Source organism: Pseudoalteromonas sp. SANK 73390, assembly GCF_054966645.1.
In genome coordinates this window covers 1-57,671 of the sequence record NZ_ARPN01000183.1, presented here as the reverse complement: position 1 = coordinate 57,671, position 57,671 = coordinate 1, and the positions used below count along the sequence as shown (strand labels likewise).

The window sequence follows — 57,671 nt, the reverse complement described above, 5'->3', positions numbered from 1 at the left end:
GTTTGGTTGCAGAAAAAAGTAGTCCATGAACAATTGTGGAGAGTACCTATTACAGTCGATAAAGATACGGGTTCTATCATGGATGGCCATCATCGTCATTTAGTTGCTTGCCGGTTAGGTTTAGCTAAGGTGCCATGTATTTTGCTTGATTATGATGAAGTCGAGTTTATCAGCACCCACCCTAGCAAAGCATTAACACCTCAATGTGTGATAGAACATGCCAAAGCTGGGCAGCGGCTACCACCTAAAAGCACTCGACATCGTTTTATGCGGCCTTTACCAAATTGCAATATTTCGCTCAACCTTCTTATTGATAATGGTTATCAGTTAGATTATCATGCCCTTAAAATTTGAATATAAACAATAATGCTTCTAATTATAAGGACTAAAATGCTTTTTAAAAAATCTCTGCTCTCATTCAGTGTGTCAGTGTTAATTACGGGTGTATGTCAAAATGTGTATGCAGATGACGTAGAACACATTGAAATTCGTGCACAGCGCATGGCTTCAAACCTTAATTCGATTGCTCGTAACGTATCAGTAATTGATGAACACATGCTAAGAACACAGTTTTCAAGTGCGCAGAATATTGCAGAGGTCCTTGCTAAAACAGTGCCTGGGATGGCTCCGCCCACCCCAGCATTAACTAACTTTGGCACCACATTACGCGGACGTAACGCGCTTGTGTTAATTGATGGTGTACCGATGAATACTAATCGTAATATTTCTCGTGACTTACATAACTTACACCCGGCGCAAGTTGAGCGAGTGGAGGTATTTCGAGGTGGTAATGCCCTATATGGCAGTGGTGCTACGGGTGGTGTTATTTACATTTATACCAAATTTGGCCAGCAAGCATCTGAAATTGCATCAAGTGTTGAAGTAAAAAATGGGGCATTTACCTTAGCGCAATCATTTGCAGGTCAAATTAATAATTGGCAATATCGTGTTGGTGTAAGTTATGAAAATGTTGATGGCTTTTCGGATGCCGAGGGTGACAGGTTAGCAGTGGAGCCCAGTCAAGGTGATACGTTTGACAGTGATATTTATAGCTTTGATGGCAAAGTCACTAAATCTTGGGATACACAGCAGTTCTCTTTATCTGTATTGAGTTATGTATTGGAGCAAGATACTGATTACGCTTCAGATCCAACCATTAAAATGCTTCCTTATATTAATAAAGCACAGTCTATAAAGGGCTTACAGCTTGATAAACAAAATCAGATTAATAACCTTGTTTTTAATGTTGGTTACCAAAATCAATTAACTGAGCATAATCAATTATCGGCACAGTTTTATTATCGCGACTATGATGCTCGTTTTGCTCCGTTTGATGGTCGCCCTTATGCAACGTGGAATCATTTAGCGCAAACTTATTTAGAGAGTACAAATTTGGGCGTAAAGCTCACCATTAACTCAAAGCTTGGCGATAATGTAGAGTTAGATTGGGGTGTTGACGCGCAAGATGAGCGAAGTGAAATGCCAGTCACAACGTATGATGGTCAAGTGTACGATAATAGCGGCTTTTTAGTATTTAAAGAAACCGGTGATAAAGCATTTGTACCTGAGATCAGCCATCGTACATTAGCTGCATTTGTACAAGCACGCGTTAGCATTACTGAACAGCTTGGTCTAGAAGGGGGATTAAGAGCAGAGGAAATTGACGCCAGCTTTGATGATTTCACTACTTTAGGTCAAGCTATTGCAATCTCTGGTAGTCGTTATGACTACGACTCAACGTTATACAATGTTGGCCTGACGTACGATATCAATGACAACCATACGGTGTATATTGCATTTAATGAAGGGTATGAATTGCCTGATATTGGTCTCCAGATCCGTTATGCCACAAGTCAATTTGACTTAAGCCAATCATCATTGAAACCCATTGAATCAAAGGATAAAGAGATTGGTTGGCGCGGTGAAGTCGGTGCTTTTGACTTTAGTGCGGCTTATTTTGTTTCAACATCAGACTTGGGGCGCGTGAAAAGTGAAGGTATGGGGCTGTCGGTGAGTCGTAACGAAGTTGAAATTGACGGTTTTGAAGTTACATCATCATGGGATATTAATAATACTTTGAGCGCAGAACTTAGTTACAGCAAAGCTAATGGTGATGAAAAAGCGCAAAGTGCTGAGCAATTTCAAGCAATGAATGGCTTTAGTATTGCGCCAAGTAAACTTACCGCTCAGTTGAATTACGATATTACAAGCAATTGGCATACTAACTTAACGCTAATGCAAAGTGGTGGCAAAGATTACCGTATACAAGGAAAAAATGCTTTTGGTAGAAAAGATGTGCAAAGCTACACGCTCGTGGATTTGAATTCTCAACTTGAGTTAGAGCAGGGTGCTGTCACAGTGGGAATTGAAAACCTATTTAATAATCAGTATTTTTCTGTATATAGCCAATTGCAGCGTAACGGCAATAACACCAGTTCAATTCCAGGGCGTGGCCGTACGTTTTCAATAAAGTATCGTATGGTTTGGTAACGTATTGACCATAAACTTGCATCTAGGCTGATATACGGCCTAGATAGTACACACGATTAAAACCACTGTTGTAAGCTATCTAAGCTTGGCAATAAAGGTAATGCAGCCAACTTGTGTTGCCAACTTAGTAAGATACTCATAACTTCGTCAAAATAAGGCTGTAATAAATATATTGCACCTCCAATAACTAACAATTGCATTAAGCTGGCAAGTGGTGCACTTAATGCGATGGGCTTTAACGCACTACCAAAAGAGGCTTTTAGTTCATTGTTGTTAATATCAACGCTATAACATTCATCTAATATTAAGTGCGTTAGCATACCTAGACACACACAAGCTGCTAATAACAGCGAGAACGACAAAGACTTACCTGCAACTAACGCTAAGTGCATTGTTATTAGTGAGCACATAGCGACAAACATTAAAGAATGCATTGCACCACGATGAACGGTTAAGGTCTCAAAAAGAGGTTTAACAATATATTGCAGAGCAATATATATACCCAAAGCGCTGCCCCAAAGTGTGAGTAAAGAGTCAAATTTAATCATTAATGGCAAGCCAATGGCTGCGCATAAAGAAAACACTGAAAATAAACTATTTAGGGAGCGTGATTTATCGGCATCTAGATCAGGTAATAACCCAGATAAACTGCCGATAATAAACAGCAAAAATGTATCAAATGGGGTTGCAAGCGAGGTTGCAAGAATAGTAGAGCTAAAAACGGCACTTGTGATTATGGAAGACTGAAAATGTGTATCAAAATTAGCCAATGCGAGCCTCAATATTTGTGATGTAAAAGCAGTTTGTTAGTTTTTTCTATTCTATAATAGAGAAGCAAACTTATGTATTTTTTAAATAAAATTTCAATTATAAATGGTGATATGAATTTATTAATATTCGGATAACTTAACTTGTTAATCTAGTTTTAAAGGTGTCACTTTTATGGAGTGTGAAATACCTTCTTACTATATTTTAATAATATTACAGGCTTATCATCATGAATAAATACTTAACCTCCGCATTTTTCTTGCTTGCTTCATCATCAGCCATGGCTGAATCCGTAGTGTATAGCGCAACGTCTTGCCACATTGAGAAAGGTAATGCAAAAGCCGTTTATTCTCACGCTATGATTGAAAACCGCTCGTCTGATTGGGATACAGTTCACTGTGATATTCCGGTTAGAAAAGGTAAAGATATCTTGGAAGTTGGGGTAAATATCTTTGTTTATAACAGTAATGGTAACTTTGCGACTGACTGTCGTGTAAGCTTCTATAATGAGGGGGAAACTTCTATAATCTCAAGAGGAACAACTGAAAAAGCGGTAGGTAGGACTAACTATTTGACGACTAACGACCATATTTTATCTGCTTACCCTGAAGCCGGGCGCGGTCGTTTATCATGTTCATTGTCGGGAGCTGAGCTTGGGGGTTTAGTTAGAATGACAGATTATGTGGTTACTTACTCAGAATAACAATGCTTTGCTAATGTACATGCGTTAAAAAAGAAAACATTAAAAGAAAGTGATAAGTTACTATACCTATCACTTTTGTAGTCTTTTGTTATTTAGGCTGCGCGTCAATAGACTGGCCATTAACATTAGACGATTCATCACTCATAAGATACAGATATGTACCCATCAGTTCTTCAGGGGTTTTTAACGTGTATTTATCTTCACCTGGAAAGGCTGAAGCGCGCATACTAGTGCGAGTTGCCCCTGGATTTATACAGTTAATGCGTATATTTGTTTTACCTACTTCTTGAGCCCAAGTTTGCATCATACCTTCGGTGGCAAACTTAGAAATTGCATAAGGTCCCCAAAATTCACGACCTTTACGGCCAACGCCTGATGAAGTAAATACCACCGAAGCGTGAGGGGCTTTACGTAATAGCGGAAACAGGTACTTAGTGATCATTGCTTGAGCGGTAACATTAACTTTCATAATATTTTCAAATGTCGAAACACAAAAATGCTCTAAAGGCCCTAATGAGCCCAAAATCGAGGCATTGTTGAGTAAACCGTCTAATTTTCCGAATTGCTGTTCAATCGTAGCAGCTAAATCACGATAGTTTTGCTTTGTTGCCCCTCGCATATCAAGTGGCACAATAGCGGGTTGAGGATAACCTGCGTTGACGATTTCATCGTATACACACTCTAGCTTTTTAGTTGTTTTTCCTAGTAAAATAACGGTAGCGCCGTGTTGTGCGTAGGTGAGTGCTGCCACTCTACCGATACCGTCACCAGCACCGGTTATTAAAATTGTTTTGTTTTGTAGGGCGTTTGCCGGGGCTTTATAATCGTGCATTTTTAACCTCAACTGGTAATTTTCGGGCATTTTAACACAAGTTATCGAATTTATTGTAAATATAGGTGGCGAAAGGCTACACTTTACGTTAACTTTAACTGGTCTAATGTCTTATTAAAAACACAATTACATAGTTTTAACGAATTAGAACACAATAATAATAAGATTATGTCGGAGCCTATAAAATGAAAAAAATGCTACTCTCACTCGCGGTTTCTTCAGTCCTCGTTGGCTGTGGTGGCGGTGAAACATTAGAAGATGTCAAAAAAGACTCTACCCCTGTATTACCTTTGGCAAGTGTTAAGTTTGACCCATCCAACAGTGTAATTTCAGTACCAAATGACTTACTACTTAATGGTACAAAAGATGGTACGCTTAATTTCCCTGGTGAACTTGACGAAAATGGTAATGCTGCATTAGCAAGAGCTAATTATGCCTCACCTTCGCTATCACTAGGTGCGTTGGATGGTTGGTCTACGCAAATGCCTTACGTTATCAATTTGGATGTGCCATCTGGATATGCCATTAGTGAGCAATCAGCGAGTGATCCAACTGCCGTTCGTATTTTTGAAGTGGTCATGGGGGCAGATCAAAGTGATGAACAATGCAAGCAAGTACCTGCAGGTATTGCATGCCGTGTTGTGGGTGAATTAACCAATGGATTAACTGGTGACTTTGTTTCTGCATTGAATAGTTCAAAAGATGGCATTGCTATTCAACCACTCAAACCATTTAAGGCGGGTAAAACTTATATTACGGTTTTAACTGACTCGTTAAAAATGAGCGACGGCCGTGCTGTTCAGTCTTCTTCAACTTATACCTTGTTACGCCAAGAGGCGCCGCTGGTAACAGATACGCAACTAGCGCTGCAAGCGGTTATCAAAAGTTACGAAAATGCAGTCACGTCAGAAGGTGCTCTAAGCAAAGAAAATATTATTTACACAGCCGCAGCAACAATGCAATCTGTTGGTCAGGTTGTTGGCACAATTAAAAAGTTAATGGCAGGTAGTTTAGCTTCAGGTTCAAACCCTAAGTTGGTTTTACCTGAGCAATCTATGATGACGGTATCTGACGCATTAGCTGCTGTTATTCCTGATCCAGCAACACGCGCACCATTTCAAGCTGTGCAATATATGCGTGGTAGTATTCAACTACCTATGTACTCATCTAAGCCAGCAACGAAAGACATCAGCAGTGCTGCGGATACGTATTGGCGCGCTCAGTGTGATAGTGCGGTGATGGTTCAAGGTTACAAAGCGTCTATTGGTGGCACACTACCTGCGGCTCAAGCTGACAGCAATGATGCAGCATGTGCGGCTATGTCTGGTGGCGTGCTACGTGATTTTGGTTTAGATAGTACACGTTTCTTAACAAAATATAATACTATTCCTCAAGTGCAATGGTTGGCAAATGTGCCTGTGCAAGTTACCAAACCTATCCCGCAGCTGTTAGGTATTGAAATGCCGGCAACAGGTTGGCCAGTGGTGATTTTGCAACATGGTATTACTACCACAAAAGAAGCGATGCTTGGCCTTACTCTAGCACTTAGCTCGCAAGGCTTCGCAACGGTTGCCATTGACCATCCAATGCATGGCGAGCGAGGTTTAGACATTGATGGTGATGGCATAGATGACTTTAACGCCACAGATGGTAAAGGGTCTGTATTGTCATATATGAATTTAACGTCGTTGCTGGCAGCGCGTGATAATTTACGCCAATCATCAGTAGATTTACTGGGACTTCGTTTAGGTTTGAACTTTGTTAACCCAGCAATGGGTTTAAATCCGACGCAAGTTAGTTTTGTTGGTCACTCATTAGGCTCTGTTGTTGCACCTAGTTTTATTGCTCATGCAAACTTACCACTTGACCCACAAGTAGATCCTCTATTTAAAGTACAAAGTGCTGCACTGGCAAGCGGTGGTAGCGGCATTGCTAGCTTCCTAGCTGAATCTGAAGAATTTGGTCCATTTGTTCAGGGTTCAGTGCTACTTGCAGCCAATAACTTAGCGACAAAGGCTTTTGTGACGTTTATTGCCACTGATGCTGCTTCTCAATGTTCTGTACCAGATGGCATTGAAGTTAATCCACAAAATCCTGTGTATTTATCAGCTGTTGCACCTTGTGCCTTTACGCATTATGTAGCGCACTTGAGCAGTACAGGTGATACTCAATCACTGGCTGCGATTAAAGGCATTATTCAGCAGTTTGTCTTTGCAGCACAAACAGCGCTTGATAGTGGCGACCCACTTAACTATGCATCTTTAGTGCAGGCCGTACAAACACCAATATATATGAGTGTTGTGACAGGTGGTGTTGATGGTAATAAAGCAGACACTGTTATTGCGCCAACAACAACTAACCCACTTTCGGGGAGCACACCATTGGCTCGTATGATGGGACTTCAAACTGTCTCAGAAACTCAGACTTCACAAACACCGATGAGTTATGTTGTTAACTTCAGCCAAGGTAATCATGGTTCAGTTGTAACAACTTCATTCAGAGAAAACGCTGGTGGTACAGCTCAAGGACATGCAATGGCAACGGTTGAAATGCAAACTCAGATTGTGTCTTTCTTAAAGTCACAAGGGTTATATTTACAAATTACTAACCCTGCGGTTATTGCTAATTAATTTTAATTGCTTCACTATTGAAAGCCGCTTTAAAGCGGCTTTTTTTATGATTTACAGCAATCCCAATTTTATTAGAAGTGTTTATTTGAGAGCGCGAAATGACTCATTAACTTGTGTTAAAAATCACTTGTGTTGAATAACTACATAGCGAAATTTTCACCTTGTTTCTAAAGCATTTTCTGTGACAATATCTGAGCATTTACTTAATAATAATTGGCATAATATCTCAGGAGTCAAGGTTGGCATTTTTATTTGAATACGGTTTGTTTTTAGCTAAAGCAATTACTATTGTATTGGCGGTCGGTGCAATCATTGCGCTGATTGTGGGTGCGAGTCACAAACCAAAAGGTGAGTCTGGAGAAATCGAACTTAAAGATTTATCTGAACAAATGGCAGACGCGAAAGCGCGCTTTATTGAACAATCGCTCGATAAAAAGGCACTAAAAGCGCACCGAAAAGAACAAAAGAAGCAAGATAAGAAAGAGCCTGAAGGGCGAGTTTTTGTTGTGGATTTTGCTGGCAGTATGGATGCACACGAAGTAAAAAATTTACGTAAAGAAATAAGTGCAGTTTTAAACATTGCTGATCAGAGTAAAGATCAAGTATTGGTTAATCTTGAAAGCGGTGGCGGGGTAGTACACGGTTACGGCCTTGCGGCTTCGCAACTTAATCGGGTTAAACAATATGGTTTACCTCTTACAGTTTGTATTGATAAAGTAGCTGCCAGTGGCGGTTATATGATGGCTTGTGTTGCTGATAAAATAATCGCAGCACCGTTTGCAATCGTCGGGTCAATTGGTGTAATTGCACAAATTCCTAATTTTCATAAAATCTTAAAAAAGAATGATGTTGATTTTGAGCAAATTACCTCAGGTGAATATAAACGCACATTAACCATGTTTGGCGAAAATACAGACAAAGGGCGTGAAAAGTTTAAAGCCGAAATTGAGCATACCCATGGTTTATTTAAATCATTTGTCGCTGAGCATAGGCAGCAGCTAGATATATCACAGGTGGCAACGGGTGAGCATTGGTTTGCGACACATGCGAAAACATTTAATTTAGTTGATGAAATAAATACCAGTGATGATGTTTTAATGTCTTTAGATAAAACACATCAACTCTATAAGGTCTGCTATCGTAGTAAAAAAACGCTATCTGAAAAAGTCGGTTTAGGTTTCAGTGCTGCAATAGAAAAAGTAAGTATGTCACTTTGGTCAAAGTTGAATAACGCACGCTTTTAGTTTTAAGAGATAGCAAAAGGAGATGCACTTGGTTATTTACCAAGTGCATCGTCATTACAGCGCATAAGTGCTGATAATTCGGTATACCTCGTTAATATTGTCACCTGCTTTAAATTCTTTGCTAATGGGTGTAGGGTCTGAGCCAACCCAAATTTTTAGCTCGGAATCTAAGTCAAAGTGGCCAGCGCTTTCTTTACTATATTTAGTAATTTTATTATAAGGAATGCTTAGTATTTCAACTTTTGAACCGGTTACACCTTGTTTATCAATGAGTAGCAATCGCTTATTGGAAAAAACAAACATATCACGAATTAATTGATAAGCTTTTTCAATGTGCTCGCCCTCGATTAATGTATCATTAAGTAGTTCATCGAGCTTCTCATTATCTACTTCACTGGCGTTTCCTAAAATGCCGCTCAATAGTCCCATTGTTTAATCCTTCTGGAATAGTTGATTCTCAAGAGTATGGCCGTTGACCACCTGACGATACTGCCAGTTATGCTTATAGCAGTACTTCAGTAAGTGTATATCAAATTGTTCAAAGCATGATTGGTATTCGATAATAAATTCTTTGTTTTGACTTTGAGATATGTGTAGCACACCACTGAGTTGTTTTAATAACTCTTTTGCATCTTTATACTGCTCATGCAATTGTAGTGTAATGTATTTGCTACTGCCAATTTGCTCATTGCGGTTGTGGGCACTTAAAATACCTTTATCTAAGTACAATACATGGCTGCACAAACGCTCTAGTTCAGCTAGATCATGAGAGCTTAGAATAAAGCTAACCTCATCGCTTAACGACGAAATAAGTGAGCGAATTTCTCGCGCATTTAACGGGTCTAACCCGGCGGTAGCTTCATCAAGTAAGACGATTTGTGGTTTACCCAGTAAGGCTTGAGCAATGCAAACACGTTTTCTCATTCCATGAGATAACTCGTTAATTTGTGAATGATGGTTATCGCTCAGACCAACCAGCTCGAGTACACGGGTTGTATCTTTTAGTGCTTCAACTTTGTTTAACCCTTGCAGAGCACCGTAAAAACATAGCTGCTTTTGAATTGAAAACCGAGGGTCTAACATCGCATCTTGTGGTAGCGCGGTTAATTTTCCAAATAAGCTAGGATGGCCAAGTGGCTTATCTAAAATCTTTACCGAACCGGAGTCTGGCTTTAAATAACCACATAAGACACTAAAGAGGGTCGTCTTTCCAGCACCGTTGGGTCCGACTAATGCCGTTGTACTGCCAGAGTCAATAGTAAAGCTGACATTACTGAGCGCTTGTTTATTGACAAATGATTTTGAGAGTTGATTTACTTCAATTAAAGTACTCATATCGCACGACTCCTAAATACAGCGATGCCCGTTATGAGTAAAGCGCCAGTTTGTAAGAAAGGAATAACCCAAAGAGTTAAAGAAACCGAGTCTTGAGATGCAATGTCAAGTAACTGAACGCCTGGGAAAACATAAAACAATAATTCAAGAAATGGTAAGTAGCCAGTTATAAAAGAAAGTAGCGCATTACCTAATGTGAATAATAATATTGCAAGCACAATGGATAGACGAGACGAATGGCAAATTAGATTTAGCAATGCCATCAGGGCTATAAATGGCATGACGACAATACTTAACTGTAAAATAAGCACGAGAGTAAGTGATAAGCCAGAAAATGTTAAATCAGGGTTGCGATAGCTCATAACACTGAGGGCTGCAAGTGCTGTTAATGTTATCAAGCTGATCAAAATAATAAGTTGGCCTAAAAAGCGGCCACATAATATTTCATCTCTGGTACAACGCAGGCTTAAAAATCTCAGTGTACCACGTTGCCTGTCACCGACCGTTTGATCTGAACAGATAAATAAAGCAAAAAGTGGGAAGCTATATATAGCAATAAGCCAATATATAGCAAGTTCTGCTTGAGGCCAGCTGATGAGTTTTTTTAATCCAATGTTACCCGCAAGTTCTTGTGCTAAATCAGAAAATTGTGGGCTACTCAAAAATGGAACAGCATGGCCAATGGGGTAGTGCAAAATCATTAACCAGACCATAACAAAAGCTGCTAATGCTAGTAAACCACGTTTTGTGGCGAAGAGGCGAGTCAGTTCAAAAAGAGCTAACTGCCACACTCTGTGTATATTCATAAGGTCTCCTTTGAATACACAATAACGTGTATAAAGCAGGATATAAACTGTAAATATGTTTCAGAGTATGGCAGTTTGTTACATTTAGAGTATTAGCACATTACCAGCCACATTGACGGCTTTTGTTTTGCTCGTCTAAATAAGCTTGTAATGGCGCAAAGTAATCTAAAATGGCGGTTGCATCCATTTGCTGTTTACCTGTTACTTTTTCAAGCGCTTCTTGCCAAGGGCGGCTACTTCCCATCTCTAGCATGGCATTAAGCTCTTCACCCGCTTTTTTAGAGTTATAGATTGAACAGCGGTGAATTGCTTCTTTATTGCCTGCGGTTTCACACAATGAACGATGGAAGTCAAATTGTAGAATATGTGCTAAAAAGTAACGAGTATAAGGGACATTACCTGGCACATGATATTTTGCGCCCGCATCAAAGTCAGCTTCTGTACGCTTGATTGGTGCTTGAACACCTTGATACTTCTCTCTCAAATCCCACCATGCTTGGTTATATTGCTCAGGAGAAATTTCACCAGAGAATACTTTCCAGCGCCATTGGTCAACGAGCAGGCCAAATGGAATAAACGCAACTTTATCCAAAGCCATTCGCATTAATAAGCCAATGTCTTTTGACTCATCAGGCACTTGATCAAGTAAACCAATTTTCTTTAAATAGCCGGGCGTTACTGATAGTGCAACAGTGTCACCAATCGCTTCGTGAAAACCGTCGTTGGCACTGTCTTGATAGAAAATAGGCTGAGTTTTGTAAGCACGTTGATAAAAGTTATGACCTAACTCATGGTGAATTGTAGAAAATTCTTCGCCTGTACGCTGAATGCACATTTTGATGCGAATATCATCTTGGTTATCTAAGTTCCAAGCTGATGCATGACATTGTACATCACGATCTTGTGGTTTTAGGAATAATGAGCGTTGATAGAACGTTTCAGGCAATGGCGCGAAACCCATTGAAGTGAAGAACTTTTCAGCTCCTCTAACCATATCCATTTCGGAGTAGTTATTTTTTTCAAGTAACTCAGTAACATCATAACCAGGGTCTGCATTTTCAGGAGCAACAACATCATAAATATTGCCCCATTGTTGTGCCCACATATTACCTAGCAGGTGCGCTGGAATAGCTTTATCTTGTGGCACCTTATCTTCACCGTATTTCTCACCAAGTTTTGCTCGTACATGACAATGAAGTGAATTGTAAAGTGGCTTAACTTGACCCCAGAGTCGGTCTAGCTCTTTGGCAAAGTCATCTGCTGGCATATCATATTTACTACGCCACATAGCACCAGTGTCTTTATAACCTAGCTCTTTAGCACCTTCATTTGCTAGAACGACTTGTTCTTTAAATAAAGGGCGCATTGGCTTTGAAGTCTGGCGCCAACCTTGCCAAGTATCAAGAAGCTCATCGTAGTCACGGCTAGTCGCCATTTTACTCGTTAATTCACCTAAGCTTTGGCAGTTTTTACCATCTTTACAGTATTTTCCTTTGGCATATAGGCCATCAAGTTCAGCAAGTAAGGCAGCGAGCTGCGCAGATTTTTCAGCATCTTGTGGCGCAGCCATAGTTAAAGATAGCTTAAGTTTATCCATTTTTCTGCGCGTATCTTCGCTAAGCTCTAACTCATCAAAGCGAGCAGCTTCACTGGCTAAGCGTACTACGGTATCCGTTGCTTCTTGACCAACACTAGCAGCCAGTGCTGCGGTATCTTCGGTTACAAAATTGGCATAGATCCACTGTGCTCTATTGCCACGAATACTTAAATTTTCCAGGTTTTTTTGCGCATTCGTTAGAAACTGTTCGGCATCTTGTTTTGTAGGAGCCTGACTTATTGTAGCAGAAGTAGCATTACAACCTGATAAGGATAGGGCAGAGGCAACGATGCATGCACCTAAGCTTAGTTTAAATATCGGTTTCATTTAATTATCACTTGTTGTTATATGTGCGCGGGATAATAACAGTGCACATGTTAGGGGACAAATATTGTTAGACCAATCACGTATATAAATTGAGTTTATGTGATTTTTAAGCATACTTAAAATGTTACCAACTGGAGGCCTGTATGAGCATTATTGTGTTAGTTATCGTTTTAATTTGTATTGTTTTTTTAATACAGTCAATCCGTTATAGACTAATTACGCTACCTGTTATGCGTTATTTTAAACGCGCCCTGCCAAAGTTAACTCAAACAGAGCAAGAAGCAATGGAAGCGGGAGACACTTGGTGGGATTCGCAGTTATTTTCGGGGCGGCCTGATTGGCAGAAGTGGCATCAAATAGATACCCCGAAACTCAATGATGAAGAGCGCTCATTTATAGAAAGTGAGTTAGAAACATTGCTATCAATGCTTGATGAGCAACAAATCAGGCATAGTAAAGATTTACCAGAATCTGTTTGGACATACTTAAAAGAAAACGGTTTTTTTGCTTTTATCATCCCAAAAAAATTTGGCGGTAGGGAGTTTAGCGCACAAGCTAATTCTACGATAGTCGCAAAAATTGCAAGCAAAAGCTTATCAACGGCCGTGACTGTTATGGTACCTAATAGTTTAGGGCCTGCTGAGTTGTTACTACATTATGGTACACCAGAGCAACAGCAGAATTGGTTACCAAAGCTTGCCTCTGGTGATGCATTGCCATGTTTTGCTTTGACAGCCCTTGAGGCGGGGTCTGATGCTGGCGCTATTAGCGACTTTGGAGTGATATGTAAAAAAGCCTATAAGGGTAAGGAAGTATTAGGTATAGAGCTTACATGGTCAAAGCGTTATATCACATTGGCACCAGTGGCAAATGTACTTGGCTTAGCATTTAAAGCCTATGACCCTGATTGTTTACTTGGTAATAAGCAAGCTCTGGGTATTACCTGTGCGCTTATTCCTACAAGTCACGAAGGTGTTAAAACAGGACCAAGGCATAACCCGCTTGATCAGGGGTTTATGAATGGTACTACGCAAGGCAAGCAAGTGTTCATTCCGTTAGAGTGGGTTATTGGAGGTCAGGCAGGGATAGGTAAAGGTTGGCGTATGTTAGTGTCGTGTTTAAGTGCGGGACGAGGAATTTCTCTACCTGCACTTAGTGCTGGTACGGCACATTTGTGTACGCGAACAACCTCTGCTTATAGCCAAATAAGAGAGCAATTTGGTCATCCTATTGCCGAGTTTGAAGGTGTACAAGAGAGCTTAGCGCGCATTGTGGGCTTCACTTACAGCATTGAAGCGTGTCGGCAAACCACCGCACAAGCCATTGATATGAATAAAAGCCCTGCAGTTATTACTGCTATCGCCAAGTATCATTTAACAGAAATGTCGCGCATTGTTATGAATGATGCTTTAGATATTCATGGTGGTAAAGGTATTCAAAAGGGGCCTAATAATTACTTAGCAAACAACTATACAGGGATTCCAATTTCCATCACGGTTGAGGGGGCTAATATTTTGACACGCAACCTGATGATTTTTGGACAAGGTGCCACGCGATGCCATCCTTATATTTTTAAAGAAATAAAACTCATTCAACAAAGCGAAGGCACGGCGTGTGTTCGAGACTTTGATAAATTATTAATGGCGCATATTCAGCATACCTCAATTAACATTATTAAGATGGTATGGTTAGGGCTATCAAGAGGCCATGGTATACCTGCTGGTATTTCTGGTCCAACACAAGTGTATTATAAAAAGCTCAATTGGCTCAGTGTCTGTCTTAGTGTGTGCGCTGATGTCGCCATGCTCAAATTGGGAGGTGAACTTAAGCGCAAAGAAATGCTTTCTGCTCGATTAGGTGATGTGCTTAGCCATTTATATCTAGCCTCATGTGTATTAAAAAAATATGAGCATGATGGCCGGCAGCAAGGTGATATGAAAGCGGTGAATTATGCCATTGCATATCACTTAAAAGCGGGTTTTGATGCATTGAATGACTTTATAGATAATTTCACCAATAGATTTTTAGCGCAAATAATGAAGCGGGCTTGTTATATGTTTGGGCATGGTGCTAAGGGACCATCAGATTACATGGTAACTGATTTGAGCAAAAGCACATTAAATGATAAAAGCGCCCGAGAACGCGTAAGCCATTTATGTTCGTTACAATCAAATAGTGCCGTGGCGTTAGTTGAACAAGCATATCTTGAATATAAAGCGACATTGCCTATTCGTATTAAATTTAGTCAATGGCAAAAAAATGATAAAGGATATTGCTACGATAAAACATTTACAGATCTAGTTAGGCTGGCGCAGAGTGAACAAATATTGACGGATGAGGAGGCAAAATCGCTGATAAATGCGCATGAAGCTTGTTTAAAAGCGATTGCAGTCGATATTTTTGAATAATGATTTATCTGGCAAATGGATCTGGGTTGATTTTATCGATATACCATTTGCCTTTTTTTCTTAGCATTTGCACGCTGCGCATGTCATCGACCTTATCTCCGTTAAAGGAGCCAGTAAATACTAAGTTTATTTTTGCTTTGTCACCATATTGCTCACGCAAGCTTGCATTAGTCATATCAATTTCAATGGTAACTTCATCGAACTGCATATTCACTAAATTACGCGCAAATTGTGATGCTGTTCCATATGAACGCATGATTCTCGCTAATCGAGGGGTTGCATGTTCAAGCGCCATATTTATATTATTCTTATTATACAAAGCATCGAAATAAATTGTTGCGGTAACGCCAGGGTTACTTTCATCACCTTTAGGCATATCGCTGTCACCACAGCCTACTAAAAATAAAACAAATGTTACTAGAATTGTTTGTATGAGTTTCATAATAAATTGAGAATGGTTCTAGATTTCTTAAGTCTGTAATTAAATGAGTAATAAGTAAAGGCAGGAATGCGGCTGAGATAAAAAAAGCTCGTTTTTCAACGAGCTTTTTGGTTGGGAAGATACAAATTTAAACTTGTTTTGTTACAGCTGGCGTGTGGTCTGCTTTTTTAAACCATTTTTTAAAGAGTGCTTTAATATCTTCTAGTACAACATATTGACATGGTATGAGTACGAGCGTGATCACAGTGGCGAATAAGACGCCAAATGCGAGCGATACAGCCATTGGTATAACAATTTGAGCTTGTAAGCTTGTTTCTGTAATGATCGGAACCAACCCCATGAAGGTAGTTAAAGAGGTTAATAATATTGCTCTAAAGCGCATACATCCGGCATCAACAACTGCTTGTTTGATTGTTCTACCTTGCTCTCGCGCTTTGTTGACAAAATCAACCATCACTAATGAGTCATTAACTACAACACCTGCTACAGCTATAATTCCAAAAAAAGACAAGCTGCTCATGGTGATCCCCATTACCATATGACCAATCACAGCACCAACTACACCAAATGGGATCACAGACATAATAAGAAGAGGCTGAGAGTATGAGCGAAGTGGGATTGCCAATAGTGCGAAGATAATCATCATTGAAAGTGCGAAGTCTCTGACTTGCTCAGCCACACTGTTCATTTCTTCTTGAATACGGCCTGCAACACTGCTGGTTACGCCAGGATAATTTTTTAATAAAGAAGGTAAGTATTCATCGCGTATCTCTTCAGCAATTTTAAAAGGTTCAGCTTGATTGGTATCCACTGATGCCCAAACGTTTACAGTACGCTTTGCATTCTCACGACGAATTCGGTTTACACCATCAACTAGCTTCACATTCGCAATTTCAATTAAAGGCACTTCAGCACCAGATGGGCTGATAATACGCACATCTTGAATATCACTAATTGAGTTGCGAGCTTCTTTTGGATAGCGGATCATCACTTTAATTTCTTCACCATCTCGTAAGATTCTTTGTGCCTCTAAGCCGTAGTAGCTAAAGTTAACTTGAGAGGCAACATCAGATAAAGTGAGGCCCATGCTGTAAGCTAAAGGTTTAAGTTCAAGTTGAACTTCATCCGTTGAGCTTTGCATCGAGTCATTTACATCGCCGACGCCCTCAATAGTATTGAGTTTCTCTCTTAATAAGTTTGCGACTTCTTGAAGTTGATCTTTGTTTTTACCTTCTAAGCGGAAATTAATGTCTCCATCATCTCGTCCACCATTACCAATACTATCTTGAATATTAAGTGTTTTAACGCCAGGCAATGGTGGCATCTGCTCTCGCCACATGGCACTTAGCGCAAAAGTATCAACAGGTCTTAAATCCGGCTCGACTAAAATAGCCATAATATTAGCATTCGTGCGGCCTCGTAAGCTCACTGACAAATCACGGATCATGCCAGTGCCATAGGTCGCTTCAATTTGCTTATCAACCTCTAAAATGAGTGCTTCCACTTTTTGTACGGTTTGAAGTGTCGCCGACTCTGATGATGATAAGTTCATTTCAATACTGATTTGTGGAAAATCATGTGGAATTTTCGGATTAGCAACAAACTTAATGAAACCACCGGCAAACATTCCACCAGCAACAATTATAATGGTTAGAAAGCTGATAATAACGGTATAGCGATAGTGGATGCATCGCTCAATAAATGGACGATACATCTTATCGATAAAATGTTTTAAACCACCATCAAGTGACGCACGCAAACGGTGGAATGGGTTTTTAGGGTTGCTCGGTTTGTTTTTCATGGCAGCTAAGTGAGCTGGCAAGATTAGTTTTGATTCGATTAAAGAGAAAATCAAACACAGAATAATTACTCCGCCGATGGCTTTAGAAAATGCAGCAGCGGGGCCTGTTGCAAATGTTTGTGGCAAGAACGCGGCAATAGTTGTCAGTACACCAAAGGTTGCTGGGATAGCAACACGCTTAACACCTCGAACCACATTATCTAATGTGTGGCCATGCTTTTCAATTTCACAGTGCACGGACTCGCCGACCACAATGGCATCATCAACGACTATTCCTAGAACCAAAATAAAGGCAAAAAGAGATGCTAGGTTAATAGTGATATCTAATGTGCCTATTGGCATAAGTAAAAATGCACCTAGAAAAGAAACTGGTAAGCCCATCATTACCCAAAAAGCTAATCTAACGCGTAAAAATAATGCCAGCATTAACATGACCAAAATACCACCTAAAATCATGTTTTCTATCATCATGTTGAGGCGACCATTGAGGTAGTATGTTAGGTCAATAAATGGCTCGATATTAACGCCAGTAGGTAACGTTTTTGAACGTTGCGCAAGGTAGTTATTAATGGTATTTGCAACGACGGTAATATCTTGATCTTTGGATGCTTGAATTTCAAAAGTGAGTGAGTTTTTACCATTGTATTTAGAGTACTGTAGTCCTTCTTCAAAGCCATCATGGATAATTGCTACATCACCTAAACTAACTTGCGCACCATCTTCAAGCGTTATCAGAGGGAGGTTTGCGAACTCATTGCCACGGTATGCTTGATTTTCAACACGCATTGAAATGTAGCCATTATCAGAGCGAATTTGACCTGCAGACATATTCGCAGAAAAAGACTGCACAGCTTGTGAAATATCTCTAAAGCTTAAACCATATTCTCTTAATTTATCTGGGCTTACTTCGATGCCAATTTCATAGTTTAGGCCACTATAAAATTGCACCAAATTAATACCTGGCAGAGCCAGCATCTCGTCATGAATAGTGTTACCGAGCTCTTTTAGTTGCGCATTATTTAAATCACCATATAAAGACAGCCACATTACTTCTTGGGTTGCCTTGTCATAGCTGACTATTGGGCGCTCCATACCAACAGGAAAACTAGGTACAGAGTCAACTTGCATTTTAACTTCGTCTAATACCAAAAGAGGGTCGTAGTGATCTTCCACTTCAATCCAGGTTTGTGAAAAGCCACGGTTGGAATAGGTGATCATTCGTTTGATCCCTTCAAGCCCTTCCATGGCTTCTTCGACCTTAATTGTGATGCCTTCTTCTACTTCTTGTGGTGCAGCCCCAGGATATATGGCTTGTACACTTAACCAGTGACTTTCATATTGTGGAAACATCTGTTTTCTGATTGAAAAAGACGTTAGTAACCCACCTACGAGAATAAATATCATGAGTAAATTTGCGGCAACTGGGTTGCGTGCAAACCACGCAATAATGCCTTTTTCAGTTAGATTACTCATGATCTACTCCTCTTTCAATGCAAGCTGAGTATCAGTCACCGACTCGGTACCATCATTTAATTTAAGTTGCATGCCTTCAGTAGGGTACTCAAGCGCTGAGGTTATTAGTTGCGCGCCATTGTTAATACCCGCATCTACAATGGAATAGCCATTATATTCTCTTATTATGTTGAGCGTTTTAAAGCTTAATGTGTGGTCATCGTTAATAATGGACACTTGACCATTTTTAACCAGGTACTGAGGAATTGATGCTGCATTATCAATGGTTTTGCCATCGATTGTGGCATTTAGGTAAGCCCCAAAGCGAAGTGGTGTTCTATCACTTTCATAGGGTCTTTTTACCTGAGCAACGAGGTAGGTCATACGGCTGCGTTGGTCAATAACCCCTTCGCTGCGAACAATCGTTCCTTGCCACTTTGCTGGTTTACCTTCAACTTGGGCGGTGAGTGTTACGTTTGCATTAATTCCTCCATTAACAAGGTATTGCAACTCATTATCGGCGACAGGTAAGCGTATTTCGGCAACTGATGTTGCGTTAAGCATACCAAATGTACTACCAGGATTGACAACACTCCCTAGGCTTAAATCTCTACTGGCAATAATTGCATCGTAAGGGGCTTTAATGTAAGTGCGTTCTAAGTTGCGTTTTGCTCTTTTTACACTCGCTTGTGCAGCGCGAAAACTTGCAAGTTTCTCTGCTAATTGTGGTTTGCGCAAGTACAACTCGGATGGAATTGTTGCGCTGGCATTATCTTTAATGCGCTGCCACTCAGTCTTTGCAACGTGCGCTTGTGCTTGTTCTATTTCAAGTGCAGAGCTTGCTTGTGCAAGGCTTGCTTGTGCTTCAATTAAAGCGGCTTCATAGTCGTTCGGATCGATACGGGCAAGTATATCCCCTTGATTTACAAACCCACCCTTTACAAATGCATCAGACACAGCAATCACTTGACCGCTTACTTGGGCGACAAGCTCAGTGTTGTATTTTGGTTTGACCAGTCCATATGAATCTACATTGAGTTGCATCGGCGCAACGAGTATAGGTTTGGTTTCGACAAGGGGGTGAATTACTTGTTCGGGTTTTTGTTCAGGAGGTTGCTTCATTGCTGAGAATGCGACTGCTATGCCTATGCCTCCGACTAATACCGCAAGGGGTAATAATATTTGTTTTTTACTAGCCACGTTATCTTCCTTCCAACTGTTGATGTTGTTGGTATCAAGCTTTTGTTGATACCGATACAAGGATAATAAACGATAAGATATGTCTAGTTGTTTATTTAGGTTCTAAAGTTGTAACAAAGCATTACATATGAGGCTTTTTGCAATACTTTCAGGTATAAATATAGAAAAGGCCCATCATGGGCCTTTAAAAATATAAAATAAAGAGCTTACATGACGCGCATGCCTGGTTCAGAACCATCATCTGGATTTAAAATATAAATTTCTTTGCCGCCTGGGCCTGCTGCTAAAACCATACCTTCTGACATACCAAAGCGCATTTTTCGTGGCTTTAAGTTAGCGACCATTACAGTCAGCTTACCTTCAATCTCCTCAGGAGAGTATGCTGATTTTATGCCTGCAAATACTTGGCGAGTTTCACCACCTAAATCAAGTGTGAGTTTAAGTAACTTTTCTGCGCCTTCGACATGTTCAGCTTTGGCTATTTTAGCGACGCGTAAGTCTACTTTGGCAAAGTCATTAAACTCAATCTCTTCGCAAATAGGTTCTTTAGCAAGTGGGCTATTTGGGTCAAGTTTAGGTTTGTTGCTGGCTTCCAAGCTTTCTTTAGATTCATCTAGCATCAGGTTTACCTTATCCATATCAACACGTTGCATGAGTGCTTTAAATTTGTTGATACTATGCCCAGTAAGTACATCTTGCGTACTATCCCAAGTTAATTCAGTATTCAAAAATTGCTCTACATTGGCAGCCATGGCAGGTAAAACAGGTTTTAAATAGGTCATTAATATTTTGAACATATTCAGACCAGCAGAACACACATCATGCGCTTGTGCTTGCGTTTGCTCATCTTTAATTAATACCCATGGTGCCTGTGCATCAATAAACTGGTTTGCTTTATCAGCAAGGGTCATAATTTCACGAATGGCTCTGCTGTAATCACGTTGTTCATAATATTGCGCAATGCCCTCAGAGGCGTCTTTAAACTGCGCAATAAGCTCTGGTTCAAGCACATTATCACTCATTTTGCCGTCAAATTTTTTGCTAATAAAACCGGCACAGCGTGATGCAATGTTGACAACTTTACCGACTAAATCCGAGTTAACACGTTGCGCAAAATCGTCTAAATTTAGATCTAAGTCGGTAATGCCGCTATTTAATTTGGCCCCAAAGTAATACCTTAAAAACTCTGGGTCTAAATGTTCTAAGTAGGTACGCGCCTTGATAAAGGTTCCTTTGGACTTAGACATCTTTGCGCCATTAACTGTTACAAAGCCATGTGCATAGACATTTGTTGGCTTACGGAACTGCGCACCCTCTAACATGGCAGGCCAAAATAGGCTGTGGAAGTAGATAATATCTTTACCAATGAAATGATAGAGTTCTGTGTTAGCGCCCTCAGCCCAGAACTCATCAAAATCTAGGCCTTTTTTATCACAGAGATTTTTAAAACTTGCCATGTAACCGATTGGTGCATCGAGCCAAACGTAGAAGTATTTACCAGGAGCGCCTGGAATTTCAAAGCCAAAGTAGGGAGCATCACGGCTAATGTCCCACTGCTGCAGGCCATCAGCAAACCATTCTTCAAGTTTATTTGCCATCTCTGATTGTAAGGAACCAGAGTGTAACCACTCTTTTAACATGCCCTCAAAAGCGGGCAAGTCAAAAAAGTAATGCTCAGAGTCTTTTAATACAGGTGTTGCCCCTGACATAACTGAACGTGGTTTTTTTAACTCAGTAGGGCTATAGGTTGCCCCACAAGCGTCACAGCTGTCACCATTTTGATCCTGTGCATCACACGTTGGACAAGTACCTGTTACGAAACGATCTGGTAGGAAAATGCTTTTTTCAGGGTCAAAAAGCTGAGAAATCGTACGCTTTTTAATATGACCTTTTTGATCTAAACGCTTATAAATAAGCGCGCTTAGTTCACGGTTTTCTTCACTGTGAGTACTATGATAGTTATCAAATTCAATATTAAAATCTGCAAAGTCGCGTTGGCGCTCAATACTGACATTTTTAACCATTTCTTCAGGGCTGATCCCTTGCTTTTGTGCATTAAGCATAATGGGCGTGCCGTGTGCATCATCTGCGCACACATAATAGGTTTCATGGCCGCGTAATTTTTGAAAGCGAGACCAAATGTCTGTTTGAATATATTCTAACATGTGACCAAGGTGCGTAGGTCCGTTTGCATAAGGTAATGCACTGGTGATGAGAATTTTTCTCTTCGTCATAACTGTTCCAAGATTGTCGCGTGACTGCGTTCAATTATCAGCCAAACCGCAAAGTTTAAGCCATCACTTGCCATTTTAGTGACATGTATCGCATTAATAGACTGGTTTTAATGGGTTGAATGTTACATAATTCCGTGGCCTTTTTCATCACTAGAGTGCGTTTTATTTCTATGTTTGGCCTCAATAAACTTTTTAAAAAAGACAATCAATTAGAACAACAGATTTTTAGCGAGTTGGCAGCGTATAAAAGTAGCGTATTTCCATTAGGTATTGAGTCAAGCTGGGTGGAGAAAATTGACATTCAGGGTTCAGAAGTAAAAATGTCGTTGAATCTGCCATTTGCGGCATCTGGAACTGCTGTTCTTTTAGGGCAAATGCTATCGTCAAAACTTGATAAAAGCATAAAGGTCGTTGTTGACTGTGCGTTGCCAAAAACCTATAAATTCAAAAAAATCAAACATATTATTTTAATTGCTTCGGGTAAAGGTGGGGTTGGTAAGTCAACAACAGCAGTAAACTTAGCGCGAGCTTTGCAAGCTCAAGGTGGCAAAGTGGGTGTGCTCGATGCTGACATATATGGGCCTTCTATTCCTTCATTGTTTTCAGTTATGGATGAAAAACCGACAACGCAAGATAACCAAACGCTAAATCCAATCAGCAAAGATGGAATTAAGGTACAATCAATTGGTTTTTTAGTTTCTCCACAAGATGCCACCGTTTGGCGTGGCCCAATGGCATCTGGCGCACTTAACCAGTTGCTGAACGAAACTCAATGGGGTGAACTTGACTATTTAATTGTAGATATGCCACCGGGCACGGGTGATATTCAATTAACAATGACACAAAAAGTACCAGCCAGTGGCGCGTTGATTGTGACAACCCCGCAAGACTTGGCATTGCTTGATGCACAAAAAGGCATCGCCATGTTCAACAAGGTTAACTTACCTATTTTGGGGTTAATTGAAAATATGAGCCATTTTGTATGCACGCATTGTGGTGAAAAAAATCATGTGTTTGGCAAACACGGTGGCGAACAGTTAGCACTTCGACATGCTGTACCATTGTTGGCCGCGATACCGCTTAACATGGAGATCAGAGAGACGTCTGAACTTGGAGGTTGCCTATCCGTTAAGCATGCAAATATTTTTGAACATTACGCAGCATGCGCTCAAACACTCAGCAGCATGCTCTATTATCAAACGCTGTCGGCCCCAACTGTCGATATCGTCATTACGGATGACTGATTAATGAGATTATCAGATAAACATATAAAGCAAGCAGTTGCAGAACAAAAAATCATTATCGAGCCTGCGCCAAGTGAAGACATGATCTCTGGTATTACAGTTGACTTAAGACTGGGTAATAAGTTTCGTGTATTTCAAGACTATGGTGCGCCCTACGTGGATTTAAGTGGACCTAAAGATCAGCTTAATGCGGCAATGGAGTCGATTATGAGTGACGAAATTGTACTTGAAGATGGACAAGCGTTTTTCTTACATCCTGGTCAATTAGCCTTAGCGATGACTTATGAATCGGTGACATTACCTGCAGATTTAGTTGGTTAGATGGACGCTCATCATTAGCACGGTTAGGGCTTATGGTGCATGTAACAGCACATCGAATTGACCCTGGTTGGGCGGGCAATATCGTCCTTGAATTTTATAATTCGGGTAAATTACCTTTGGCTTTAAGACCAAAAATGAAAATAGGGGCGTTGAGCTTTGAAACGATGACCAGTGCTGCTGATAACCCTTATAACATCCGTAAAGATGCAAAATATAAAGGCCAGAATAGTGCGGTTGCCAGTCGTATCAGTGCCGACAATAACAACAATTAATTACCGCTTTTAACAGGCGGTGGATTTTAGGTGTACCGACATGCACCGCCTCTTTATTATTTATTTGCTCGCATTAACCCAGAAAACTTCCATACTAACTAATAGTCATGCGTAAACACATGATGCGTTTTTAAAGGAGTTAAGATGGGTATTAATAAAACCTTTCTGGTGTTTATGCTTTATCTAACCGTGATAGTTAGTTGTGGCTCTTTGGCTTCACCAGTTTCTTACTATAATGATTTAAGCAACCAACAGCCGATCGAAGATATTTTACAAAGACAAAGTGAATTTGTAGCACTTGATAAGCAATCTTCTATCGCACCCAAGTTAGTATCAACCTGGCTTAGAGTCGAGACCTCACAATTGAATTTGTCTGGTTCAAGTTATGTGCTTTATATAGAAAAGCCAATTAATAGCTTGGTTGAATTTTATCGAGTTTTACGGGGCAATGTCGAAGAGCGAGTAACAATCCCCCCAAATAATGCTTCTTACTCTCGTCTACAAAGTATTTCTCCCCATATTATGTTTGCGCCTGCCGTGCAAAACTCACTGGTATATATTCATATTCGTTCTCCCTATACAGTGAAGTTTAATTACTTCGTGACGTCACAAGCCAACTTCAAAAAGCAAAATCAGTCGAAATTATTTTGGTATGGTATTGAACTTGGGTTGCTATACTTTATCGCTTTATTATTAGCGGGTATGGCGTTAATAACTAAGCGTAAACACTTGGCTTTACTTGGTATTTATATAAGCTTTTTAGCTATACAATGTAGTGTTAACAATGGCAGCATTTATTTTTATTTGCCGCTTGAAATGGGTAAATCAATCGCTTCTTTAAATGGCAGCTGGCTCATTTTGGCCTGTGCTATGTGCTTGGTGTACCATAAATCATGTTTTCCGTCGATGAAAGACAATAAAGAGCTTTCATACTTAGTTTGGGTCACAACTGGGGGGCTCGTTGTAGGCGCTGCAATATTGTTTGGTATGGGGACTGCCTTATCAAACCAATTTCAAGCTTTAGCTTGCCTGGTCACTGCAGCGGTATTAATTGCAGTTTACTATCAATGTCGAACAGAGGTAACCACAGATATTTGGCTAATGGCGGGCGCTTGGTTGCCTATGTTGGCACTTGGCTTCGTGTGGGTAAGTATGCAATTAGGTATTATTACCAACGGTCAGATGCTTGAAGTGAGTAAATTAGCAATTGTGATGCATATCCTACTACTTATGTTCAATATATTTGTTAACGATAAAAAACTTAAAGAGCGAGTACTATTTTATAGTTTACATGACCCAGATACAGGGCTTTCAAATCGTTATGCTTTGAATCAATATTTAACGCATTTAGTGCATGCTAATACGCATCATACTTTGTTGTTATTTAGACCTTTAGTTATCCACTCAATACGATTAAATTTGGGCCTTGAACATGCAAATAAGCATTTGAATGAGCTTTTTAGCAAATTGCATTTGCAGTTGGATACCTATGGCACCTTAACGCTAAGAGATCAAAAGGCCCATAATACAGAAATATTCCGCTTAGATGACTGTACTTTTGGTATTACTTTGCTTGGTAAGCTGTCATTAAGCCAAATAGAGCAATATGTGTGTATTTTATCAAGCGTGTTTGAAGAAGGGATCGACTATAAAGGTATTCGATTGGTTGATGAAATTGAAGTGGGTGTTGCTCACTATCCCTTGCATGCAAAGACTGCTGAAGGACTCGTTCAAAAAGCAATGTTAGCGCTAGCCACCAAATCGGATCATAGTGAGCGTTGGCAAATATTTGATCTGGCTAATTCTGTGATATCTGAGCGTCGAATGCAGTTATCATCTGCACTTAAGGATGCAATTGAGAATGATAGCTTCAACTTGTATCTTCAGCCGCAAATAAATTTATCAACTGGGAAAGTGTATGGCTGCGAAGGTTTATTAAGGTGGTTTCACCCTAAATTAGGACAAATACCGCCTGATGAATTTATTCCTATTGCTGAATCATCAGGGCTAATTCACTCTTTAACTGAATTAGTATTGGAAAAAGGGTTAAATTACCAAAAACAGCTGGTTGAACAGTATCCAGGGCATGTTTTATCGCTTAACATTTCAGGAAAAGATCTCGCAAAAAAAGAACTGTTGGTACATTTAATAACTTTGGTGAATCAACTGAATTTAAATCCGTCACAAATTGTGATTGAAATTACAGAGTCAGTCACAATCGCCAATGAAATATACTTGAAAAACATATTAGATGATTATCGTAGTGTAGGCGTAAAATTAGCGCTCGATGACTTCGGAACAGGTTATTCCTCGTTAGCTTACTTAAGTCGCTTAGGGTTTGATGAATTAAAAATTGATAAGCAGTTTGTTATGGATATAGAAACTTCTAAAAGTAATCAGACCATCACTAAAGCAATGTCAGATTTGGCGCATAGTTTGGGTCTAAGGGTGGTTGCTGAAGGTATTGAAAGTGAGCAAAGCTACACGCGTTTACAGCATTATGGCTGCGATTATGGACAAGGTTATTTTATATCGAAACCATTGGCATTTGAGGACTATTTGAAGTGGTTGTATAAGGTTAGTCACAGTGACGATGTAAAGCAGTACCTAGCTTACTGAAGTAGTGAAAGATGATGTCTGATAGGGTGATTATATTATCTAAACATGGGAATCCTCCTTGTTTTTGTAGTTTGCTGTTTTTTACTCCGCTTACGAGATACTCATTGAGTATTTTTGGATTGTGGCTTATGCATGCTTCAAAAGCGCGGGCGCTCATTTCTTGTGGACGGCTAAAATAGAGTAAATTGTATTGCATATCAAGTGCTTTAGCTTGTTGAAAAAATCGGCTGGGTTGATCAGTATTGTCACTTAAAAATAGTTGCTTAAAAAATTGATCTAATAATAAATTAAGTGGGTGGCGGTAAGTGACATTACACTGTAGCCATAGGCTAGATGCAAATGATAGGGGTGTTGTACTGGCAAATAGTTTTTTACAAATATAGTGGTCAAATGCATGCCACCACTCATGCGCCAGAGCACCAGCTCCGGCATTTTTTGCCAGCGCTAGGGTTCTTGCTGCTGCATCATAATGTGCTTGTACACCGAGTTGTCCCCCCGCACCGAAAGCAAAGTTGAGAGTACCTCTTAGGCCTATAACCTGCGGGGGAACTTGTAAAATCTGTGCTAAGTCAGCCAATGCATCATAAATTAAATTAGCGCCAATACGCTGTTCATCAGGGGTAACCCAACTTCCGATTGTGACTGTTCTAAAGCCAAAGGTATGTTTAATTTCTTGAAAATCCGCCTGATCATCAAAGCGATAATCAGGGCCTTCTCTTTTAAAGTTAGATGCGATCCTTGGTATGTAACTCATAATTTATACCGAGATTTAACGTGCTCTGGCATCAACTTCGTTTGTTGCATTACCATCCCATTGAGTAAATTAAGCAAGGGTTGTTGATCTATATGTTCATATTCATTCAAAAATAGTGAAACAGCCTCTAAAGTTGATAAACTATGTGCTTGCTCAGCCTTGCGGATGCGATATTGGTTTTTGGGTATTTGAGAAAAAGTCACTTTGGGGAGTTTATTGAGCCATGGATTTAGGGCAAATATTTTGTGTGCTTTTTTCCACGTACCATCAATAACAATTAGTACGTCTATGGGAGCATGCTGAACACTGAGCTGTTGCACAGTGATAGCTTGCTCATTGGGATATAATAAGGCACACCGTTGGTTTTGCGTTATTTTTTGCACTTGAGTAAAGTCATCACTACTTTCTCCAGTGAAAACGCAAATATTGGTTAGCTGTAATTTTAAAAGTCGTACCGTATTTTTTGCCAGAGATACTTCGTCTGGGTATTGTAAAACGATAATTTTGGTTTTATTTGGTAGTGAAGGGGTTACATAATGACATACACATGTTGTTTCAGGGTAATGGCACTTTGTACAACAATTTCTCTTCATTGTTTGCTCTAAAACAAAAACACATGATAAATGTTATCATAAATATCAAATTGTTTTGCTAACGATAGGTGAATTGTCTAGCATTACAAGTAACGACCTGTTGGAAGGGAATTTTATGAACGTAAGTATTGATAATGGTGCACTGGAAAGTATGCAATCTCTGCTTGGGGAGCAATTTGAAGACACTTTGGTTTTTTGTTGCAGTGAATTTGAAAGGTTAGAGAACGATCTCAAATTGGCGCTTGATTGCGATAAGCAAGAAGCTATACGTCATGCCCACAGTTTAAAGTCTAACGCTGCTCAGTTTGGTGCAATTAGCTTAAGCGGCACAGCCAGAGCGATTGAGCAGGGGTTAATCAAAGGAGATGAGCTTAGTGTTACTGAAAATATGGAACAGATAACAGAGCAAGTTGTTGGCTCTAAGTCTCAGTTGCTGCAATGGCTTGCGATGAATCCATAACTTTTATTATTCTATAGATATCTTCGTTTATCCCTCTGGTTTTTCTGGGCATATATAGGCTATGCTAGGCATTGGAAATGGGGGGATAAATGACAAAAATTACAAAAAGTAACAAACTTGACGGTGTGTGCTATGACATTCGTGGCCCAGTGCTCACACAAGCCAAAAAAATGGAAGAAGATGGGCTCAAAGTACTCAAGCTCAATATAGGTAACCCGGCAGCTTTTGGCTTTGATATGCCGGAGGACATGCACCGAGACATTATTCGCAATTTATACTCAGCTCAAGGCTATTGTGATTCTAAAGGGTTATATTCAGCACGTGTGGCGGTGTACCAGCACTATCAGCAAAAATCGTTACCAAATATCAGTGTTGATAATATTTACATTGGTAACGGAGTGAGTGAGCTGATCCAAATGACCACTCAAGCATTGCTTAATAATGGTGATGAAGTGCTTATTCCTGCACCTGATTATCCGTTGTGGACAGCGTCGGTCAAGTTGGCAGGGGGAACACCTGTTCATTATCGCTGTGATGAACAACAAGATTGGTTTCCTGATTTAGTCGATATAAAACAAAAAATAACGAATAAAACCAAAGCACTTGTGCTGATAAATCCGAATAACCCCACCGGAGCCGTATACGATAAAGCGCTACTTCAAGGGTTAATTGATATCGCGCGTGAGCACCAGTTGCTGCTATTGAGTGATGAGATATACGAAAAAATCTTATACGATGGTGCTGAGCACACCTCAATAGCTGCAATGTGTGATGATTTACCTGTTATTACTTTTAATGGTTTGGCTAAAACTTATCGTGCAGCTGGTCTGAGGATGGGCTGGATGATTTTAAGCGGTAAAGTCAGTGCAATGGGAGATTTAGCAACGGGATTAGATATGCTTGCCTCAATGCGTTTATGCGCGAACGTACCTGCACAGTTTGCAATTCAACAAGCGCTTGGGGGGGTGCAATCTATTGATGCTTTAATTGAGCCCGGTGGAAGGTTATTTGAGCAGCGAAATATAGCTTATGATGGTCTAAACAATATAGAAGGTTTGTCGTGCGTTAAACCAAAAGGTGCACTCTATGCGTTTGCTAAAATCGACACACTCAAGTTTAACGTAAAGAATGATGAAAAATTAATGCTCGATTTGTTACGAGAAGAAAAGATACTGCTTGTCCATGGACGTGCATTCAATTGGCCAGAGCCAGATCATTTTAGATTGGTATTTTTACCACATAAAGATGAATTAGAGCCTGCAATGGCCCGTATGCAGCGGTTTTTTGCAAACTATCGTCAATCTTAAATGTTTTATGAGACACAGCTATCACTTGGTTGTGTCTAGATGCACATTTAGACTGGGTAAGTAATATTGGTGATAAAGCGGTTATAAAGCGTTGCTAAATTGCTTAAAATTGCTTTTTTTCCTAACACCTCTTGATTTTTTAATGCTGCAGCGATGTTGTGTATGTTTTGATACTGTTCAAGTTGCTTAGCAACACGCTGGTGGCTAATATGCCAAGGCTCTTGAGCCACGCCTCCTTGATAGCAATTGTAGGGTTTAAAAAAGCTGTACGTTTGTAAATGTTCATCTAGCCAATTGCTAAACTCAGCAAATGGCCCACCTAGTTGATACTCCCATGGTTCAAGTTGCAAGTTTTGATTTGGCGCAAGGCAATTTGCAGCATATATGTCTAAATCGCTGCCAAAGTGATGTCGACTGCCACCCGGCAAAGCAGAGAAAAGCATAATTGCTTCACACTTAGCTTGTTCATCTAGTTTAGATAAGTCAACTTCTTGACCATTGATATCATAGACAGGGCGTTGCTTGGAGAATTTTGCGTTCCAAATAGCAGCCTGACGTTCAAAGCCCCTATAGCTTGACGCAATACGCAGCTCAAAACCGTCTCGCTTGGCTGCGATGTATAACGCGTTCAGGTCATCCGTGATTTCTTTATGCACATAGTTGTTTTGCCAGCAGGCGAGGTGTACATCAGATAAGCCGCAGGCAATTTTTGACATATCCATAAAAGCCTCAAGTCAGCAGTTTTTCTAATATGCGTTCATAAATAAGCGCAAGATTATCTAAATCTTCGATGCTCACACATTCATTTACTTGGTGGATTGTAGCATTAAGGGGGCCAAGCTCGATCACTTTAGCACCAGTTTGAGCAATAAAACGTCCATCAGAGGTGCCACCAGAAGTTTCTGCAGTACTAATTGTGCCAGTGATTTCTTCAATCGCAGATAGGGTGACATCCAGTAAAGGCCCAGGTTCGGTCAAAAATGGCAGGCCATTTAAAGTCCATTCTAATTCATATTCAAGTTGGTGTGTTTTAAGAATATTATTTACTTTGGTTTTTAACTCATCGGCCGTGACCTCAGTGCTAAAGCGAAAGTTAAACTGCACGTATAACTCACCTGGAATAACATTCCCTGCGCCAGTACCACCTTGAATGTTAGATATTTGAAAACTAGTTGCTGGGAAATATTCGTTGCCATTATCCCAAGTTGTTTCACTCAGTTGTGCCAGCGCAGGCGACGCTTTATGTATTGGGTTATTTGCCAAGTGAGGATAGGCTACATGGCCTTGTTTACCTTGGACTGTTAAGTGTCCAGTTAAGGAGCCTCTACGTCCATTTTTTACCACGTCGCCAAGGTGTGAACGTGATGACGGCTCACCGACCAAGCACATGTCTATCTTTTCATTTCGGGCTTGTAATAAATCAACAATACGGGTTGTACCGTTGATAAATGGACCTTCTTCATCAGAGGTAATTAAAAATGAAATTGACCCATTATGGTTTGGGTGTTTAGTGATGAATCGCTCCGTAGCCACAAGCATTGCCGCTAATGAGCCTTTCATATCTGCAGCACCTCGGCCATGTAGCATTCCGTTATAAATTTGTCCATCGAACGGAGGGTATTGCCATGTTGACTCGTCACCTGTGGGCACAACGTCAGTATGTCCAGCAAAGCAAAAGTGAGGCTCTACGGTCCCTTTTCTTGCCCATGTATTTAACGTATCGACAAAAAAGTGCTCTTCGATATTAAATCCAAGAGCACTAAGGCGTTTGTTCATTATGTCTTGGCATCCAGCATCTTCAGGGGTCACTGAAGGGCGTTGGATTAGCGCTCTTGCAAGTGTTATGACTTCACTTAAGTGACTGTCATTCATAGAGAGAAAACCTCTTGGTATTGCTCTTTTTTAAACCCAAGGTGATAGTGATCTTGATGCACTAAAATCGGACGTTTGATCATGGCCGGGGCGTCTAACAATAATTTTTTTGCACTTTGTTCATTGAGCGTTTGTTTTTGCTCATCGCTTAAGGCACGGTAAGTTGTACCACGTTTATTGAGCACATTTTCCCAGCCTAATTGCATAAAGAAAGTATCAATTAAAGCCTCATTGATGCCATCTTTTCGATAGTCGTGGAAAGTAAAATCAATGTTATTGTCGGTGAGTAACTTCTTCGCTTTTTTTATTGTATCGCAGTTTGGAATACCGTACATGATGGTCATATTACTGGCCCTGTGGTGATTGTTTTTTGGTAATGGATAAGAGTGGATCTTGTCCTGCACTCACTTGTTTTAAAGGATAATAACATGGTCCGAGCTTATCTGCATTGAGCACGATGAGTGTTCCTAATATTTTTTGCTGTGATGATGGTAGGTCGAAATAAGCGAGAATTTCACCTTGCTCAATGTGCTTTTTACCAAATGCATTGATGGTTTTTTGGCTAAGTGTATTATATTCGTTTGGCAAGTGAACATGGACCATGAGTTTTAAGCCATTATCAGCAACGATAATAAATTCACAACCTTTGCGTTTTATTTGTTCGATAGTACCTGATATGGGAGATGTTACTTTATTACCTGTCATCTCTACACAGACTCCTCTACCTAACATACTTGTTGCAAGTAAGGTCTCTGGATGTACGCTCAGAGGGTAAACTTTGCCAGTGAATGGACTGGCAAGATTCATCAAAAGATGCTCAACAGAGGCGATAGGGGCGTAGTCTACTGATTTAGAGAATTGCATTTATAAAACCAAATATCCGTCTTTTTTGAGTGCTTTGATAGCTGCATCGATTTGTTGTTGTTTAACTAAAATGTAATCGGTATCGTAGGTAGATACCGAGAAAATTGATATTTGTGCCTTGGCAAGTACACCTGATATATTTGCCATAATCCCTGTTAGAGAAAATCCTAACGGACCAATTACTTCAAGTGCTTTCCAATCCCCTTCAGCAGCAAAACTATCTAATTGAATGTTGCTTGGACAGACAACAGACAATTCATCTTCGGTTTTAGCAATGAAAAAAATATTGGCATTAACAACCGCACTGGGAATAGCGGCATCACAATCTAAACTATGTATCGTAAATGTTTGATTGAGTAACTGTAGCGTTTGTTTTGACACGCTTTACCTCTATCCAATAAGTTTGCTTAAAATCAGTATAGCCAAGAGTTTTTAAAGACACTCTCAAAAAACGCTTAGCTAATCAATGGTTACTTTAGTTGATCTATAATTTGTTGAGCTTGTATTGCTGTAAGCGCAATAGTATATACAATATCATCCACTAACGCGCCGCGGCTTAAGTCATTTACTGGTTTTCGCATACCCTGAAGCATAGGACCAATACTAATGAGCTCTGCACTTCTTTGTACTGCTTTATAGGTTGTATTACCAGTATTTAAATCTGGAAATACAAAGACTGTTGCTTTGCCCGCAACTTTACTATTGGGTGCTTTTTTCTTGGCAACATTTTCCATAATCGCAGCGTCATATTGTAAAGGACCATCAATATCGAGGTCAGGTCTTTTTTGCTGTGCTAATAAAGTGGCTTCACGCACCTTATCAACGTCAGCACCTTGACCGGATGTACCAGTGCTGTAGCTGATCATAGCAACACGCGGGTCAATTCCAAAAGCTGCTGCTGAATCTGCGGACTGAATGGCAATATCAGCAAGTTGTTCGGCCGTTGGATCTGGATTGATTGCACAATCGCCATAAACTAAGACTTGATCTGGTAAAAGCATAAAGAAAACTGAACTAACTAAAGATGAACCTGGTGCCGTTTTGATAAGCTGTAACGGGGGACGAATAGTATTCGCTGTTGTGTTTACTGCACCCGATACAAGGCCATCTACTTCATTTTGTGCCAGCATCATAGTACCCAGTACCACGTTATCTTGTAATTGTTCATGAGCAACAACTTCTGTCAATCCTTTGCCTTTACGTAGTTCAACCATAGGGGCAATGTAATTATCAATGTGGCTCTGAGGCTCTAAAATTGTCACATTTTCGTTAAGTTCAACACCTTGTTGTGCTGCAATACGCTCAATTTCTTCGCGCTCGCCCAGTAGTATCGTTTTCGCGATACCTCGCTGACCGCAAATTGCAGCTGCTTTAATTGTTCTCGGTTCATTACCCTCTGGAAGTACAATGGTTTTGTCGGCTTTACGGGCCAAGTCAGTTAACAAATAGCGAAATGCGGGTGGTGAAAGTTTACGTGTCTTAGCGACTCCAACTGCCAGTTCATTAAGCCAATCAGAGTCAATATGGTTGGCGTTGTGCTGCTTTACTTTATCAATGCGCTGGTCATCATCACTGGGTACTTCCATATTGAAATTATGTAAAAGCAAAGATGTTCGCCAAGTGTCTGCATTTGTTGCCAAAATTGGTAAACCTGTTTGCATCGCCTGTTCACACAAAGTCATGATACGCGGCTCTGGTTTAAAGCCACCAGTTAACAATATAGCACCTAGTTTGGTTCCGTTCATGGCAGATAAACAAGCAGCTACCAGCACATCAGAGCGATCTCCTGGGGTTACTAAAAGCGCACCTGGTGTGAAATGATTCAATATATTTGATACGGTTCTTGCGCAAAAAGTAACTCGGCGTAAACGTCGATGTTCCATATCACCACTATTGATTATTTCCGCTTTTAGATAATTGCGTAAATCAATTACCCGTGGAGCGACTAGGTCGAAATCCCAAGGTATACTGCCAAGTAACATAAACGGGTGTTTACGAAAGATAGGTAAAGATGCTAGACGGTTTATTTCGTTTTCTAACGCATCAGGGTCATGCTGTTCAACAAGATCAGCACGGGCGCGGCCTTGTTCATCGAGCGGCGCATTTACTTTGTTGAAAATACAACCCAGAACACGGGCATGGTTCACTGTTCCGTAATTTCCTGCTGCGATTTCTAAGCGGTCTTCTAGCTGTTCATTGTTGTCATTGCCCGGTGTAAGCACAAACACAATATCAGCGCCAAGCGTTTGTGCTATCTCTCTGTTTACACGTCCTGCATAGGGTTGTAGACGTGTTGGCACCATGCCTTCAATAATAGCCACTTCGTCATCAGCGATGGCACTTTCAAAGCGCTCTACTATTTCTTCAAGTAAGTCATCACCTTTGCCATCTCCTATCATTTGTTCAGCGTAACTAAGTTTGAAAGGCATTGGAGGGGTAACTGCAGAGCCTTGTTGCACAATGACAGTTGATTTTTCAGGGCCATGCTCGTCTTTTCGAGGTTGTGCAATTGGTTTGAAAAAATTCACTTTAACTGCTTTTTGTTCCAATGCTCTGACAAGCCCCACCGAAACAGAAGTTAGGCCTACACCCGTTGATATAGGAATAAGCATAATACGACGTCCCATATTATAGCTCCTGTGCAATGGCAGCGGAGTCGGTTGCTATGACCAACTCCTCATTGGTTGGAATTACAATAGCACAGGGCTTACTTGAGGTGGTGATCACCCCTTGTTGGCCAAAACGTGCAGCCAGGTTTTTATCATCATCCAGTTGTAGCCCTAAAAAACTAAGCCCAGAGACAACTTTGGCGCGGATAGTATTGGAGTTTTCACCTATCCCACCGGTAAAAATAAGTGCATCAAGTCCGCCAAGTGGCACGGCAAACGCTGCGATCTGTTTTGCTAAACGATAACAAAATATATCTAAGGCAAGCTGTGCTTGTTCATGGCCATTTGCAGCGGCTTCTTCAATTGTTCGACAGTCGTTAGATAATTCACTGATGCCTTGTAGACCACTTTGTTTATTTAAGAGTAAGTCTATTTGAGTGGGTGAATATTTTAGCTGATTTACTAAAAAGGTAAAAATACCAGGGTCGATATCGCCACTACGAGTGCCCATAACCAAGCCTTCAAGTGGTGTTAAACCCATGCTAGTGTCAACTGACTGACCATTTTTTATGGCAGCTACTGAGCAACCGTTACCTAAATGCGCACTTATAATGCGTGAGTTTTGTTGATCTAACGCTAAAACTTTGTGGGCTTGGGTCGATACATAATAATGGCTGGTACCATGAAAGCCATAACGGCGAATACCGTGCTCTTTGTATAGTGAATATGGTAAAGCATATAAAAATGCCTGTGGTGGCATTGTTTGATGAAACGCGGTATCAAAAACAGCAACTTGTGGTAATGAAGAGAATGCAGCTTGCGCGGCTTCAATGCCAAGTAAATTAGCTGGGTTGTGCAGTGGTGCTAAGGTGCTGGTTTTTTTATTGCATTTAACACACTTTTTGTGATTAGTACGGAATGTGTAAAGTGTTCTCCGCCGTGCACGACTCGATGACCTATGGCTATTAGGTGCTTGTCTAGTCCGAGTTTTTTTACTAGCTCAACTAGCTGAGCAATGGCTACTTGGTGTGCATCACCATGATTAAGTGTGATCGTTTGTTTTGTGCCATCGTATTTGTATTTTATAAGCGGTTGTTGTTCAGCAAGACACTCAGCAAGACCAGAAAGTACTTCTGAGCCAGATTGAACATCAATGATGGCAAATTTGAGACTTGAACTACCACAGTTTAAAACCAGAACATGGGAAGATGACATAATGACTTTCCGTTTTGACAATAACAGTAAACACGTATTAAGCTTACAGCATAGTGGCGAATAAGCTACGTGCTAGAAAAATGGCTAATTGACTTAATTATTAGCAATTTTACCCGATTTTTTATTTAAAAGTTAGCACCTAGGAGTGATGATGCAAAAAAGTCTTATTTCACAAGTGCAGCTTGGACGCCAATACGCAAAGGAATGGCCAATGCGCAAAGAGCTAGCGCCAGTGTTTGCAGAGTTTAGAGTTATTAAGGCAACGGAAATATCGTTGTCAGTTATGCCTATGCTGGCAATTTTTACGGTGTTTTTTCAAACCAGTCAGCTAGGAATGCAATATTTGCCTCAGGCAATTGCAATTGCGTTGTTTTTTTTATCATTACCAGTTCAGGGGTTGTTATGGTTAGGCAAACGTAGTGAAACGCCGCTTAACCCATCACTTTACTCATGGTATAACGAGCTATACCATAAAATGGTTGCAAATGGTTATGATAGCCCTATGGCTTCTAGAAAGCCGCGATACCAAGATTTAGCTAAATTATTATCTGATATGTTCAATAAAATGGACAAGGCGTTTACCAAAGAGCAGTTTTAGATAAACTGCTCTTTGCTTTATTATTACACGACTTTAAATTCGCTAAGATAAAATGACAGCGTTACGGTGTGCGACGCAGATTTATGTAGCATTTCGTAGTGACTGTCTTTGAATTTCCATGCAAATGGTGTCATTTGTATGAGTTTTTCAATCGTATTTGTCTCGATTGTTTGTTGGGTTTCAAGCAATGTATGATTGTGTAAAGCAAATCCTTGTGGCGATTTTGTGGCGTTATGCACTTGCACATCATCATAAATATGTTCTTTTAACTCAAATAAGTGTTTAGGTCCTGGACTGACAATAAGTAAAGTACCATCATTAGCGCATAATCGATGTAATTCATCTGCAAAAGTGGGGGCAAATACGCTCAGTAGTACATCTGCTGATTGTTTCTTTAGCGGCGCTTGTTTAATTGAAGCTACACTAAAATTGACGTTTTTATAGCGTTTGGCAGCAAATTTTATAGCTGATTTAGAGATATCAACCCCGTAAATTTGTGCGTTTACTTTGTTAGCAATAGCGTGAGTATAAAACCCCTCGCCACAGCCTAAATCAAGTACAGTGTTTGGCTTGTATGATGCAATTAATTCAACGATTGCTTGTTGTAAAAACACATAGTGATCTGTTGCAAAAAATGCTCGACGCGCCTGCACCATAGGTAAATTGTCACCAGGTTGTTTTGACTTTTTGTGTTGTACTGGTAGCAGGTTGATGTAACCTTCCTTTGCAAAATCAAATTGATGATGATTTTCACAACATAGGCTTTGATTATGTTGCACGAGTGCCTGAGCGCACAAAGGGCACTGATACAGTAAAGTCATTTATTTAGATATTCCTGATCGTAAAATGTTTTAACCCAATGTGGGCGATAGGTGATAAGTAATGTGATTAACATACCGTTTAACATCGCTTCTGGAAACCACATAATAACGGCATAAAATACATAATTCTCTTGTAATGTGATCGGATCATACAGGCCAAGAAGATAAAAGTAACCACCACTGATAATTATTTTTGCTGCACCAACAGCCCCTGCACACAAAAATGCGCAGACAAAAATATAAACAAAAAAATGCATAGGTAAAAACCGGTAACACAATAGGTACAAACTGTAGCTTAAAAAAATAGGAATAAATGCTGTAAAGATTAAAAGCTCTGGCAGTTGCGTGGCGGTTAGGGCTGTAAAACCGACAAGTAGCAAGCCGGCTAATAGCGCACTTAAACAAGCAAGTCGCCAGCCCATGATTAGTGTGGCAGCAGTAACACCTAATATATGGATGTTTAGGTGTTCTAATATACCGGCTTTTATTTGCCATAGCAGCGCTAAGCAAAGTGCACAAGCAAATACACCGGTTTGTCGTGCAGGGCGACTGAGCAAAGCATAATAGGTTTGCTTGTTCAGTGTAGCGGCAAATAATACCGCTGCGATGAGAGTAAGCCACATAATCTAAATGTTGAAAGTTGCCCAAATAGGCGCATGATCTGAAGGTTTTTCAATACTTCTCAACTCATAATCAATGTCGCTTTCAACGCAATCTTGCATTAGGCTTTCGGTTGCTAAAATTACATCTATCCGCAGTCCTCTATTATCATCAAAACCACGTGAACGGTAATCAAACCATGAATATTGCTGGGTATCTTCAGGCTTTAGCACTCTAAATGTATCTTTTAGGCCCCAAGATAAGAGTGTATCTAACCATTGACGTTCTTCTGGCTGGAAAGAACACTTACCCGTTTTTAACCAACGTTTACGGTTGGCTTCTCCGATACCTATATCTAAATCAGTAGGAGAAATATTGATGTCTCCCATTACTACAAGCGCTTGCTGGTTGTCACAATATGTATTTAAGTGAGTCATCAGATCAGTATAGAATTGGCGCTTATAAGGAAATTTTGTCTCATGGCTGATATTGTCGCCTTGCGGAAAATATCCGTTCATGACTGTCACTTCTTTCCCTAAAGGACTGTCAAAAGTCCCCATAATCATCCTTTTTTGTGACTCGTCAGTGTCGCTCAAAAACCCTTTTTGAATATGTTTTGCTGGCACTTTAGATAATAATGCAACGCCGTAATGTGCTTTTTGACCGTGAAAATAAACGTGATAACCCATCGCTTTCACATCTTCCAAGGGAAATGCTTCATCATGTACTTTTATTTCTTGAAGGCCAATTACATCGGGTTGATGCTTGTCGATGATTGCCTTTAGCTGGTGTAATCTGGCACGAAGTCCATTGATATTAAAAGAGATAACTTTCATTTATTATAACTACCTTATGATCATGATGATGTCGTTGTCATTGGCACTATTAAGGAGCAAAGCACGAGTTTTAGTGCATGCTTATGACAATAAAAACTAAGCAGTTTAATAATATCACTCATTTAATGTCAGCTAAATATTAGATATCGCGAATTGAAGTTGTATATAGCTTACAGTCTTGGTTAAAATTAAAAACGCCACATACGATGTGTGGCGTTTTAGGGTATTCATATAGCATTAAAATACAAAGTCTACACCCATGGTGATGGTGCGAGAATCTCCATGATACGCCCAGCCCCCAGCTTTGTCTCCTTGGTCTACAAATTTATCATATTGTATTTTAAAGGCGGCGGTTGGTAAAAAATTATACCTTAAGCCGATACCAAGCATATAGTGCTCCTCAAGATCTTCAGTGGGCACTTTAGTTCTTTCATGATCTGCTTTAGAGTAAGAAATATAGGGTTGGTAATCTTCCCAGTTATATACAAGTGATAGCAAGTATGTCGGAAACTCGGTGCCTACATCGTCGTCGTAATCAACAAAGTTCCAGTCAAATAACAAGGTGAACCTATCCAAAGAGATATTACCACCCAATCCAATAAAGGTTTGTGAAAAGGGGGTGTAAGGGTCAATGCTGCCATCTTGTTGAATTGTTTCTCGGTCGCGATCATTTTGGAAATAAACAAACCGTAGGTCGAAATTATCACCTGAAATATTCCAATTCATCCCAGCTATATCTGTCCAAAACTCATTGACCGTTCTTGCAGAACCACCGTACAATTTGTTGTAGTAGAGCATTTCTACATTGTCGTCTGAATATTCGTTACCATAAAATACAGTGATGGTATTGGAGTAATCACCTAGCTCAAAGTCATACATTGCATGCACGCCATTGAATTGCGTAACCTGCCACCAATAAAGGTTGGCCGGTGGACGCATCCAAGGGTAGGCATAACCAACTTCTGAAAACTCAGAAAAGTAATACATAGGTATGTTACGTCGACCAGCCATGAGAGTTAGGTTGTCCGTGGGCTTATAGGTTACATAATACCAATCAAACTCGGGTTCAAAGTCATCGACACCTTTGGCAACTAACTGAGCTGTAGCGCTAAAATTCTCAGCTAGGTCCATTGTCGCTTGAACAGCAAAAATAGATTCGGCTTTAAACGTAATGTCATTTTTATACTGGCCTACATCATAAAAGTCAGCAGTGAGAATTTCATCTCTAGTTTGTCCAGGGTTTAATGGATCATCAACTGTACCGAGTGTTTTTCCCGCTATAATAGAGCCGTATCCACCGATCCGCATATCGGCAAATACACAAGTAGAAACTAACATCGCGATGCTTGAAGAGACGGTTATTAATTTTTTCATATTTATACATCCTACTTAAAATGTTGCCACAACTTTGACTGCGTCTGAGGCCGCACTTGCATCAACATATGCAATTGCATCTGGATTTGAGGATACGGTGGCAATAACTTCGCTGGCTGAGTCCATCTCTTGTGGAGGAGTGCCTTTTCCTGTAAATAAAATTTTGGACCAATAAGCTTTAACTTGACTACTCGATTTACCGATGACTTTAGTATTAAATTCATCGGTTACTGGGTCTTTAGCACTCGTGCTGATTAAAATTGCAGAGCGACCATTGGAAAAAGACTTTGCCTTACCTAAAAAAATTTTTTTAATAGTTGATTGGTCGAAAGAAGATGTATTGCTTGGATGGACAACAATTGCCACCTCGGCATAGGCATTTGAAATATTAAGTAAACCGATAGTGGATACTGCCAGAATAACTTTCCACGTTACTTTTTTTACAGGCCATAACATAGCGAGTTCCTTATGTGGTTAGAGAGTCATAAATTATGTTGGATAACAAAATTAAAAATAGTCTGTGCGGTGAGTTAAGCAAGTATTTGTAGATAAAAAGTAAATTATGTATTTAGCGTTTAAATGGATTGAACTGTAAAGGTATTTTTAACAACAGCGGTTCAGATAAGTGAAAGTTCCTTTTTAAGGTAGTTACAGTGATTGTCAGTATTATTTTTAGGATTTATGGACAGTTTTTAGCTTTTTGGCAGATAGCAAAGTAGGTTAATTATAAAGCAGATATTGTAAAACTATGGATAGTTGTTAGCGTGGCACGATGAATATTTTACATAGATGTAAATAGTCTATTAAATGAGCTTTTAAGGGGGTTTTAATCATTTACAATAAAAAAACTGGTTATATAATGCGCGCAAATTCGTTCAAATTGGGTATATTATGTTTAAGTTATTATCACTAGTTGTTGCACTCTCTACTGTTACTTCTGTTTCTGCGCAGGTTGAATATATGCCTAGTAATGCATCAGCAGAATCTAAGATATGTGTTACTGCAGCCCAACACGGACTCAGCGCTGCGCGTACACAAGCGAAAAAACACGGCATTTTTATCTCACGTTTTTCACAATCATTAACTTGTAATGGTCAAGATATTCGTGAAATGGCGCAACAAGCTAACAACGTGGCTGTAGAGTCTGTTGAAAAGAAAATAGCGTTGGTTGCAAAAACGTCGTCTGCAGAGACTGAGCTTTGTATTAAAGCGGCTAAAAATGGCTTAGCAAGTATTGCGTTGCATGGTCATAAAGCACGTAGCCTACGTTGTAATAACATACCCGTTACTGAGTTTGTTAAGCAGTATGGTAAGACTGCGATATAATTTTATGCACACAGTGCGAAATTGTTAGCTCATCAACTGTATTATAAAACGCCAAGTTATATTACTTGGCGTTTTTCTTTTTATTCACTTGCAAACAATCGTTTGTGGGTTCTGCGTGCATGCTCATCTGTCATTGCGCTTAAATAATCTGCCAGTATGCGCATCTGCATGTTTTCAGTCTGAGCAAGTTGATATTGTTCTTGTGCTGTATAAGGCAGTAGCCTTATTGGATCGCTGGCCAATGCTCGAAATAAGTCAATGAGAAGATTTTGCCCACTAAACTCAATTTGCTGCATTTTTGGTTCTCTTATCAGACGCTCAAACACAAACACTTTTAAAATGCTCAGTATTTGGGCGAACTCAGTCTCTAATGTAACACTGTATCTTAGTAATGGAGATTCAAAGTCAGGGCTTTGAGTTGTTAAGGCACTGTGGACGATAAATAAGTTCACTAATTCACCAATGGCATCTTTACGTAATGCTTCATCTCTTGAAAAAAGTCGTTGGGTGAGCTGGGATAGGTTTTGCTTGAGCCAAGGAGAGCAAAGCGCTGCTAGTTTAGGTTCAGCATACTGTGTCCAATCAGCATGGGTTAGAGTATCTGTCGCTATGGCATCTTCCAAGTCATGCACAGCATAGGCAATATCATCTGCCAACTCCATAATTGCGCAATCCAAAGATTTAAACTGTGTTTTGCAACGATACTTGTCAATAGCTTGGTGCTGTTGTAATAAAGATTGGTCAGTTTTAGAAAAGGGCGAAATAATCCAATTAAATACGTCTTGATCGCACCGATAAATACCTTTTACTGGCAGCCAATCGTTTGCTTTAATAAAGCGTTGATTTTTGTCGTGTATGGGCTTGTTAAACCACATTGTGTCGATAATGGCTGGGTACTTAACAAACCCTAATAATGTACGACGGGTTAAATTCATGCCAAACCCTTTGCTGTAAGGTTCGAGTTTTGAGACGATCCTTAACGTTTGTGCGTTGCCCTCAAAGCCCCCGTTATCTTTCATTAGATAATTGAGAGCTGTCTCTCCGCCGTGGCCGAATGGTGGATGACCAATATCATGTGCCAAGCATAACGTTTCTATCAAACTGGTTGATGGGAAGTGCAAAAACTCTGGGTTTTGGATTTTTAAATGCCTTAGCAAGCCACTACCTATTTGCGAAACTTCCAGTGAGTGTGTTAAACGGGTTCGATAAAAGTCGTTAACACCGATACTCATAATCTGTGTTTTAGCTTGTAAGCGACGAAACGCGGCAGCATGAATAATTCTTGAACGGTCAACTTGCCATGGCGACCGATTGTCATTTGGACGGTGTTTATGTTGCTGAGATAAGCGTTGTTGCCAAACTGTTTGCATTGTTGCTCCGTATTGAACTGGGCCATGGGCTATACTTTAACTTGTGAAATAAACAGAAATTCGCGTTTAATTATCAGTTTAAGTATAATCTATCGTTGATTTATACGTAAAAATATAACGTTGTGTGCTTGTATACCGATACTAGCAAGCTGGCTCGGTAACTTACAGTCCAAATAAATGGAGTTGGCTGGCACACAACCCAAGAGGAAATGCATGCAAAGCAGAATTATAAAATTAGTTATATTCTTAGTCTCTATATGGGCATTAAGTTATCCCTTTTTATATCAAACGACATCACCGCTAACCTCACAAGGCGATGTGCAGCACAAGCAACCAACCAAGTTAAAAGTGGTTGAAAAGCCACTTCATAATGTAAAGCTACCAGCGTTTGCCAGTATTAATGATGTTAAAGAAAAGAAAAAGCGTTTTTTTGATTTTATAAAGCCCCATGTTGTGGCAGAAAATAAGTCTATAAAACAGCATCGTGCAACTTTGGAAATTGCGTTGATGATGTTACAGGTTGATGAGAATTTAACGAAAGCTCAGCTTAGGAAAATAAATACAATTTTTAACTATTATCGCTTAGACAGCAGCACATTATCTGTTGCCTCTTTGCAAGAAGCGTTAATGCATGTTGATATTATTCCTAAAGAGCTGGCGCTGATGCAAGCTGCCAATGAGTCAGCTTGGGGCACATCTCGTTTTGCACGTATTGGTCTGAATTTTTTTGGTCAATGGTGCTATAAAAAAGGGTGCGGTATGGTGCCAAAACACAGAGACTCTGATGCCGCCCACGAAGTTGCTGCATTTAAATCTGTACGTGCGGCAGTTAAGTCTTATTTTCGAAATATTAATACGCATGATGCTTATAGCCAATTACGTGAAAAACGAGCGCAGTTAAGAGCGCAAAAACTGCCGATTGAAGCAACAGTTCTAACACAGGGGCTTATTGCATATTCCGAACGCGGAGATGCCTATGTGGAAGAACTCAACGATATGATCCGTCACAATAAGGACTACTTTGATGCCAAATAAGAGGATTGCTTTTGCACTGGTATTGCTGAGTCTTTGTGGCACTCTAAGCGCTAAAGAGTTTGTAGTATCTTACGATGGTTTTTTTGATCGCTTAAAAGTACTCGAAAAAGGCAATTTTGAGTTCGCTCGTGTTAATTTTTATGTGGTTGATATTGCAACCCTAGCACCTTGCCAAATTGCTAAGGGTGAGATTATTACTGAAAACTCCAGCGCTCCATTAACTTTCACACCTGACGCGCAACTGTTACTGCCTTATGATAAGCAATTAGATAAAGACAAGGCAATTGTCGTAATTGAGCCGAAAAACCCTAAACATGACTGCCAACTTAAGTTTCAGATTGAGGCCGAGCACTTTAGTATTGAAAACCTGAACACCGCTGATTTATATCAGCTTCACATCGAGTTTGACGAGTTGCTATCTGATTTGTCTGGCTTTTTTATTAGCAAATTAATGAGCTTTTTATTACCAGAGCAAAAAGGGGTGAAGGTTGTGTTTAATGGCCCAATTAATTTCGTTAATGAACAAGTTCAGTGTAGTGAAAATATATGTACGTTTGAGGTCAGCGAGTCTTGGCAAACTCAGAATGAGACATTGTTAAGTCATCATACCAACATGCAAATTGAGCAGGTGACCCCTTGGATTGAAAAGTAAATGGCCCCCAAGCTTAGTTATCACATTAAGCTTGGGAATATTGAGGCTCTTAACTGTATAGCAAGTGCTACAAACACTGGCGTTTAGACGTTGGTAACATCAATAAATAATGATTCGTCGATATTGGTAGATGATATCACTGCTTCACTAAATTCATACTCTGCACGTTCACCTTCTCTGTCCAAAGGTAAGCTATTGAAATCAAATAGTGCTCTATCTGCCAGCTGACTCGGACTTACATTCTGAATTGACTTAAAAACGCTCTCTACACGACCAGGGGTTGTTGTATCCCAATCAGTTAACATGGCTTTGATAGATTGTCGTTGTAGGTTCTCTTGCGAACCACATAAGTTACAAGGAATAATAGGGTAGTTTTGATACTCAGAAAACGTGATGAGATCTTTTTCTCGGCAATAAGCAAGAGGCCTGATGACGATATTTCTTTCATCATCTGAGCGTAACTTTGGCGGCATTGCTTTCATTCTAGAGCCGTGAAACATATTTAAAAACAAAGTTTCTACAATATCGTCTAAGTGGTGGCCTAGTGCTATTTTAGTTGCACCAATTTTCTCTGCAAATGAATACAACGTGCCGCGTCTTAACCTAGAACATAAGCCACAGGTTGTTTTACCTTCTGGTACTTTTTCTTTTACCACCGAGTAGGTATCTTTATCTACGATATAGTAAGGAATATCAAGAGTTTCAAAATAATCTGGTAAAATATGCTCTGGGAAACCAGGTTGTTTTTGATCTAAGTTTACAGCAATAACGTCAAACTTTACGGGGGCGGACTTTTGCAGGCTCAGTAAAATATCTAACATCGCAAATGAATCTTTACCACCGCTAATACATGCCATAACAACATCATTATTTTCAATCATATTGTAATCAACAATGGCATTTCCAACGTTTTTTCTTAAACGTTTCTGCAGTTTATTAAATTCAAGACTTTTTTGTTTCGCGTCTATTTGACTCATTATTGGCACCCGCACTTCGTCAATGTCACTGACTGATTTATTCAATAAAATAGAGGGCCGTGATTATACGTACTTTTCCTTGTGTAAACTAGGGTGTGTTGATCTTTGCTGTGTGTTCTTAGATCAGTCATTCGAGTGTTTTCCCAAGCCAGAACCTGCGTTGTACATAGTTATTCTATATAAGTCAGGTTAAAACGTAGCAAAAGCGCCCAAAGGGTTGAATAAAGTTCATACCTAAAAGATCAACACGCCCTAGCCTTGTTGTGCGTTAAAGCATTGTTGGCATCAAGGTTAAAAAACCAAGTGTAATTCATTTTAATGGGGCGAATGTACAGGTTGTAAGCACAGGCTTTTACACGTCACGGTGTTTCTGCCTGCTTGTTTAGATTCATATAAGGCGGAATCTGCAGCTTCAACCAGCAGCCATTCATTCAACTTAAGAATATTGGCATTGTGAGAAGCCAGCGTGCAATAGCCAACAGAAATAGTAACATATTGATGTGTGGAGTCATCAGCATGTGCAAGTTGCAATCCTCTTACTTTTTCCATAAGCCTTGCTATAAAGTCACTGGCAGCGCTTGTATCCGTGCAGGGTAAAATTAGGGCGAATTCTTCTCCGCCATATCGAGCTGCTAAGTCGCCAGGGCGGTGTGCACTTTTTTGTATTAAAAGTGCAATACTTTTTAGGCAATCATCACCTGCAATGTGGCCAAATTGGTCGTTATATTTTTTAAATTCATCGATGTCTATCATGGCAATAGTAATCGATTCGTTTTGTCGACGAGCGCGGCGAAATTCAACACTTAACTGCTCGTCAAAAATGCGCCTATTCGCTAAATTAGTGAGGCTATCAGTATTAGCCTGACTTTTAAGTAATCTAATTGCATTATGATAATTTAAGTGTGTTAGCACGCGTGAAGCGACGACTCTAGGATTAAGTGGCTTAACGATGAAGTCAGCCCCGCCAGCATCAAATACTTTTTCTTCAAAATTGTGGCCTGTTTGACTGGTAATAAACAGCACGGGGATATCCGATGTATTAGCGTCATTTTTTATTTTGGCGCATATTTGTAACCCATCAAGGTCGGGTAGGTTCATATCTAACAAAATGAGGTCGGGTCGATATTTGCTCATTGATATAAAAGCATGGGCGGCGTCTGGTGCAAAGCGGATACGACCGACCTTACGTAACACCTTATTGAGCGTGATAACAACCGAGCTGTCATCATCTATAATGAGTATCTCAGGCGGTTTTCCCTGCCAGTTTAAATCGCTCATGTGGGTTCCTCTATTTCACCAGCTAAAGTACTTATAATGGTGATTAATTCTTGGTAGTTTAATTCTTCTAGGTATTTTTGTAACAGTGCGAACTGTGCTTTGCCTAATGCATCGTACAGCAACGCACTGTGTTGCTCTATTTCATCCAGTGCAGCTAAGTCTTGTTCTTGCAGCAATAGCAATATTTGTTGTGTAGTTTCGTGAGTTAATGAGGCTGAACTGTTTGCACTGGCATTGACGATATTATCTAGCTGTGACGCACGCCATTTAGATAGTGTCTCATTACTGGCCTGTTCTAATTGTTTGAGGCTTGCAATTAATTGTATAAGCGTTGCTTTGGCACTTGTTAAGTCTTTTTGTAGTGAATTTTCTGCTTCTGAAGCAAGAGTATGCAGTTGTTGTGCACCTACCGTACCTGCGGCGCTTCTGAGCTTGTGTACTTGGGCTGCTATCTCAAGTCGATATTGCTGTTGATCATCCTCCATAATATTTTCAATGGGAAGCGTTATAAGGTTGGTATGCTCGGTTAATAATCGGTCCAATGTTTTCAGAAAAAGTTGCTCATCGCCAAGTAATAATTGCTTAGCTTGACTTTGATTTAGCCCTTCGATTTTTGGCCAATTATCAATATCGGCATCTGGTTTTGAGTCCAAAGGCTGAATTTGGGGTAATTGACTGCGGTATTCTCCGACACAGCTTCTAAGTGTTTTTATCAACGATGAAGGTTCAAAGGGTTTACTAAGAAAGTCATTCATTCCCGATGCCAAAGCACGTTCTTTTTCTTCGACTAAAGCGCCTGCAGTAAGTGCAATGATAGGCAGTGCTGTTAAGCCCAATGATTGACGTATTAGTTTGGTGGTCTCTAGTCCGTCAATACCGGGCATTTGCACATCCATTAATACCGTGTCGTATAACTCGGGCGTACTTTTAAGCAGTGAAAGTGCATTCTCACCACTGTTGGCTGTATACACATGAGCACCATTTTTAATTAATATACTAGAGGCCACTTCAAGGTTTACCTGGCTATCATCAACAACTAAAATATGCATTCCAGATAGCCATTTGGCTTTGATTGCATCTGTGCGAGTCGATTGAAGAACCTGATGTGCGTTACCCGTACTTTGAGTGACGGCATCATTTACAGCGTTAAACAACCCTGATGCATTGATTGGTTTTTGCAACACATTATAAATGAGGTCAAAGTCGTCAAGAGGTCGAATATCTTGTGGCGATGTTGCAGAAATCATTAACACAGTAGGTAATTGTTCGCGCCCAACTATTGCAGCGAGTTGCTTTAAAGCACTTATCCCGTCTAGCTTGGGCATTTTCCAGTCAACTAACATGACTTCAGGCAAGCGCAGTTTTTTAGTTTTACGGTAGGTATAGTTCTCAATAAGTGCTTCGCCATCTTTAACTATTTCTGAGCGCCACCCCAGTGCTTTGGTAATGTTTTGTATGCGCTTGGCGTCATCAGGGTTGTCTTCAGCAATGATAATAAACAAGGATTCATTTTGATTTGGTAGGGCGTTTATTTGATGCTCATTGGCGACATGTAAGGGTAGGCAAACCATAAATTGACTGCCTTGCCCTGGTTTGCTGGTTACCGATATTTTACCATCTAAAAGCGACACCAATTTTGAAACAATCGACAGCCCCAATCCTGTGCCACCAAAGCGCCGCGTTGTGCTATCGTCAGCTTGAGTGAACGGCTTGAACAATTTGCTTTGTGCTTGCTCTGAAATGCCAATACCAGTGTCACACACCTTAAACTGCACATCAATGAGCTCACTATTATGTGCACTGCTACTAGATAGCGGCTCAACGGTTAATGATATGTCGCCTAATTCTGTAAATTTAATCGCGTTACCAAGCAAGTTCACTAATATTTGTCGCAACCGTGTACTGTCTGTTACAACCCAGCGTGGTAAATCGGGGTGAATGTTAAGGCTGAAATTTAACCCTTTGGTTTGTGATTGAACCAAGAAAATGCTGCTAATTTCTTCTAGTAGCTCAGTGAGTGCAACTGGGCTACTTTCAATTTTCATCTCATTGGCTTCAATTTTAGATAAGTCTAAAACATCGTTTACAATCCCGAGTAATGACTTGCCTGACATTTGTATTTTTTCCACCAGTTTTAAGTGCTCATCACTTAGCGGCTCTTCGATAAGTAAGTGGGTTAGGCCAATAATTGCGTTGAGTGGCGTGCGAATTTCATGGCTGGTGTTAGCTAAAAATACACTTTTGGCTTCTGTGGCTTTTTCTGCTGTTAATAATGCGTTTCGAAGCTGTTCTTCAATTGCCAGACGCTCGCTAATACTTCTGATTGAGGCGGTGATCAGCAATTGTTCATCAAGCCTAACACCTCCTAAGCTTACCTCTACGGGAAGCTCGTTACCCATTGCGTCAATAGCCCACAACTCTCTATTTTGCGCCATGGTACGTGTTTGTGGCTGTTCACTAAATTGTGCGAGGTGATGGTTATGAGCATCACGGTATTTTTTTGGAATAAGCACGTTAATAGAAGACCCTTCAAGGTCTTCGCGGTGATAACCAAATAGCTTGACTGCTTGAGCGTTGGCCATTTGTATCGTTCCGTTGCTATCAGTGACCAGTGTGGCATCAGGCGCCGAGTCTAATAGAGCTTTAAAGCGCGCCACTTCTTTGCCACGTTGAGATTGTTGTTTGCTCAGCCACTGTTCTCTGTGTTTAGATTGCGCGTTGCGCCAACCCCAAAATTGTATTATCGCACTAATTAATGCAACGCCTGTTAAACCGCTAAGAACTAGCACAAATTGTAACAATAGGTCTTTAATAATAGGAAACTGAGGTACGGTTGAGTGAATATTTAACGCTTGGGGTTCGAGTGACTTGTCATGCAGAAAGTGACTTTTTTTAGCCCATACGTTGCCAAACTGGCCGCTTAAAGTGCGCAGCCCAAGTATATCAGTGGCTGAAGACCAAGCTGTCCTGCTAAATTCATCTTCCCACTTGAATGACTCATTGAGTTCAAATGCAAAAGTTCGGGTTGAGGTTGGATGAGATAAAAATTGGTTATAGGCATTCAAAATATAAGTTTCAATACCGCTAGATGTGTTTTTAGAGGCCATGTTAAGTAAAGGGGCGGCACTGACGTTAATGACTACAATACCCAGTGGGTCACCGTCTTCGTTTTCTATAACCGTCGCAAAACGCCACACAGGTCTGGCGGGGTATTCGATTTGGCCCACTTCTCTATTTAAGTTAATCGCTGAAACATAAACGTTATTAGCACCTAGTTTAACCGACTGGGTAATATAAGGTTCTCCTTTTTTGCTTTGTAATGTAACCCCATCGAATGTTCTTAATGTATCTGTAAATCGCTGAACTTTTACCGATTCACGCCAAATTTCACTGGCCGCAATAAATCGTACTTGATGAACACTCGGTGTTGCTAACATATAGGCTTTGAACACATCGGCTAAACGTGCCCTTGCATTGATACTTAATTGGGCATCCGGCTGCGGTAAATTGAGCATGACAGAAGAGACGGTATTTGCTAAAAATAGCACGCCGCGATGATACTTTTTAGCTTCTTGAGAAAACAAATTGAGTGCTTGTTTATTGACTTGCACTAACTGTTGTTTAACATCACTTAATTGTCGCTCAGTAATAAACCAACAAGACGTCATAAACAATAGGACTATTAGTATTAATGTTGGCGGCCATGTTTTACAAAACACCGCGCTTTTTATGTAGGCAGTAATGCTAGCAAGCCCAGTGAGCCTCTCGGGGCTGTTTTGTTCGGCTATAATTTGCGGATGTACTAAGCTCAAAATTAAGCTAAAGAGCAAAGTGGCGCTTAAACCGATAATAAGTACCTGCTGAATATTCCAATTATCGATTGCTTTGAGTGCTTTTGCGTTTGGCGTTACCGACAAAGCCCAGTGCTGGCCCATAATTGAAATAGTCGATGTTATGGTGTGCTTTGAGTATGGCGTAACGTCTTGGTCATTAGACTCGTAAAAAGCAGTGTTAGAGCGGGTATCTGTTAGGGTAAAGAGGACCTCAGGCACAGTTTGACTAATTGGCGCTAAGACTTGATCGATAACCAAAGGGGAGTATACCCAACCTATCGTAGACGCCTCTTGCGAATTAGGTGTCAACATTGTCTCTAGTTTATTGTAGATAGGCAGCATAATGAGTACGCCCTTTTGAGGCTTATTATTTGCTTGCACCAGAGTAATCGGTAGTGTCAAATGGGGTTGGTTATTTCTAGCGGCCGCTAATGCAGCCTCCCTGCGGTTACGCTCAGAGCCAATATCAAGGCCAACTGCTTGAACGTTATTGTATTCTGGGTAGATATATTTGATGATAAATCTATCAGTGCTATGCGCATTGAGTGTTTTAATTGTAAAATTAGGTGCGCCGTCAGCTCTTGCTTGTATTAAAAATTGGCGCTCTTGCGATTTGGGTACACGCTCAATAAAACCCAAGCCCAATAAGCCAGGAAACTCTAGCTCAATATCTCGGCTATTAATGTAGTTTTCAAACTGTTCTCGAGATAGATTATTTACACCCACGGCAAGTATTGCAGCTCGAGTGCCACTTAATCCATATTCATAGTACCGAAACCGTTTGTTAATATTATCTGTGATCTCGCTTGCTATTATTTGGGAGTAGGCCGTGAGTTCATATTCATTTTGCTTATGTAATAGCCATGCGGCACTTACTGTAATAAAAAAACCGATGGTAAAAGGCAACCACCAAGTTGTTCGACTTAAAAGCATTTGCCACTTTATCGTCATATCAAGTACCTAGTTTGAATTTGATCGGCTGTAACCGGCTTTGAAAAATAGTAGCCTTGTAATAAAGGCACGCCCAATTCTTGAAGGCGTTGAGCTTGAAACTGCGATTCTACGCCCTCAGCAATAGAAGATAGTTTCATACTTTGGGCAAGAGTAGAGATTGTTTTTACAAGTACTTCATCGGGGTTGTCTATGTTTAATTGAGCAACAAATGACTTATCAATTTTAAGTGAGTCGACGGGTAGGTCTCTCAAATAGCTTAAACAGCTATACCCAGTACCAAAATCATCGATTGAAATTGAAGTGCCCAGTTTTCTGAGTCGGTCCATATCGCTCTTTATCTGAGTTAAATTTTCTAGCATTAAACTTTCGGTCAGTTCGAGCTCAACCATATTGGGGTTTATTGCCTTTTGGTCCATTACACTGAGAATAAAAGGTAAAAAACTCGGGTCAAGGAACTGAATCGGCGAAATATTAATACAAACCCGAATATGTAACCCTTGATTTAGCCACTTTATCTGCTGATCAAAGACAAGGTTTATCATAAGTTCACCCAGCGGTATAATAAGCTCGGTTTCTTCAGCTAGCGTAATAAACTCACTTGGTGGGATCATATTGCCATTTTCATCTTTAATTCGCATCAGTGCTTCAACAGCTTGTAAGTGCCCAGTTTTGGCACAAATAATGGGTTGATACAAGGGGACAACTAAGTGTTTGGCAATCGCATTTTTTAACTGAATATATCGTTTGCGTCGTGACGTATAAACAGATTCCATTTCTTGAGAATAAAAGCAGAGCCGACCGTGTGAGGCGTCTTTTTTAGCTCGATGTAATGCCGCGTCAGCGTGCAACATAAGTGACTGCGCATCGCATGCATCCTCGGGAAAAATACTTAAGCCAATACTAATGGAAAAATTATGCACTTCGGGGTGACGCGTCATAAATTTCAATATATGTTCTTGAATTTGTATCGCTAAACTTGCAAGATGACTGGGTGTTTCTAAATTTGGTACTAACACAATAAATTCGTCAGCGGTATGTCTACTGAGTGTTTCATGTTTAGTTAGCTGAGATTTAATTTGTTGAGCTAATTTTTTAAGCAGTATATCGCCAAAATCAAAGCCAAACTCTTCGTTAATTAATTTAAAGCGGTCAATATCAAGCAGCATTAAGCCTAACTTAGAGCCACTGTTTTGTGATTCGGATATTTTATCTTTTAGCTTATCCATCAGTAAGAAACGATTGGGGAGCTTGGTGAGTTGATCGTATTGCAGTGCATGTGACATCTTTAATGCCATTGCTTGCGACTCGTTCACGTCATTAAATACAATGACTGCGCCAATAGTTTTACCCGCTTGTGAAATCAGTGGTGCAGCACTGTCTTCTACGTGAATCCACTGGTTATTTTGAGATTTCATTTGGCAGTTGAGTACCATGCCTACAATGCGGTGCTCAGCAATAGCCACTCGTATTGGGTTGATATGCGCAGGTCCATCATTACCAAGGCGCAGGGGCATCACCTGTTCTATTGGTTTATGTTTAGCCTCATTGAGTGTAATGCCGGTAATTAATTCAGCAGTAGGGTTCATGTATGTGACTTGGCCATCGATATTAGTAGTAATAACGGCATCACCAATCGACTCTAAAGTAACACGCGCATGTTGGCTTACTTCGAGTAGCTTTCTTTCTCTATCTTTTAATTTTAGTTGCGTGCTAACTCTTGCAGCTACTAGCTCTGGCTGCAAAGGTTTTATAATAAAATCAACTGCACCGCTTCTTAAACAGCGAAGTTGATCGTCAACAGAGTTATATGCAGTAATAAAAATAACAGGAATATTGGCAGTTTTGTGATCACATTTGAGTTTTTCGAGTACTTGATAGCCATTAAAACCAGGCATTTCAATATCAAGTAAAATGACATCGGGGATAATTTTTAAAGCTTGCTCACAAGCTTTAACACCGTTTTGCTCAAAGAAAACTTGACCTAATGGCTTAAGTACTTGATGTAGTATGGTAATTTGATTTGCGTCATCATCAACCAGTAAAATTCTGATAGGTGCTTCACTAACTGAAAACATGGTTATTCCTTATAAACATGCAATACGAGGCGGTTATTTTGATTTTTACCTAGCACATTACAAACTACAATTAACCTGAACAGCGAACCATTTTAATTAGACATGCTCAGCTTTATGTAAAGCGTAGACTAATTACACAGATCAGCAATTTACTGCACTTTCTTATTTTGGCTTGTTTGCTTAATTTCTGGTTAAATACGATAGTTTTGTGAACACAGAAGCGTGCATATGATAGCGTTTGTAGATGAACAAAAAACCACCATGATGGTGGTTTGGTTCGCTAACAATTTTGCACTAGGGTGCAGTTACTTGAACAAGTTGGGTAGAGCCCCAAATTTGTTCAAATTGGGAAAAATGTTACTCAGTGTGCTTTGCTCAACACCGAGCCAAGCGCCTAAACTTGCAGCGTACTGATCAACAGATATGGTGGGAATTAAGCGTCCATGGCCTGCATCTAAAGCATGGTTTAATGACGGCTCAGGTACGTCTCCAAAAATTGTACCGCCGTTTACAGCGCCGCCCATGATAAAATGGTGTGCTCCCCAACCATGATCGGTACCATCACCATTAACCGTTAATGTACGGCCAAAATCTGATGCTGTGAACAATGTCACGTTGTCGGATAACCCTAGACTTTGCATTGCACTGTCAAAAGCTGACATAGCGCCATCCATTGCAGATTGTAACTGGGGTAACGTTTTAGCCTGTCCTGAATGCGTGTCAAAACCGCCCATTGCGACGACAAATACTTGCCGTTTTTCACCCAGCTGTTCACGTATGGCAATAGTTTTACTCACCGTTTCTAACTGTTTTGCAATTGCAGTTGCAGGGAAAGGAGGAAGGTTTATTGAGCTACTGGCTAAAGCGTCATTAAATTGTTCATTACTCTCAAACGATTGCTTCATTTTAATGGCAATGTCTTGTTCAAGTAAATTGTCACTTTGATTTGGCATTGCGCTAAAGTGTTGTTTTAACAATGTTGAATTATCAAATTCTTCGTAGATATTGATGTTGGCAGCTTGCCCATTACTCACATGATAAGGCTGCGTTTTATCTCCGGTGATCAGCAGCCCAGAGCCAGTAGTTGTAATCGCCGAGAAAGTAGTAGGTGCTTGTCCAGTTTGATTTATGAGCGCATCGTTAAGTTTACCAGCCCAGCCAAACTGTGCGCCTTCAGTTGAGCCAGACATCCAAGTTGATTGCTGATCGTTATGCGAAAATAATCTCAGAGGTAACTTAGCTAAATCTGACTCAATTGCGTTGGCATTGGTTGGTTCTAGCAGTGGCCCGACATTGCCAATAATTGACAACTTACCCTGTTGATAGAGGCTAGCAACTTGTTTAAACTCTGGGGGCAAAGCAAACTTTCTAGGGGCAAAACGCGCAGGAGTATTCAGTGCAAGTAAGTTTTCTCTGTTTCGCTTTACAGTGTAATGCTGCAATAGTTCGCTTCTAATGCCAGCCCATTTACTGTAGCTAGGTTCATCAAACGGGATCAGTGTGTCGTGATTATCCATTCCACCGTATAAAAAGACACACACAATAGCTTTATAGTCCTCATTATTATTAATTTTTGTATTAGCCAATGCTTGACCCAAACTTAAAAATGAAGTGGCAGCAATAGAAGCGCTGCTTGCCTTTATAAAAGAACGTCTATTCATGGGTTCTACTCCTACTTTTGCACCAGATAATCGGGGCTGGTCATAGTTAACAATATTGCCATTTGTACACGAGGTAAGTAATCGTCTTCTTCGTCAATGGGCACTTCACGCAATATTTTTTTCATTAGCGATTTGCTTGATGCTGACATTTGGTTGGCAGTTAACAAAAAATCAAGGTGTGCTATGAGCTTATCTAGATCATGGGCAATATTTAACTCATCTTGATAAGTGGCTAAAAAGCTATTTATTACATCATCTGGATTTACTTCAATATTGGTTTCTTCAAGCAGTTCAATCATCTCTTCTAAGTCAGGCGCTTGTTGAAAGCCAAAAATATAATGCGTCATAAAATTGGTATAGCCTGCAATGGTACTTGCGTTAGTTATTTCAAGTTCTGGTGCCACAAGATTATTACTTGCCGTGATTGAGCCTGGGGCTTTGTATCCTGGGCGGTAGAAGTTAAATACGCTAGGTGCGCGATAAGGGTGTTGAGCTAAGCGGCTTACATAGCTGGTATCCCATAACTGTGGTTGAAATTGTGGTGTAATGTTTTGTATTTTAAAAGTGCGCGCCCACTGAGTGAAGCGTAAAATAGGTTCTCTGATCTTTGCTCCTTGAGCTGTAGCCACATTACGCGCTTCACTATCAAACAAAATAGCAGCAAGTGTTGCACTTAGAGAGCCTCGTCGGCCATCACCAATGATAGCATCATCTGGTAATTGGAATTTGCCCGTATTAAATGCCGTTGCTGCGCGTGCAATATATTTTGGTGTAGGGTTAGAACTCGTAAAGCGCTGAATGAGCTGTTTTGCAATAAAAGGGCCTAAATTAGGGTGCGCGAATATGTGATCCAGTGCCATATCAATGGAAGTTGTAGCATCCGTATTCGCGGGAATAGTTAAGCCTAAAAAAGGTTTTTCTTTAGTGGAGTGTTGTTCAGGTAAGGTGGTCATGGGTAATGAAAAGACGGCATTGTAAAACATATCGTCCTGTTCAGCGCTGTCTTCATCATAGTTGAGGCCTGTGAATACTCGTGCAAGCCCGGTGATATCTTCGTTGCTATAAAGTTCTTGAGCATGCCCGCTACTATCAAGCACTGGCGAACCATCTTGGTTTAATGCGACTAAACCTAATGTAAACAATTGTAGTAACTCTCGGGCATAGTTTTCATCGGGTACAGTGCCTTTTTCAGCATTACCTTTTTGGTTGCCCAGATAAGTGAGATAATAGCCCATAGCTGGAGAGTAGGTGATATCTTCTAAAAGTGTTCGGTAGTTACCAAATGCATGTCTGATTAATATGTCTTGAAAGCTTGCCACCATTTCAGGGTGCTCGCTCAGTTCATCACCGGCCCCATTTGATACGACCAATATTTGCGACAATGCATATGCCATGCGTTGACGTAGCTGATCTTCACCGAGAATCGCATTTTGCCAAAAAGCGATACTCGTTGATTCTAAATAAAAAGGGCTATAAGCATTGATATCTTCCATACGATAAAGTAACTGATGCTTTTTTACGATTGGCAGCAAAAAGCTTGCTGGTTGTGTTAATTGTGCTTTAAACCAGTCAGCTGCAGGTGTATGTGTGAGTTGTTCTATTTGTGTTAAAGTTGCACCAAATGTGGCTTGGTGCAAAAATCGAGCTGTTTTTTGTGGGCTTGAAAAAGTGCTGTCATTAATTACGATACTGCCATTGCCTACATCATCGGGTAATGGTGTTGCAGTTTGCGGTATTTTTATGGGCTGTTGTTGTTCTGAATTAGCTGAACCGCCACAGCCAATTGCGACGGTGATTAGCGTTGCAATGAGCGTATCGCGAAATGTTATTTTTATAGTCATAGCATCCTCTTGTCTGTTTGAATGTCTAGGGTCTGTTGAAC

Annotated in this window: 44 protein-coding genes and 2 pseudogenes (1 of these 46 running past the window's edge); 15 read left to right on the top strand and 31 right to left on the bottom strand. The window is 40.2% G+C overall.

The window, feature by feature from the left end:
* Positions 1-354, top strand: partial view of a hypothetical protein gene (locus SANK73390_RS20240; protein ID WP_462768144.1) — the 3' portion only. The gene continues 78 nt to the left of window position 1, outside the view; only the last 354 of its 432 coding nucleotides appear in the window; its start codon lies off the left edge, out of view; its stop codon occupies positions 352-354.
* Positions 355-390: 36 nt separating this feature from the next.
* Entirely contained in the window at positions 391-2,490 is a 2,100-nt protein-coding gene (locus tag SANK73390_RS20235; protein ID WP_462768143.1) for a TonB-dependent receptor, read from the top strand.
* Between the two features lie 56 nt (positions 2,491-2,546).
* Here the strand turns inward: SANK73390_RS20235 and SANK73390_RS20230 are convergent, their stop codons facing one another.
* Positions 2,547-3,260: a metal-dependent hydrolase gene (locus SANK73390_RS20230; RefSeq protein WP_462768142.1), complete on the bottom strand. Its 714-nt coding sequence runs from the start codon at positions 3,258-3,260 to the stop codon at positions 2,547-2,549.
* 227 nt (positions 3,261-3,487) lie between these two features.
* On the opposite strand from SANK73390_RS20230, the gene SANK73390_RS20225 reads away from it, so the two are divergent.
* Positions 3,488-3,961: a hypothetical protein gene (locus SANK73390_RS20225; RefSeq protein WP_462768141.1), complete on the top strand. Its 474-nt coding sequence runs from the start codon at positions 3,488-3,490 to the stop codon at positions 3,959-3,961.
* An 88-nt stretch (positions 3,962-4,049) separates the two neighbouring features.
* On the opposite strand, the gene SANK73390_RS20220 is transcribed toward SANK73390_RS20225, so the two are convergent.
* On the bottom strand, positions 4,050-4,793 hold the full coding sequence (locus SANK73390_RS20220) for a YciK family oxidoreductase (RefSeq protein WP_462768140.1): 744 nt from the start codon (positions 4,791-4,793) through the stop codon (positions 4,050-4,052).
* A 185-nt stretch (positions 4,794-4,978) separates the two neighbouring features.
* Between SANK73390_RS20220 and SANK73390_RS20215 the strand changes: the two genes are divergently transcribed.
* Positions 4,979-7,423 (top strand): VolA/Pla-1 family phospholipase, encoded by a 2,445-nt coding sequence (locus SANK73390_RS20215; RefSeq protein ID WP_462768139.1) that lies wholly within the window; start codon positions 4,979-4,981, stop codon positions 7,421-7,423.
* Positions 7,424-7,662: 239 nt separating this feature from the next.
* The gene (gene sohB / locus SANK73390_RS20210) at positions 7,663-8,667 is read left to right on the top strand and encodes a protease SohB (RefSeq protein WP_462768138.1); all 1,005 of its coding nucleotides are present in this window, start codon (positions 7,663-7,665) and stop codon (positions 8,665-8,667) included.
* Between the two features lie 54 nt (positions 8,668-8,721).
* On the opposite strand, the gene SANK73390_RS20205 is transcribed toward sohB, so the two are convergent.
* The 4 genes from SANK73390_RS20205 to SANK73390_RS20190 form a co-directional block, all read right to left on the bottom strand.
* Positions 8,722-9,096, bottom strand: coding sequence for a PH domain-containing protein (locus SANK73390_RS20205; RefSeq protein WP_462768137.1), 375 nt, complete (start codon positions 9,094-9,096; stop codon positions 8,722-8,724).
* Positions 9,097-9,099: 3 nt separating this feature from the next.
* A complete protein-coding gene (locus SANK73390_RS20200; protein WP_462768136.1) occupies positions 9,100-10,002 on the bottom strand; it encodes an ABC transporter ATP-binding protein in 903 nt (300 codons plus the stop codon).
* Positions 9,999-10,808, bottom strand: a complete 810-nt coding sequence (locus SANK73390_RS20195; protein ID WP_462768135.1) for an ABC transporter permease subunit — start codon at positions 10,806-10,808, stop codon at positions 9,999-10,001. The genes SANK73390_RS20200 and SANK73390_RS20195 overlap by 4 nt, the downstream gene beginning before the upstream one ends.
* A gap of 100 nt (positions 10,809-10,908) precedes the next feature.
* On the bottom strand, positions 10,909-12,732 hold the full coding sequence (locus tag SANK73390_RS20190) for a M2 family metallopeptidase (RefSeq protein ID WP_462768134.1): 1,824 nt from the start codon (positions 12,730-12,732) through the stop codon (positions 10,909-10,911).
* Between the two features lie 143 nt (positions 12,733-12,875).
* On the opposite strand from SANK73390_RS20190, the gene SANK73390_RS20185 reads away from it, so the two are divergent.
* Complete coding sequence (locus SANK73390_RS20185) at positions 12,876-15,140, top strand: acyl-CoA dehydrogenase (RefSeq protein ID WP_462768133.1); 2,265 nt, start codon at positions 12,876-12,878, stop codon at positions 15,138-15,140.
* A gap of 4 nt (positions 15,141-15,144) precedes the next feature.
* Here the strand turns inward: SANK73390_RS20185 and SANK73390_RS20180 are convergent, their stop codons facing one another.
* The 4 genes from SANK73390_RS20180 to metG all read right to left on the bottom strand — a co-directional run bounded on the left by SANK73390_RS20180 (position 15,145) and on the right by metG (position 22,269).
* A complete protein-coding gene (locus SANK73390_RS20180; protein ID WP_261595404.1) occupies positions 15,145-15,582 on the bottom strand; it encodes a hypothetical protein in 438 nt (145 codons plus the stop codon).
* A 127-nt stretch (positions 15,583-15,709) separates the two neighbouring features.
* Positions 15,710-18,856: an efflux RND transporter permease subunit gene (locus tag SANK73390_RS20175; RefSeq protein WP_462768132.1), complete on the bottom strand. Its 3,147-nt coding sequence runs from the start codon at positions 18,854-18,856 to the stop codon at positions 15,710-15,712.
* Between the two features lie 3 nt (positions 18,857-18,859).
* Positions 18,860-20,035 carry an efflux RND transporter periplasmic adaptor subunit gene (locus SANK73390_RS20170; protein WP_462768131.1) on the bottom strand — a complete coding sequence of 392 codons (1,176 nt, stop codon included), beginning with the start codon at positions 20,033-20,035 and terminating at the stop codon, positions 18,860-18,862.
* 206 nt (positions 20,036-20,241) lie between these two features.
* Positions 20,242-22,269, bottom strand: coding sequence for a methionine--tRNA ligase (gene metG, locus SANK73390_RS20165; RefSeq protein ID WP_462768130.1), 2,028 nt, complete (start codon positions 22,267-22,269; stop codon positions 20,242-20,244).
* 170 nt (positions 22,270-22,439) lie between these two features.
* Between metG and apbC the strand changes: the two genes are divergently transcribed.
* The 3 genes and pseudogenes from apbC to SANK73390_RS20150 all read left to right on the top strand — a co-directional run bounded on the left by apbC (position 22,440) and on the right by SANK73390_RS20150 (position 26,725).
* Positions 22,440-23,513 carry an iron-sulfur cluster carrier protein ApbC gene (apbC, locus tag SANK73390_RS20160; protein WP_462768153.1) on the top strand — a complete coding sequence of 358 codons (1,074 nt, stop codon included), beginning with the start codon at positions 22,440-22,442 and terminating at the stop codon, positions 23,511-23,513.
* Between the two features lie 3 nt (positions 23,514-23,516).
* A pseudogene (dcd, locus tag SANK73390_RS20155) lies at positions 23,517-24,106 on the top strand (dCTP deaminase).
* A 144-nt stretch (positions 24,107-24,250) separates the two neighbouring features.
* Positions 24,251-26,725, top strand: coding sequence for an EAL domain-containing protein (locus tag SANK73390_RS20150; protein ID WP_462768129.1), 2,475 nt, complete (start codon positions 24,251-24,253; stop codon positions 26,723-26,725).
* Here the strand turns inward: SANK73390_RS20150 and SANK73390_RS20145 are convergent.
* Both SANK73390_RS20145 and SANK73390_RS20140 read right to left on the bottom strand, forming a co-directional pair.
* On the bottom strand, positions 26,685-27,479 hold the full coding sequence (locus tag SANK73390_RS20145; protein ID WP_462768128.1) for a CLCA_X family protein: 795 nt from the start codon (positions 27,477-27,479) through the stop codon (positions 26,685-26,687). The two genes, SANK73390_RS20150 and SANK73390_RS20145, sit on opposite strands and share 41 nt — an antisense overlap.
* The gene (locus tag SANK73390_RS20140; RefSeq protein ID WP_462768127.1) at positions 27,476-28,072 is read right to left on the bottom strand and encodes a tRNA-uridine aminocarboxypropyltransferase; all 597 of its coding nucleotides are present in this window, start codon (positions 28,070-28,072) and stop codon (positions 27,476-27,478) included. The genes SANK73390_RS20145 and SANK73390_RS20140 overlap by 4 nt, the downstream gene beginning before the upstream one ends.
* A 115-nt stretch (positions 28,073-28,187) precedes the next feature.
* Between SANK73390_RS20140 and SANK73390_RS20135 the strand changes: the two genes are divergently transcribed.
* Complete coding sequence (locus SANK73390_RS20135) at positions 28,188-28,532, top strand: Hpt domain-containing protein (protein ID WP_462768126.1); 345 nt, start codon at positions 28,188-28,190, stop codon at positions 28,530-28,532.
* Positions 28,533-28,621: 89 nt separating this feature from the next.
* Positions 28,622-29,839 carry a pyridoxal phosphate-dependent aminotransferase gene (locus tag SANK73390_RS20130; protein ID WP_462768125.1) on the top strand — a complete coding sequence of 406 codons (1,218 nt, stop codon included), beginning with the start codon at positions 28,622-28,624 and terminating at the stop codon, positions 29,837-29,839.
* Positions 29,840-29,886: 47 nt separating this feature from the next.
* Here the strand turns inward: SANK73390_RS20130 and SANK73390_RS20125 are convergent, their stop codons facing one another.
* The 7 genes and pseudogenes from SANK73390_RS20125 to SANK73390_RS20095 form a co-directional block, all read right to left on the bottom strand.
* Positions 29,887-30,561 (bottom strand): M15 family metallopeptidase, encoded by a 675-nt coding sequence (locus SANK73390_RS20125; RefSeq protein ID WP_462768124.1) that lies wholly within the window; start codon positions 30,559-30,561, stop codon positions 29,887-29,889.
* A 7-nt stretch (positions 30,562-30,568) separates the two neighbouring features.
* Positions 30,569-31,711, bottom strand: coding sequence for a succinyl-diaminopimelate desuccinylase (gene dapE / locus SANK73390_RS20120; protein ID WP_462768123.1), 1,143 nt, complete (start codon positions 31,709-31,711; stop codon positions 30,569-30,571).
* On the bottom strand, positions 31,708-32,055 hold the full coding sequence (locus tag SANK73390_RS20115; protein ID WP_462768122.1) for an ArsC family reductase: 348 nt from the start codon (positions 32,053-32,055) through the stop codon (positions 31,708-31,710). Before SANK73390_RS20115 ends, dapE begins: the two co-directional genes overlap by 4 nt.
* A 1-nt stretch (position 32,056) precedes the next feature.
* Positions 32,057-32,575 (bottom strand): PTS glucose transporter subunit IIA, encoded by a 519-nt coding sequence (locus SANK73390_RS20110; RefSeq protein WP_462768121.1) that lies wholly within the window; start codon positions 32,573-32,575, stop codon positions 32,057-32,059.
* A complete protein-coding gene (locus tag SANK73390_RS20105; protein WP_261592889.1) occupies positions 32,576-32,956 on the bottom strand; it encodes an ACT domain-containing protein in 381 nt (126 codons plus the stop codon). It lies immediately after the preceding gene.
* Between the two features lie 89 nt (positions 32,957-33,045).
* Complete coding sequence (gene pta, locus SANK73390_RS20100; protein ID WP_462768120.1) at positions 33,046-35,202, bottom strand: phosphate acetyltransferase; 2,157 nt, start codon at positions 35,200-35,202, stop codon at positions 33,046-33,048.
* A 1-nt stretch (position 35,203) separates the two neighbouring features.
* Positions 35,204-36,399 (bottom strand): annotated as a pseudogene (locus tag SANK73390_RS20095) (acetate kinase).
* Between the two features lie 151 nt (positions 36,400-36,550).
* On the opposite strand from SANK73390_RS20095, the gene yfbV reads away from it, so the two are divergent.
* Entirely contained in the window at positions 36,551-36,997 is a 447-nt protein-coding gene (gene yfbV, locus SANK73390_RS20090) for a terminus macrodomain insulation protein YfbV (RefSeq protein ID WP_462768119.1), read from the top strand.
* Positions 36,998-37,020: 23 nt separating this feature from the next.
* On the opposite strand, the gene rlmA is transcribed toward yfbV, so the two are convergent.
* From rlmA to SANK73390_RS20065, 5 genes are all read right to left on the bottom strand, one after another.
* Complete coding sequence (gene rlmA / locus SANK73390_RS20085) at positions 37,021-37,818, bottom strand: 23S rRNA (guanine(745)-N(1))-methyltransferase (protein ID WP_462768118.1); 798 nt, start codon at positions 37,816-37,818, stop codon at positions 37,021-37,023.
* Positions 37,815-38,441 (bottom strand): energy-coupling factor ABC transporter permease, encoded by a 627-nt coding sequence (locus SANK73390_RS20080; protein WP_462768117.1) that lies wholly within the window; start codon positions 38,439-38,441, stop codon positions 37,815-37,817. The genes rlmA and SANK73390_RS20080 overlap by 4 nt, the downstream gene beginning before the upstream one ends.
* 3 nt (positions 38,442-38,444) lie before the next feature.
* Positions 38,445-39,254: an exodeoxyribonuclease III gene (gene xthA / locus SANK73390_RS20075; RefSeq protein WP_462768116.1), complete on the bottom strand. Its 810-nt coding sequence runs from the start codon at positions 39,252-39,254 to the stop codon at positions 38,445-38,447.
* 237 nt (positions 39,255-39,491) lie between these two features.
* The gene (locus tag SANK73390_RS20070) at positions 39,492-40,628 is read right to left on the bottom strand and encodes a porin (RefSeq protein ID WP_462768115.1); all 1,137 of its coding nucleotides are present in this window, start codon (positions 40,626-40,628) and stop codon (positions 39,492-39,494) included.
* A 15-nt stretch (positions 40,629-40,643) separates the two neighbouring features.
* The gene (locus SANK73390_RS20065) at positions 40,644-41,084 is read right to left on the bottom strand and encodes a substrate-binding domain-containing protein (protein WP_261592898.1); all 441 of its coding nucleotides are present in this window, start codon (positions 41,082-41,084) and stop codon (positions 40,644-40,646) included.
* Positions 41,085-41,519: 435 nt separating this feature from the next.
* Here SANK73390_RS20065 and SANK73390_RS20060 point away from each other — a divergent pair, with 435 nt between their 5' ends.
* A complete protein-coding gene (locus tag SANK73390_RS20060) occupies positions 41,520-41,954 on the top strand; it encodes an exonuclease III (RefSeq protein WP_462768114.1) in 435 nt (144 codons plus the stop codon).
* Between the two features lie 80 nt (positions 41,955-42,034).
* Here SANK73390_RS20060 and SANK73390_RS20055 read toward each other — a convergent pair whose 3' ends face one another.
* The gene (locus SANK73390_RS20055; RefSeq protein ID WP_462768113.1) at positions 42,035-43,324 is read right to left on the bottom strand and encodes an anti-phage deoxyguanosine triphosphatase; all 1,290 of its coding nucleotides are present in this window, start codon (positions 43,322-43,324) and stop codon (positions 42,035-42,037) included.
* Positions 43,325-43,537: 213 nt separating this feature from the next.
* Here SANK73390_RS20055 and SANK73390_RS20050 point away from each other — a divergent pair, with 213 nt between their 5' ends.
* Both SANK73390_RS20050 and SANK73390_RS20045 read left to right on the top strand, forming a co-directional pair.
* On the top strand, positions 43,538-44,359 hold the full coding sequence (locus SANK73390_RS20050; protein WP_462768112.1) for a glucosaminidase domain-containing protein: 822 nt from the start codon (positions 43,538-43,540) through the stop codon (positions 44,357-44,359).
* Positions 44,349-45,011: a DUF2987 domain-containing protein gene (locus SANK73390_RS20045; RefSeq protein ID WP_462768111.1), complete on the top strand. Its 663-nt coding sequence runs from the start codon at positions 44,349-44,351 to the stop codon at positions 45,009-45,011. The genes SANK73390_RS20050 and SANK73390_RS20045 overlap by 11 nt, the downstream gene beginning before the upstream one ends.
* An 83-nt stretch (positions 45,012-45,094) precedes the next feature.
* On the opposite strand, the gene ttcA is transcribed toward SANK73390_RS20045, so the two are convergent.
* From ttcA to SANK73390_RS20015, 6 genes are all read right to left on the bottom strand, one after another.
* The gene (gene ttcA, locus SANK73390_RS20040) at positions 45,095-45,988 is read right to left on the bottom strand and encodes a tRNA 2-thiocytidine(32) synthetase TtcA (protein WP_462768110.1); all 894 of its coding nucleotides are present in this window, start codon (positions 45,986-45,988) and stop codon (positions 45,095-45,097) included.
* A 315-nt stretch (positions 45,989-46,303) separates the two neighbouring features.
* The gene (locus SANK73390_RS20035; protein ID WP_462768109.1) at positions 46,304-47,266 is read right to left on the bottom strand and encodes a diguanylate cyclase; all 963 of its coding nucleotides are present in this window, start codon (positions 47,264-47,266) and stop codon (positions 46,304-46,306) included.
* Positions 47,263-52,050, bottom strand: a complete 4,788-nt coding sequence (locus tag SANK73390_RS20030; protein WP_462768108.1) for a CHASE domain-containing protein — start codon at positions 52,048-52,050, stop codon at positions 47,263-47,265. Before SANK73390_RS20030 ends, SANK73390_RS20035 begins: the two co-directional genes overlap by 4 nt.
* Positions 52,047-54,128, bottom strand: coding sequence for a two-component system response regulator (locus SANK73390_RS20025; protein ID WP_462768107.1), 2,082 nt, complete (start codon positions 54,126-54,128; stop codon positions 52,047-52,049). Before SANK73390_RS20025 ends, SANK73390_RS20030 begins: the two co-directional genes overlap by 4 nt.
* Positions 54,129-54,433: 305 nt before the next feature.
* Positions 54,434-55,789, bottom strand: coding sequence for a DUF1501 domain-containing protein (locus tag SANK73390_RS20020; protein ID WP_462768106.1), 1,356 nt, complete (start codon positions 55,787-55,789; stop codon positions 54,434-54,436).
* Positions 55,790-55,800: 11 nt separating this feature from the next.
* On the bottom strand, positions 55,801-57,671 hold a 1,871-nt coding region (locus tag SANK73390_RS20015; protein WP_462768105.1), incomplete at its 5' end, for a DUF1800 domain-containing protein.

Coding starts and splice junctions, on each gene's coding strand:
- SANK73390_RS20070 (WP_462768115.1), bottom strand. CDS start 40,628: ATGAAAAAATTAATAACCGTCTCTTCAAGCATCGCGATGTTAGTTTCT.
- SANK73390_RS20025 (WP_462768107.1), bottom strand. CDS start 54,128: ATGTTTTCAGTTAGTGAAGCACCTATCAGAATTTTACTGGTTGATGAT.
- SANK73390_RS20180 (WP_261595404.1), bottom strand. CDS start 15,582: ATGAAACTCATACAAACAATTCTAGTAACATTTGTTTTATTTTTAGTA.
- pta (WP_462768120.1), bottom strand. CDS start 35,202: ATGGGACGTCGTATTATGCTTATTCCTATATCAACGGGTGTAGGCCTA.
- xthA (WP_462768116.1), bottom strand. CDS start 39,254: ATGAAAGTTATCTCTTTTAATATCAATGGACTTCGTGCCAGATTACAC.
- SANK73390_RS20205 (WP_462768137.1), bottom strand. CDS start 9,096: ATGGGACTATTGAGCGGCATTTTAGGAAACGCCAGTGAAGTAGATAAT.
- SANK73390_RS20130 (WP_462768125.1), top strand. CDS start 28,622: ATGACAAAAATTACAAAAAGTAACAAACTTGACGGTGTGTGCTATGAC.
- SANK73390_RS20195 (WP_462768135.1), bottom strand. CDS start 10,808: ATGAATATACACAGAGTGTGGCAGTTAGCTCTTTTTGAACTGACTCGC.
- SANK73390_RS20030 (WP_462768108.1), bottom strand. CDS start 52,050: ATGACGATAAAGTGGCAAATGCTTTTAAGTCGAACAACTTGGTGGTTG.
- SANK73390_RS20035 (WP_462768109.1), bottom strand. CDS start 47,266: ATGAGCGATTTAAACTGGCAGGGAAAACCGCCTGAGATACTCATTATA.
- apbC (WP_462768153.1), top strand. CDS start 22,440: ATGTTTGGCCTCAATAAACTTTTTAAAAAAGACAATCAATTAGAACAA.
- SANK73390_RS20145 (WP_462768128.1), bottom strand. CDS start 27,479: ATGAGTTACATACCAAGGATCGCATCTAACTTTAAAAGAGAAGGCCCT.
- SANK73390_RS20020 (WP_462768106.1), bottom strand. CDS start 55,789: ATGAATAGACGTTCTTTTATAAAGGCAAGCAGCGCTTCTATTGCTGCC.
- yfbV (WP_462768119.1), top strand. CDS start 36,551: ATGCAAAAAAGTCTTATTTCACAAGTGCAGCTTGGACGCCAATACGCA.
- metG (WP_462768130.1), bottom strand. CDS start 22,269: ATGACGAAGAGAAAAATTCTCATCACCAGTGCATTACCTTATGCAAAC.
- SANK73390_RS20115 (WP_462768122.1), bottom strand. CDS start 32,055: ATGACCATCATGTACGGTATTCCAAACTGCGATACAATAAAAAAAGCG.
- SANK73390_RS20055 (WP_462768113.1), bottom strand. CDS start 43,324: ATGCAAACAGTTTGGCAACAACGCTTATCTCAGCAACATAAACACCGT.
- SANK73390_RS20185 (WP_462768133.1), top strand. CDS start 12,876: ATGAGCATTATTGTGTTAGTTATCGTTTTAATTTGTATTGTTTTTTTA.
- SANK73390_RS20190 (WP_462768134.1), bottom strand. CDS start 12,732: ATGAAACCGATATTTAAACTAAGCTTAGGTGCATGCATCGTTGCCTCT.
- ttcA (WP_462768110.1), bottom strand. CDS start 45,988: ATGAGTCAAATAGACGCGAAACAAAAAAGTCTTGAATTTAATAAACTG.
- SANK73390_RS20060 (WP_462768114.1), top strand. CDS start 41,520: ATGTTTAAGTTATTATCACTAGTTGTTGCACTCTCTACTGTTACTTCT.
- SANK73390_RS20135 (WP_462768126.1), top strand. CDS start 28,188: ATGAACGTAAGTATTGATAATGGTGCACTGGAAAGTATGCAATCTCTG.
- dapE (WP_462768123.1), bottom strand. CDS start 31,711: ATGAATGACAGTCACTTAAGTGAAGTCATAACACTTGCAAGAGCGCTA.
- SANK73390_RS20050 (WP_462768112.1), top strand. CDS start 43,538: ATGCAAAGCAGAATTATAAAATTAGTTATATTCTTAGTCTCTATATGG.
- SANK73390_RS20045 (WP_462768111.1), top strand. CDS start 44,349: ATGCCAAATAAGAGGATTGCTTTTGCACTGGTATTGCTGAGTCTTTGT.
- SANK73390_RS20220 (WP_462768140.1), bottom strand. CDS start 4,793: ATGCACGATTATAAAGCCCCGGCAAACGCCCTACAAAACAAAACAATT.
- SANK73390_RS20080 (WP_462768117.1), bottom strand. CDS start 38,441: ATGTGGCTTACTCTCATCGCAGCGGTATTATTTGCCGCTACACTGAAC.
- SANK73390_RS20175 (WP_462768132.1), bottom strand. CDS start 18,856: ATGAGTAATCTAACTGAAAAAGGCATTATTGCGTGGTTTGCACGCAAC.
- SANK73390_RS20215 (WP_462768139.1), top strand. CDS start 4,979: ATGAAAAAAATGCTACTCTCACTCGCGGTTTCTTCAGTCCTCGTTGGC.
- SANK73390_RS20140 (WP_462768127.1), bottom strand. CDS start 28,072: ATGAAGAGAAATTGTTGTACAAAGTGCCATTACCCTGAAACAACATGT.
- SANK73390_RS20065 (WP_261592898.1), bottom strand. CDS start 41,084: ATGTTATGGCCTGTAAAAAAAGTAACGTGGAAAGTTATTCTGGCAGTA.
- SANK73390_RS20200 (WP_462768136.1), bottom strand. CDS start 10,002: ATGAGTACTTTAATTGAAGTAAATCAACTCTCAAAATCATTTGTCAAT.
- rlmA (WP_462768118.1), bottom strand. CDS start 37,818: ATGACTTTACTGTATCAGTGCCCTTTGTGCGCTCAGGCACTCGTGCAA.
- SANK73390_RS20225 (WP_462768141.1), top strand. CDS start 3,488: ATGAATAAATACTTAACCTCCGCATTTTTCTTGCTTGCTTCATCATCA.
- SANK73390_RS20235 (WP_462768143.1), top strand. CDS start 391: ATGCTTTTTAAAAAATCTCTGCTCTCATTCAGTGTGTCAGTGTTAATT.
- SANK73390_RS20125 (WP_462768124.1), bottom strand. CDS start 30,561: ATGGATATGTCAAAAATTGCCTGCGGCTTATCTGATGTACACCTCGCC.
- SANK73390_RS20110 (WP_462768121.1), bottom strand. CDS start 32,575: ATGCAATTCTCTAAATCAGTAGACTACGCCCCTATCGCCTCTGTTGAG.
- SANK73390_RS20150 (WP_462768129.1), top strand. CDS start 24,251: ATGGGTATTAATAAAACCTTTCTGGTGTTTATGCTTTATCTAACCGTG.